Source organism: Mycobacterium sp. 852002-51163_SCH5372311, from assembly GCF_001667115.1.
GTDB lineage: Bacteria > Actinomycetota > Actinomycetes > Mycobacteriales > Mycobacteriaceae > Mycobacterium.
The window spans coordinates 1-56,292 of the sequence record NZ_LZIJ01000109.1 but is presented as its reverse complement, the minus strand read 5'-3'; the positions used below and the strand labels follow the sequence as shown (position 1 = coordinate 56,292).

The following is a 56,292-nucleotide window of genomic DNA, read 5'->3' as shown; positions in this document are numbered from 1 at the left end:
ACGGCGGTGTTATCGCCTAAAAACAACTGCGGCGGCTAACGTCGAGGGCGTGGAGAAACCGCGGCCGGGCACCCTCGATGCCCAAGTCGAGGTGAGCCGCTACGTCGCCGACATCGCCGCCCGACTGCACGGTCGGCTGGCCGACGTGACGTCGGAGATCCATGCTGCCCTGAAGGATCAAATCGCCGATCTGCGCCGTGACCCGCGCATCATGGAGCTGCTCTGGGCCAGCATCGAGGGCAACGTGGACACCATGTTGCATGCGATGCGCTACGACATTGCGGTCGAACGTGTCGAGGCGCCCACCGCGGCGCTGGAATATGCGCGCCGCCTGGCCCAGCATGGGGTTCCCGTCAATGCGCTGGTGCGCGCCTACCGGCTCGGTCAGCGCCGTATGACCGAGCTGATCTTCGCCGAATTGCGCGCGATCGACATCCCGGACGCGATGCGGGTAGCGGTGATCGAGGCGATGGGCACCGCGATATTCGCCTACATCGACTGGATGTCGCAGCAGGTCGTCGTGATCTACGAAGACGAACGCGAACGATGGCTGGAAAATCAGAACACGCTTCGCGGCGTGCGGGTGCGGGAGATCCTGGCCGCAACCAAGAGCATCGACGTCGATGCCGCGACCACGTCGATCCGCTATCCGCTGCGCTGGCACCACGTCGGGCTGGTCATGTGGTATCCGGACCAGGGCGCCGAAGTCGACGAACTTCCCCGGCTGCAGAGGTTCTTGCGCGAACTTGGCGAGGCCGCCGGCGTCGACGCGAGCCCGCTGTTCGTCGCCGCGGACCGCAGCAGCGGGTGGGGCTGGCTGCCCTATCGGGCGACGGCTGACGACGCCGTGGCGACCATTCGCCGGTTCGCCCAGACCGAGAAGGACTCGCCCAGCGTGGCAATCGGGACGATGGGTGCCGGTGTGGACGGCTTTCGCCACTCGCACCGCCAGGCGGCCGAGGCCCGCGCCGTCGCGATCGTCACTGAACAGCCGAACTCTTCGACGCGGACCGTGATCGCGGCCAGCGACCCCGGCTTGTCCGTTGTCGCGCGACTCGGCGGCGACGTCGACGGCATCCGGGAATGGGTGGCCGATGTGCTCGGCGACCTTGCCGCCGACACCGATAACGACGCGCGGCTACGTGACACGCTGCGGGTGTATCTGGGTTGCGGCTGCAGCTACAAGCTGGCCGCCGAGGAACTCAACATGCACTTCAACTCCGTCAAGTACCGAGTGGGCCGGGCCGTTGCCCGGCGCGGGCGCGAGATCGGTACCGACCGGCTCGAGGTTGAACTGGCTTTGCTCGCCTGTCATTGGTACGGCGCGGCGGTCCCGCGAACGAAATGACCGGGCCCGGCGGCGGTGGCGGGCCCGGTCGGGTCGTGTGGCGCAGCGATCAGGCTGCGGCGGGAACCGCGAGGCGACGGGGCGCTGTGATCCGGGGCATCCGGATTGCCCGAGCCTGCAGGTAGGACTGCTTCCGCTCGCGGGCCACGTAGAAGACATGGAACGCTGCCGGAATAAGCACCGGAAGCAGAACCATCGCGAGGTAGATGCTGATTTGCGTGATTGCTTCGAACATGGCTTCGCCTTCATTTCTCCGCTGTGCGGCGGGGTGTCGGGATAGGTTGTAGCACTTGAGGATTCGAGCTGTCGGTGATCGAATCACTGGCTTCGGGTAGAAAATTTACCGAGCCGGACTCAGCCCAGTAATGTCTCGAACCGACCAACTTGCGACGAGTGCTTGTCTTCGGGAAACAAAAAACCGCTACGGCAGACGGCGTTCGACCTCGAATGCCAGACACAGCTCGGCAAGATCCCTTGGCCGCGAAAGTGATCGGCCGGTCAGCTCCTCGATGCGGCGCAACCGGTGGCGCACGGTGTTGGGATGGCAATAGACCGTTTTGGCGGTGTCGTTGGCAGAGCCGCCCGCCTGCAGCCAGGCCTGGAAAGTGTCGAGCAGCACCGCGCGTTCCTCGTCGGGCAGCTCGTCCACTCGCCCGAGCAACGTCGTCTTGATCTTCGCCATCACCTCTGGCGCGCTGACCGCTGCGACCGCGAGCGGGGTGTCGTCGAACACGGCGACCAGCGACTCCGCCGACGGTTTCCCGATGACCGCAAGCCGGGCGTAGCGCAGGGCGTCACTGGTCTCGGACAGCTCGTCATACGGCGGACTGATGCCGACGCGGGCGGTTGCCACCTGCCGGAGCACTTCGACGAGTGTGCCGAGCGTGCCGGACGAACCCGAAGGGCGCAGGTGCACGATCCCGACCTGCAGGTCGGGCAGCAGCCGCCACGCCGAGCGGATGTCGCGGGCGGACAGCTTGTTCTCGATCGCCGGCAATCCCAGCTTTCCGATCGCGGGCAACTCCGCGGCCACCACGACGTAGGGCCCCGAGGTCGGCAGTCGCAACAGGTCTGCGGCCTCCCACAAACTCTGCCGGTCGGTCATTCGTCGCGACAGCAGCGCTTCCACCAGCGCCGATCGCTCTTCCTCCCGCTCGAGGATCTGTGCGGTCAGTTGTTGGCGGTAGGCGTTGCTCATGGCCTGGGTGAAGGTCTCCTGGGCGAAGAAGACGCGGGCGGTGGCATCCAGGATCGAGTCGGTGGGGATGGCCGCCGCCCGCGCGGTGGCCAGGGTCTCCTCCCACATGAACCGGAAGCCGATCCGGTAGGCGGTCATCACCGCCGGCAGCGGCACGCCGGCGAGCGCGCGCTCGGTGCCGGTCTGCTCGGCCGGCGAGATGTCGGCATCTCCGGCCAGCGAGTGGAAGATGAACGTCAAGTTTGCGACACAGCTTTCGGCGACCTGATCCCTGGCGACGACGCTGGCATCCCGGTATGCGTCGATCTCTTGACAGAGCAGATCCGCCATCGCTGTTCCGAGTTTCGGCGCGCGAGCCAGCATGAGCTTTCCGAGTTCGATGACGTGCGGATCAACCGCCGCGCCATGCGGCGCGCCGCGGGGTTTGGATACCACGCCCATACCGGCAAACCCTATGCCCGGGAATGGGCGGATGTGCGTGGTAACACCGAACGGACCTCGCTGTTGTTTGCGCGCACATTGTGGTCTGCGGTCGCGAAGACGACGCTGGAAACACGCACGACAAGCACTTCCCGGAGGCAGCTCATGACCGCACTAAGCGCCAATCTCGTTGCATCGAAAGACCGTCACCCCGACCGCGTCGCGCTCCGCTGTGGTGATTTGCGGTTGACGTTCGCCGAGTTGGACGCCGCAGCGGCCCGGGTCGCGACGCTGCTGCAGCGGGCCGGAGTCGAGCCGGGCGATCGGGTTGGCGTGATGTTGCCCAACACGCCGGCATTCGCGATCGCGTTCTACGGGATCATGTATCGCGGCGCGGTGGCGGTTCCGATGAACCCGCTGCTCAAAGCCCGTGAGGTGACCTACTACCTGTCCAACAGCGGCGCCAAGGCATTGTTCGCCACACCCGCCTTCGCCGAGGAAGCCAACGCCGGCGCCGCCGAGGTGGGCGCCAAGTGTTGGGTTGTCGACGATGCCGGACTGGCCGAGCTGATCGCCGACCTCCCCAGCCAGGGCGCGCCTGTGCAACGCGACGACGACGACGTCGCGGTCATCCTGCACACCTCGGGCACCACCGGAAAACCCAAGGGCGCCATGCTGACTCACGGCAACATGTGCCGCAACGCCGACGTGTGCGTGCGGACCCTGGTGCAGATCAGTCCCGACGACGTGGTGATGGGTTGCCTCCCGCTATTCCACGTCTTCGGTCTGACCGGCGGGCTGAACGCCTCGGTGCTGGCCGGCGCGACGTTGGCGCTGCTGCCGCGATTCGAGCCACGCGAGGCGGTCAAGCTGATCGAACGTGAGGGCGTAACCGTTTTCGAAGGCGTGCCGACGATGTATTCGGCGTTGTTGAGCGTCGCGGACGAGACTGCCGCCGAGGCGACAAAGAGCCTGCGCGCGTGCATGTCCGGTGGAGCGTCCCTGCCGGTGCAGGTGCTCAACGACTTCGAGAGTGCCTTCGGGTGCATGATCCTGGAGGGCTACGGACTGTCCGAGAGTTCGCCGGTCGCCTCGTTCAATCATCCGGACCGGCAACGCAAGCCAGGCTCGATCGGCACGCCGGTGGAAGGCGTCGAGATGCGGGTTGTCGACCTGGACGGCGCTGAGGTCCCTCAAGGGGAGACGGGCGAGATCCAGATCCGGGGGCACAACGTCATGAAGGGCTACTGGAACCTGCCCGACGCAACCAAAGCGACCATCACCGCCGACGGCTGGCTCAACACCGGCGACGTCGGACGCGTCGACGGGGATGGCTACTTTTACATCGTCGACCGCACGAAGGACATGATCATCCGCGGCGGCTACAACGTGTATCCCCGCGAGATCGAGGAAGTGCTCTACGAGCATCCGGCGGTGGCCGAAGCCGCCGTCATCGGTATCCCGCACGACTCCCTCGGCGAGGAAGTCGGTGCCGCGGTCGCTCTCAAGAAAGACGCCTTGAAACAGGGCACAGTGACCCCTGACGAGCTGCGCGATTACGTCAAGGAGCGGGTGGCCGCCTACAAGTACCCGCGCCAGGTCTGGCTCGTCGACGAGCTGCCCAAGGGACCCACCGGAAAGGTCCAAAAGCGGGACATCGTTCTTCCCGAAGAGGGACCCGTTCCGACGACTGAAAGCACCCGATAACGATGGCAACTCAAAACACCGCACCGGACGAGCTGGCCGCCCCGCTCGACCTGTTGCTCACCAGCGCCACCCGGCCGTTCGTCAGGCGGATGATGCCCGACGCCACCTGGGCCCGCGTCGCCGCCAACCTCGCGCAGCAGCCCGGCGCAGTGGCCGGCCGCGCCGCCACGCTCACCCGCGAACTCGGCAGCATCGCCGCGGGCAAGTCGCACCGCGCTCCGGCACGGGCCGACAAGCGGTTCGCCGACCCTGCGTGGCAACAGAATCCGCTGCTGCACCGAATCATGCAGGCCTATCTGGCCGGAGCCGAGACCGCGGAAGGACTGCTCGCCGACGCTCAGCTGGACTGGCGCGACAACGAGAAGATGCAGTTCGTGGTGGACAACTTCGTCGAGGGCCTGGCGCCCAGCAACAACCCGCTGATCAGCCCGCTGGGCTGGAAGGCGCTGATCGACACGGGCGGTCTGAGCGCGGTCCGGGGCGCGAAAGCATTCGCCCGCGACATGATTTCCAAGCCGAGGGTGCCGGCGATGGTGGAGCCGGACGCTTTCGCGGTGGGCGAGAACCCTGGAGGCTTAGCCGTCACCAAAGGTGCTGTGGTGCTGCAAACCTCGATGTTCGAATTGATCCAGTACGCCCCACAGACCGCCAAGGTGCGCACCATTCCATTGCTGATGGTGCCGCCGGTGATCAACAAGTACTACATCATGGACATCGCGCCAGGACGCAGCATGATTGAGTACTTTGTCCAGCAGGGCCAGCAAGTCTTCGTGATTTCTTGGCGTAATCCACAAGCGCGGCACCGTGATTGGGGGTTCGATGCCTACGGCGCGGCGATCGTCGAAGCGATGGACGCGGTGCAGAAGATCGCCGGCACCGACAGCACCCATCTGCTGGCCACCTGCTCGGGAGGCATCTTGGCGGCGATGGTCGCGGCCCATCTCGCCGACATCGGCGAGGGCGACCGGGTAGCGGGCCTCAACCTCGCGGTCACGGTGCTGGATGAGACGCGCGCGGGATTTGCCGTAGCGGCGATGAGCGATCGCGCGGCGCATGCGGCGATTCGGGTTTCGGCCAGGAAGGGTTTCCTCGACGGGCGCGACATGGCCGAGATGTTCGCCTGGCTACGACCCACCGACCTGGTGTGGCGCTACGTCGTGAACAACTACGTGCAAGGCCGCAAACCCGCGCCGTTCGACGTGTTGTTCTGGAATGCCGACACCACCCGGATGGCCGCCGCACTGCACCGCGACATGGTGCTGATGGGACTTCGGAACGCGCTGGTCACTCCAGGCGAGGTCAGCATGCTGGGCAGCCCGGTCGACCTGAGCAAGGTCGCCTCCGACGCCTACGTGATCGGCGGGGTGGCCGACCACATTTCCCCGTGGCAGGCGACCTATCGCAGCGCGCGCCTGCTCGGCAGCAAGGACAACCGCTATGTGCTGTCCACCAGCGGCCACATCGCTGCCTTGGTCAATCCGCCCGGTAACCCGAAGGCGTCTTTCCGAACGGGTCCGGTCGACGCGGAAGATCCCCAGCAGTGGCTGGATTCGGCTCAGAAGTTCCCCGACTCGTGGTGGCCGGACTATGTGAGCTGGCTCGCCGAGCGCAGCGGCTCCGAGGTCGACGCCCCCAAAATACTTGGCGGGGACGGCTTCCCGCCGCTGGGTCCGGCGCCCGGCAGCTATGTGATGGAGAAGTGAGGTGCCGCGCACCCGTGCCGCTGCCGCATCCGCTATCGGCGAGGAACACTACGTCAGTGCGGGTGGCCAGCGCATTCGCGTGAACGTGCACCGCGGAACGGGCGTGCCGTTGGTGCTGTGCAACGGCATCGGCGCGAGCCTCGAGGTGCTCGATCCACTCGTCGAGCAGATGGGTTGCACGGTAGTCAGATTCGACGTGCCGGGCACCGGTGGATCACCCACTTCTGTTCTGCCGTACGGGTTTCCCTATCTTGCCTGGGTGCTGGGCCGGGTGCTGTCCAAGTTGGGTATCGGCGTGGTGGACGTGCTTGGGCTGTCCTGGGGCGGGGCCCTTGCGCAGCAGTTCGCGTTCCAGAATCCGCGCCGATGCCGGCGCTTGGTGCTGGTCGCGACGGGCACCGGCGCGCTGATGGTGCCCGCCCACCCGAGAATTCTGGCGAAAATGGTTACCCCGCGCAGGTTCTCGGATCCGGACTACGCCGCGTCCATTGCCGGAGAGCTCTACGGCGGCACGGTCCGCGCCCACGGCGAGGACGTGGCGCGACTGTTCGTGCGTCAGCTGCATGCCGGATCGCGGATCGGATACCTACATCAACTGCTCGCGGGCTCGGTGTGGACCAGTCTGTTCGCGCTGCCCGCGGTGCGACAACAGACGCTGATCGTGGCCGGCACCGACGATCCGATCATCCCGGTGGTCAACGCCCACATCATGCACACATTGCTGCCCCATTCTCGCCTGCATTTGCATGACGGCGGGCACATCGATCTGGTACACAACGCGACCCAGCTCGCTCCAGTCATCGAGAACTTCCTGTTCGGGCCCGGAGAACGACCATAACTTCGGGCCCCGGATGAGGGCGAGCAGACGCAAAATCACCGAAAACCACGGCGTGTCGCGAGCTTTTGCGTCTGTTCGGGCTGTCGAGGGGCGCTGCGCGCTGTTCTTACTTGGACTCATAAGTAAGGAGAAAGGGTGGATATTGCCGCTAAGGTGACGTCAAAAGGGCAAGTCACCATCCCCAAGGCGGTACGGGATGCGCTGAGAGCTGCTGCTGACTGATCTCGTTTTGGCCGAGACGGTGTACGTGTTGGAGTCGTTCTACGAAGCGCCGCGCAACCAAATAGCCCAGGCAATGCGGTCGCTCGTCGCCTTCGACTCGATTGTCAGCGTGGATCCGGGATTGCTTCTGCGAGCTATCGAGGTTTATGAGACCGAGCGGATTGACTTCGCGGAAGCCTATTTGGTCGCCTGTGCCGAGAGCACAGGAGTGGGCCGGGTCGCGTCCTTCGACCGGTCGATCGATGGGGTCAACACGATCCAGCGGGTCGAGCCGTGAGTGCAAGCAGACGCAATCGCCCAAAGTCACGGCGTGGCACGGGTTTTCGCGTCCGCTCGTCCGGTCAAATCCCAGGTGACCGCGTCGGTCAACCGGATCAGATCCTGCGGCGGCACCGCGATGTCCCAATGACGCTTGCCGGCACTGCACAACACCCGATCCCACTTCAACGCCGAGCTGTCCACCACGGTCCGCAACCGCTTCCGCTGAGCGAACGGGGAGATGCCGCCGACCACGTAGCCGGTCGCCCGCTCGACCGCAGCGGGTTCGGCCATGCTGGCTTTGGGCACGCCGAACGCCGCCGCGGCTGCCTTCAGCGACAACTTCGACGGCACCGGCACGACGGCGACCGCGAGCTCGCCGGGCAGTGCGATCACCAGCGTCTTGAAAACCTGATCCTGCGCGAAATCGCCGGAGTCCGACAGGTCTGTGACGACGTCGAAGTGCAGGATCTCGTGCCGCACACCGGCATTGACCAACGCGGCGACCGCAGGTGTTGCTGCACCCGCCACCCTAGGGCTGGGAGTATCCCGGCGGGTTTACCCCGTCCACCCAGAAGTCGACACCGAGGTTTCCGCCCGGCACGCAGTCGTAGACCGACAAGTCGGTGACGCCGGATTCCACCAGCACGTCCTCACATAACAAGGTGTTGCCGGTGTATTCGCGGGCCGGCTTGTTGAGGATGACGTAGGCCGCGTCGGCGTACACGTCGGGCTTACGGGCCCGCCCCATCGCTTCCTCGCCGCCGAGCAGGTTCTGCACCGCGGCGGTGGCCACCAGCGTGCGCGGCCACAACGTGTTGGAAGCGATGCCCTCGTCGCGCATCTCCTCGGCAATACCCAACGCGCACAACGTCATACCGAACTTAGCCATCATGTAGGCCGTCGGCTTCAGCCATTTCTTGTCCAGCAGCACCGGTGGCGACAGCGTGAGGATGTGTGGATTCTCCCGACCCTTAAGGTGCGGAATGCACGCCTGCGACACGGCATACGTGCCGCGGACCTGGATGCCGTTCATCAAATCGAAGCGCTTCATCGGCACTTCGGTGATAGAGCCCAGGTTGATCGCCGACGCATTGTTGACGCAGATGTCGATGCCGCCGAACTGATCGACGGTCTGGGCCACCGCGGTGGCGACGGAATCCGGGTCGCGGACGTCCCCGACGATCGGCAAGGCCTGACCGCCCGCTTCCTCCAGCTCCTTGGCCGCGGTGTACACCGTGCCGGGCAGCTTGGGGTGGGGCTCGGCGGTCTTGGCGATCAGCGCGATGTTGGCGCCGTCCTGGGCGGCCCGTTTGGCGATCGCGAGGCCGATGCCGCGGCTGGCGCCGGAAATGAACATGGTCTTGCCTTGCAGAGACGTGGCGTGGGACATGGCGTCACACTAACGTCCGGGTCGGCAGGTCTGGATCGCGGGACCTGCGGTCCGCCTGGGCTGCGGAAATAGTGCGCGCGGTGGCGCTGTTGATCGATGAGGTTTCTGCAGCTAGGTGCCCGCGACACGAGCCGGGCAGACACTGTCGGTCACAGCCCTTAGATTGGAGGAGTCTGGTGTCAACGGCGACGAGCCTGTTGGGTGACGCTGAGTTGGCGCCCTCGTCTGCAGAAGGGAACGTGCTAATCGATATGGCCGACCTGGAAAACGTGCGGGACGGCGCCACCGACTTGGACGTTCCCAAGTCCGGGCCGCCGCCTGACGAAACCGACGCGGAACTGACCGCACGCTTCGAGCGTGACGCCATTCCACTCCTGGATCAGCTCTACGGCGGTGCACTGCGCATGACGCGCAATCCGGCCGACGCCGAGGACCTGCTCCAGGAAACGATGGTGAAGGCCTACGCGGGTTTTCGCTCGTTCCGGGAAGGCACCAACCTCAAAGCGTGGCTGTACCGGATTCTGACCAACACCTACATCAACAGCTACCGCAAGAAGCAGCGCCAGCCAGCGGAATATCCGACCGAGGCAATCACCGACTGGCAACTGGCGTCCAACGCCGAGCATTCCTCCACCGGCTTGCGTTCAGCCGAGGTCGAGGCGCTCGAGGCACTGCCCGACACCGAGATCAAAGCAGCGCTGCAAGCTCTGCCGGAAGAGTTCCGGATGGCGGTCTACTACGCCGACGTCGAGGGTTTCCCTTATAAGGAAATCGCCGAGATCATGGATACGCCGATCGGGACGGTGATGTCGCGGCTTCATCGTGGCAGACGTCAGCTGCGCGCTCTGTTGGCCGATGTGGCCAAGGAGCGCGGATTCATCCGCGGTCAACAGGCGCACGAGGAGGTGTCGTCATGAGTGATACGCCCGGCCCAGTCGACCCCTGCGCCGACGTCAGCGCTGTCGACGACTCGCACGGTGGGCTCGGTTGTGCGGAAGTAATCGCCGAGGTATGGACCCTGCTGGACGGTGAATGCACCCCGGAGTCCCGGGAGAAGCTGCGCCGGCACCTCGAGGCATGCCCCGGATGCTTGAAGCATTACGGGCTCGAGGAGCGGATCAAGGCGCTGATCGCGACCAAATGCAGAGGCGACAAAGCCCCCGAGGGGTTGCGGGAACGCCTGCGGCTGGAGATCCGCCGAACCACCATCATCCGCGGCGGGTCCTGAGAGCTGACGCGAAAGGCCCCTGATTCGGCACGAATCAGGGGCTACTGCGTTCGGTGCGGCTACGAGTTCGGGCGCTTGCCGTGGTTGGCTTTGCTGTACTTCCGGTCGCGCTTCTTACGGCCACGCTTGGCCATGGGTAACCTCCGTTTATTCGAATGCGGGGCGGCCATAAGTGTGTTGAGGTCCGCCCGGTTACCCAACAGTGTCCCATGCGCCCTGTCACGCCACGTCGGTAGCCTGCGCGCCGCTGTTCTGGACCGTCTTGTGGTTCGATATACATGAGCCTGAGAGACCAGCAGTCAGCATGCGGAATGGCCGAAACAAGTGGGGTGAAGATGGCCGAGGATGTTCGCGCCGAGATCGTGGCCAGCGTGCTCGAAGTCGTTGTCCGGGAGGGCGACCAGATCGGCAAAGGCGACACCGTCGTGCTGCTGGAGTCGATGAAGATGGAGATCCCCGTGCTGGCCGAAGTCGGCGGCACCGTCAGCAAGGTCAGTGTGTCGGTCGGCGACGTCATCCAGGCCGGCGACCTCATCGCTGTGATCAGCTAGCCGTTGGACTCGACAGATACGCAGGCCGGGGTCATCCGGGAGCACGCGGGGGAGCGTCATGTCCACTCTCGGTGATCTGCTTGCCGAACACACGGTGCTGCCCGGCAATGCGGTCGACCACCTGCATGCGGTGGTGGGGGAGTGGCAGCTGCTAGCCGACCTGTCCTTCGCCGACTACCTGATGTGGGTGCGCCGCGACGACGGCGTGCTGGTATGTGTGGCGCAATGCCGGCCGAACACCGCGCCCACAGTTCTGCAGACCGATGCCGTGGGCAGCGTCGTCGCTGCCGATCGGTTGCCGCTCGTCGCCGCTACCTTCGCTTCTGGTACTTCGGAGCGGGAAAACGATGCGGTGCAACCGCATTCGTGGCAACTGCCCGGGCCTAACGTCGAGGCCTCCCCGGTACGGTATGGCGACCAGGTGGTGGCGGTGCTGACCCGCCACCAAACCGACGTGGCGGTCGAGCGCTCGTCCGGCCACCTGGAAACCGCCTACCAGGAGTGCGCCACCGACCTTTTGCACATGCTGGGCGACGGCACGTTTCCCGACGTCGGAGACGTGGCCATGTCGCGTTCCACCCCGCGTGCCGGCGACGGCTTCATCCGCCTGGACGTCAACGGCGTCGTCGCCTACGCCAGTCCCAACGCACTGTCGGCCTATCACCGGATGGGTCTGGTCAGCGAGTTGGAAGGTCACAACTTCATCGAGGTGACACGCCCGCTCATCTCGGACCCCTTTGAGGCGCAAGAGGTGGCCGAGCATGTGCTCGACTTGCTGGCCGGCGGGACGAGCATGCGGATGGAAGTCGACGCCGGGGGTGCCACGGTCCTGCTACGCACCGTGCCGCTGGTGGTCAACCGCGCCAGCGCAGGTGCCGCGATACTGATCCGCGACGTCACCGAGGTGAAACGGCGCGACCGCGCGCTGATATCGAAGGACGCCACCATTCGCGAAATTCACCATCGGGTGAAAAACAACCTGCAAACGGTGGCGGCGCTGTTGCGCCTGCAGGCCCGTCGTACAGCCAATGCAGAGGGGCGCGAGGCGCTGATCGAATCGGTACGCCGGGTCTCGTCGATCGCCCTGGTCCATGACGCGCTGTCGATGTCAGTCGACGAGCAGGTCAACCTCGACGAGGTCATCGATCGGATTCTGCCGATCATGAACGATGTGGCGTCGGTGGACAGGCCGATCCGGATCAACCGCGTCGGTGATCTCGGTGTCCTGGACTCCGACCGTGCCACGGCGCTGATCATGGTGATCACCGAACTCGTGCAGAACGCTATCGAGCACGCCTTCGATCCGGCGGCCTCCGGGGGGGCCGTGACGATCCGCGCTGAGCGCTCGGCACGCTGGCTGGATGTCGTGGTTCACGACGACGGGCGCGGCCTGCCGGAGGGATTCAGCCTGGAAAAGTCGGACAGCCTCGGCCTGCAGATCGTGCGGACCCTGGTGTCCGCCGAGCTGGACGGCACGTTGAGCATGCACGAGGGCGCCGGGAAGGGCACCGACGTGGTGCTCCGGGTGCCGATCGGCCGGCGGGCCCGGTTGCTGCTGTAATACCGGCACGCAACAGTGCGGCCCCGACGTTTGTCGAGGCCGCACTGTCGGAAACTGCGTCAGACTCCGCTACGGGCCTTCGTCCGGGCGCTGCGACGCTTGAGTGCGCGCCGCTCGTCTTCGCTCATGCCGCCCCATACGCCCGAGTCCTGGCCTGTGTTCAGAGCCCAGGCGAGGCATTCCGTGGTCACCGGGCACCGATTGCAGACCAGTTTCGCGTCAGCGATCTGCGCGAGTGCCGGGCCGCTGTTCCCTACCGGGAAAAACAGCTCGGGATCTTCGTCGCGACAGACCGCCTTGTGGCGCCAATCCATAAGTACTTACTCCTCACTGAGTGCGCAGCAAGGCGCACGGCCATTTTTGTTCCGCAGTTAGCGCGTGCACAAGAAAGGTATCCGTACCCCTACAAAATTTCTGCATGCAACCTTTTGATCGTTTCACAGGCTCAAGAGATGTCAATAGCGTCAGTTAGCTCGTGGGCTATCTCACTTTGACGAACTCTTACCAAAGCCCTTACACCGTTGTACTACACTGCGGGCCACTTCCCTAGAGATTTTCGTCTCACTTTTGTGTCACCGGCTAGTCCCTGCAGTTCAGGACGGCTTTTTGGCAGGCGGGGCGACCACCGCCAGCGCGTCGGGAACCGTTCGGAACGTCATGCTTTCGCGCATCCCGAGGTACTCCCCGTCGAACTGGGTGGCGGCCGGTTCGCCGTTGGTGGTGACGCGCAGCCAAGCCGTGTCGTCGTCGCGGATGAGTTGCTTAGCCTGCGGGTTGGGGCGTTTCGAGAGCATCTGGCGCACTAATCGCAGCGTGGGGAAAATCTTCATACTGGTGAGCGCGAACACACCGAGACCCGTTTCGAAGCTGCAGTCGGGATTGGTCACCATCGGCCGCTCGTTGCTGTACGTCCACGGCGTGGTGTTGGACACCCAGGCGAAGTGCACGCCCGGAATGGCCTCGCGGTCCGGCAATTCCAGCGTGAGAGTTGGTTCGCGGCGGCTGAAGCCGACTGCGACAGGCACCGCCACTCGCCAATAGCGCAACGGGGTCACCTTGGCGCCCTTGCTGCGTTGGGCTTCCACGCCGGCGACCACTTCCGCGTCGACGCCCATCCCCGCATTGATGACGGCCCAGGTCTCGCCGCAATCGATCAGGCTGATCCGGCGCCAGGTCCGATGACGCCGGTAGTCGTCGAGCAGCTGGATCAGCTGGTTGGTGGCGGCAACCGGGTCCCGGGACAGGCCCAGCGCTCTGGTCAGCACATTCGCCGAGCCGCCCGGCACCACCGCGACCGCCGGCAGGGCTTCTCTCGGTGTGCTCCCGGGGCGACCGAGCAAGCCGTTGACCACTCGGCTGATCGTTCCGTCGCCGCCGTGCACGACCACCAGGTCGACTCCGTTCTCGGCGGCGGTGTGAGCGAGTTCAGCCCCGTGACCTGGATGGGTGGTGTGCTCGACGGTGAGCTCGAGGCGGCTCTTGAGCGCGCTTGCCAGCAGGTCACGGGCGGCCGGTGTGGTGGACGTGGCAGCGGGGTTGACGATCAGCACGGCGCGCATGATGCACGAGCTTAAGGCTTGTCCGTGAGAGGTCCGCTGACCAGCCGCCAAGCGTGACTACGCTGGCGTCGTGACGAATCCAGGCCGTGATCCGGCCCCGCGTGCCGTGCGTGGCGCCGGTGTGATCGTCGGGCTGCAGGGGGTGGCCGCATTGGTGGTGGCCGCGGTGCTGGTGGTCCGCGGGCTCGCCGGAGCCGACCAGCGAGTGGTCAACGGGATGGGAACCGCGATCTGGTTCGCGCTGATCGGCGGCGCCGTGCTGGCTGCCGGCTGGGCCCTGATGAACGGTAAGCGCTGGGGCCGTGGCCTGGGTGTGTTCACCCAGTTGCTGCTGCTGCCGATTGCGTGGTACCTCGCGGTGGGCTCACACCGGCTCGCCTTCGGGATTGCGCTGGCGTTGATAGCGCTGAGCGCGCTGGTCTTGCTGTTCAGTCCGGCGGCTGTGCGCTGGGCGGCGGGCGGCTATCAGCGGGATCGCGCCAGCTCGGCCAAGCCCGAGCCGGACAGCCGATAGGTGGTCCACTCCCGCTGCGGCACTGCCCCGACTCGGTCGTACAGCGCGATGGCGTCGGAGTTCCAGTTCAGCACCGCCCACGACAACCGCGTGTAGCCGTGGTCTTGGCATTCGCGCGCCAACTCCGACAGCAGCGCGCGAGCCAGCCCGCGGCGGCGAAACTCTGGCCGTACGAACAGATCTTCCAGATAGATCCCCGCCACACCGTCCCAGGTGGAGAAGCTGAGGAACCACAGCGCCATCGCGGCGGTTTCGCCGTCTACCACCGCGACGTGGCCGTGCACTGTCGGTAACTCACCGAATAGTGCTGTGGCGATCTGCGTTTCGGTGACCGTACATTGATCCGGGGCGCGCTCGAACTCGGCCAATCCGTGGATCATGTCGGCAATGTCTGCGGCGTCCCTCGGGGTGGCGCGGCGGATGAACTCAACCATGCGCAACTCCAAGTGCGTTGAGTACCGTGGCGAATTTCATTGTGGTTTCTTCGACTTCGTCATCAGGGTTGGACTCGGCGACAATTCCTCCGCCGGCGTGCGCCAGCGCGGTGCGCCGGTCGGGCGACAGCTGCGCGCACCGGATGGACACCACCCAGCGACCGTCGCCCCGGGCATCGCACCAGCCCACCGCGCCGGCGTAGAAGCCGCGGTCCCCTTCCAGCTCGCGGATGAGTTCTGCTGCGGGCTTGGTCGGCACTCCTCCGACCGCCGGGGTGGGATGCAGCGCCAGCGCCAGATCGATTGCGGTGGTTGAGGAGTCGCGCAGCCGGCCGCTGATCGGCGTGCACAGGTGCCAGAGCACCGCGGTGCGGCTAAGTTGCGGCTGGGGCGCGATGGTCAGGTCGTCGCACAGCGGTTCCAGTGCGGCGCGCATGGCGTCGATGACGAGTTGGTGCTCGTGCCGGTCCTTGGCGGAGGCGGCCAGCGCCGCACCGTGGGCGGCGTCGACGTCCGGGTCGGCGGCACGTGGGGCCGAACCGGCAAACGGTTGGCACACAACGCGATTGCCGGAGCGAGCGACCAGAAGTTCTGGGCTGGCGCCCACCAGCGCCGCGCCTACGTAGCCGTCGCCCGCGGGAGTGAGGTCGACGAGGTAACCGTATGCGGTCGGGTCGGCCTCGACCAGACGGCGCAGGATGACGCGAGCGTCCAACGCTTCGTCGGCACCGAGTTGCAGCGCGCGGGCCAGCACTACCTTGCGCAAGGGTCGCAGGGGATTGTCAGGTGCCGCGAGCTGATCCCGGGCCCGGCTGATCCGCTCGCGGTGGGCGTCGGGCGCGGGCAACTTTGCCGTGACCCGCACCGAGGGCAGCGGTCCCGTCGGCCAGTCGGGCAGCGCGTCGGTGCGCCGCACGGCCTCCGGCGCCAGCAGTGCGACGGGCCTGCTCACGTCGAAAGGCAACGCGCCCAACACTATTGGGGCCTCTCCCGAGCGCAGGGCCGCTTGCGCGGCGGCCACGTCGCGGTACTGTGCCCGCACGCCGTCGGCAACCACGGTCCCCGCCGGCCCGCATAGCGCGAACGGCGGTTCGGGATTGCTCATGGATTGCCCGGCTGCTTGACGCGCGCTGTCACTGTCCCGTCAATCCCAGTGCGACCAGCTGGCGCACCCCGTGCTCGAAGCCGCAGACCGCGACCGACGCGGTTGGCATTCCGAATCGGCTGCCCTCCACCAGCGGAAGCTCGACCCAGCGGGTGATCACCGACCGGGAGAAATGGCTGTGGCCGACGAAAACCACGTCGCGCGTTGCCATGTGCTCAAGCGCCATCGCCACGGCCCGATCGGCGCGATCGCTGACCTGCTGGACGCTTTCTCCGTCCGGGCACCCATGGGTCCATACCAGCCAATCAGGTTCGGATTCACGGATTTGCTCGGTGGTCAGTCCCTCGTAGGAACCGTAATCCCATTCAGCGAGTAGCGGAGAAACCTCGTCGACTTTAAGGCCGGCCAATTCTGCGGTAACCAGGGCGCGTTGTCGTGGGCTGCTGATCACCAGCGGTTCGGTGAGTTCGAGGTCGCCCAGGGCGTGGCCGGCCAGCTCCGCCTGGTCTCGGCCGGCGTCGGTCAACTCGAGCTCGGTACTCCCGGTGTGCTGGCCCGATTTCGACCACTCGGTCTCGCCGTGGCGGAGCAGCACCAGTCGGTGGTCTTCCACCCCTTTTTTCAAGCCCATGCCGACCGATTCTGCCGGACCCGACATGCCAGGACCGTTGCGGGAGCCACCGTCCGAAGCTTCGGGCAAAGGACGTGCCAGGATGGGCAGAGTGACCGCGCAGCAATAAGGAGGAGCGGCGCTTTGACTAAAACGCGGGTATTGGCTGTGGCAAACCAGAAGGGTGGCGTAGCCAAGACGACGACGGTCGCCTCGCTGGGTGCGGCAATGGCGGATCTCGGAAAGCGCGTGCTGATTGTAGATCTGGACCCGCAGGGCTGTTTGACCTTCTCGCTTGGCCAAGACCCGGACAAGCTGCCGGTGTCCGTGCACGAGGTACTCCTCGGTGAGGTCGAGCCGAACGCCGCGCTGGTCACCACCAGCGAGGGAATGACCCTGCTGCCGGCGAACATCGACCTGGCGGGCGCCGAGGCGATGCTGCTCATGCGGGCCGGCCGCGAGTACGCGCTCAAGCGTGCGCTGGCCAAACTCTCCGACTTCGACGTCGTCGTCGTGGATTGCCCGCCCTCGCTGGGGGTGCTCACGCTCAACGGCTTGACGGCTGCCGACGAGGTCATCGTGCCGCTGCAATGCGAGACGCTGGCCCACCGCGGTGTCGGCCAGTTTCTGCGCACGGTTGCCGATGTCCAGCAGATCACCAACCCGGACCTGCGGTTGCTGGGCGCGTTGCCGACGCTGTACGACTCGCGAACCACGCACACCCGCGACGTGCTGGTCGACGTCGCAGACCGCTACGACCTGCCGGTGCTGGCTCCGCCGATCCCGCGCACGGTCCGCTTCGCCGAGGCCAGCGCGTCGGGCTCGTCGGTGATGGCCGGGCGCAAGAACAAAGGAGCCGTTGCCTATCGCGAGCTGGCCGAGGCGCTGCTGAAGCACTGGAAGACCGGAAAGCCGCTGCCCAGTTTCGCGGTCGAGGTTTAGCGCTCGGTTGCGCGGGCTGATAGCGCCGGCAACTAACCCAGCGCCACCACGGTGTCGCCGCGCTGCTCGAAGACCCTGGAGCCCGAAACGGCAGGGACGACCGCTGAAGTGCTCGGCTGCCGGCTCACCGGGATGAAGCTGGTGTTCTCGCCGCTGAGCGGGTCATAAATCCCGAGGCCGCCCGTGATGGGCACCAGCAGCTGGCCCGCCATCATCGCACCCGGGCCCAGGGGCGTGGCCGTCTCGCCGGAGGCGATCGTGTAGCGAAGACTCAGCTTGCCCGTTTCGAAGACCATCAGGGAATCACCGGTCCACCAGGTCACCAGGTTTCCGGCTGGCGAGGCGACAGCCGAACTCGACGGGGGCTTGGGCAGCAGCGTGCTCGCCACCGTCGCGCCCGTCTCGTCGATGATGTCGACCCTGGGTTGGGGCAAGGGCAGATACACGGCCGTGTTGGTATCCGAGACGGCCAGCACGCGAGCACCCGAGCCGGGCCGGATCCCGGGTTCGGTAACAAGGTGTTGCTGGGGTTCGTCGTCGTCTTTGCCCGGCCGCAACAGCACGAGTCGCAGATCGGCCTGGTTCGTGCAGGCTTCCAGCACCGATACCGCAGACGAGCTGGCCGCTGCCGACTCCAGCCGGCAGCCCGAATGCAGGCCTCGCGCCGACGGTTTCACCCGGGCGTCGGTCTCGCCGTAGACCAGCATCCGGACCATGTCGGAGCGCCACAGCTCCAGGCGGGTCTGGCCCGCCGACAAGACGGTCGTGCCGTCGGCGGACAGGCGCACCGCCGGATCGGCATAACTGCTCCGCGCGGGTCCGCGACGACCCGTGGCTCCGTCGATGGTGCTGACCTGCCCGCAACCGCGGTCGTCGCGATAGACCGCGACGGCGAAGTGATAGACCCAGGACAGCCCGCACAGGTCGGTGTCGCGGGAGTAGCTCCAGCGCGTTTCACCCGTGGCGGGGTCGTGCCCTTGCACCTGTCGCCCATCGCCGGTGGTCACCGACCCACCGACCACGACCGGTGCCGTGGTGGCCGGGCTCGCGGCGCTCCACAGCTGCTTCAGCTCGGTCGGCACGTATTTGGCCGGAGTGGGATTGGGCGCCGGCGAAGCTGCCGGCCGGCTCACGGTGGCCCGGGCGTCGCTGGTCCACCAGATCAGCGCCGCGACCACCGCGACCACCAGCGCGATCGTCGCGGCGGCCACGATGTCGCCTTTGGTCCGGCGTTCGGGTCTCACCATGAGGAACCGTTGGTCAGTTCGTCTGCGCGGCGAGCTTCGCTCCACTGTCTTGAGCGTTCCCACCGCCACCGCGCTGGCGGCGACGACGGCGACGGGCCGGCCCCGGTTCACCCGAGGCGGGCGCGGACGGCGCCTCGGCAGGGGCTTCGATGTTGGTGCCATTCGCGCCGGCGGGGTGCCCGGTGGCGGGTTGGCCGCCGCGCGTGCGCCGGCGCCGTGCGCCGCCACTGCGGGTGCGTGGCTTAGGGCTGTTGCCTGGGCTGTTGCCTGCCTTCTCGGCGGCGGTGCTGCGCCGCTTGACCGGCGACTTGCGCGCGGCTCCGACCTTGCCGCCGGCGTCGGCCGGGATGGCCAGTTCGGCATACAGGTGGGGCGAACTCGAGTAGGTCTCGGCCGGGTCCGGGGACCCCAGGCCCAGCGCCTTGTCGATCATCGTCCAGCGCTCCAGCTCATCCCAGTCCACCAGCGTGACCGCGACACCGGTGCGACCGGCGCGGCCGGTGCGCCCGATGCGGTGGACGTACATCTTGTCGTCCTCGGGGCACTGATAGTTGATGACATGGGTGACGTCGTCGATGTCGATGCCGCGCGCGGCCACATCGGTAGCCACCAGCACGTCGACATCGCCGGACCGAAACGCCTTGAGCGCCTTCTCGCGGGCGATCTGCCCGAGATCACCATGCACGGCACCCACTGCGAAGCCGCGTTCGGCCAGCTCGTCGGCGACCTTCTGGGCGGTGCGCTTGGTGCGGGTGAAGACCATCGTGGCGCCGCGGTCGCGAGCCTGCAGAATTCGGCTGACCAGCTCCACCTTGTCCAGCGCGTGGGCGCGGTAGACGAACTGCTCGGTGGTGTCGTGCACGGCCAGCGAGTGCGGCGACTCGGCCCGGATGTGGGTGGGCTGGTCCATGAACGTGCGGGCCAGCGTGATGATCGGGTCCGGCATGGTCGCCGAGAACAGCATCGACTGGCGGTCGAGGGGAATCTGACGCAGGATGCGTTCGATGTCGGGCAAGAAGCCGAGGTCAAGCATCTCGTCGGCCTCGTCGAGCACCAGCATCGACAGCCCGCCCAGCTGCAGATGGCCCTGCTGGCAGAGGTCGAGCAACCGGCCCGGTGTGCCCACCACGACGTCGGCGCCGTTCTGTAACGCCTCGATCTGCGGTTCGTAGGCACGTCCACCGTAGATGGACACCACCGACAGCGGCCGCTGCACGCCATCCCCGGCGGTCAGGTATTTGGCCGCTGTCGCCAAGTCGCCGGTCACCTGCAGGCACAGCTCGCGGGTGGGCACCACCACCAGGGCGCGCGGAGCGCCGCTGAGCGGCCGTGCTGCGTCACCCGCCGTGATCCGCTGTAGCAGCGGTACACCGAAGGCGAAGGTCTTGCCCATCCCGGTGCGGGCCTGCCCGATAACGTCCTCTCCGGCCAGCGCCAGCGGCAACGTCAATTCTTGGATAGCAAAGGGATGGTCGATGCCCTTTTCCGATAGTGCGCGGGTGATTTCGTCGCGGACTCCGAGTTTGGCAAATGTGGGTTCAGTTGTGCTCTTAAGCGCGGTCATACGGGGTGAATAAGCCTTCCGGTGACGGTATTTCGTGTCGGTTTTCTCTGTCGCGGTCACGCGCGCACTGAGTTCCGACTCCGAAATTCCGGTCGCCGGCCGATGTTCGGTCCAGAGGAGCCGGTCCGAACGCGGCAGCTGTGCGCGCACATTTCGCCGGTGACGGCAGTACCAAAACGGTACATAGATACAGCCATTACCTATGAGCATCATAGCCGGTGGCTCAGCGGGCACCCATTTGCGCCTAATCTTGCCGACTAGAGTGTTGCCATGACCTCGACCTCGTCCGCGGACCAGCTGGCAGATTCAGCGACACCACGGATCCCGGCGGATCATCCGGCCGTCAACGAATTCTTTGCGCTGCTGGCATATGCCGAGGTAGCGGCGTTTTATCGGCTGACCGAAGAGGCGCGGATGGCGCCGGACCTACGTGGCCGGATCTCGATGGCCAGCATCGCCGCCGCCGAGATGGGGCACTACGAGCTGCTTCGCGACGCCCTGGAAAGTCGTGGCGTCGACGTGGTTTCGGCCATGTCCAAATACGTCTCCGCGCTGGACAACTACCACCGGCTGACCACGCCGAGCACGTGGCTGGAAGCCCTGGTGAAGACGTATGTCGCCGATGCCCTGGCGTCCGCCTTGTACCTCGAGATCGCCGGCGCCTTGCCCGAGGAGGTCGCCGACGTGGCGCGGGCGGCCCTCGCGGAGACCGCGCACTCGCAGTTCGTCGTCGGCGAGGTGCGTAAGGCGGTTACCGCCAGTAGCAAACAGCGCAGCCGGTTGGCACTGTGGTCTCGCCGGTTGTTCGGCGAGACGATCACTCAGGCCCAATACCTGTTGGCCGACCACGACGAGCTGGTCGACCTAGTGGTATCCGGAACCCAGGGCCTCAGTCAGCTCGGCGCGTTCTTCGACCGCTTACAGGAGACGCACGACCAACGGATGCGTGATCTCGGTCTGAGCTAACGGGTGCAGGTCGCCAGGTTCCCGTTTTTGGCCGACGCCACCACCGTTTGACCCGCGGCGTTGACCACCGCGCAGTTGAGTTGGCTGTAGATGCTGGTCGCGATGACCGACTGGGTCTGCACGCCAGGATTCAGGACCACGATCTTCGTCCACGGCAGCGCCACGTTCAACTCGGTCCGCGGATAGCCGTGCGCATCGGTGTAGACGATGTTCACCAGGTCGAAGGTCTGCTTGACCCCGGTGACGGTGTAGACCACGGTGCGTGGATTCACCGTGGCCGACGGAGGTATCGCGGTGGGCGCCGGGGCGGCGGTCGGGGTCCTGGGCGGCGTCGTGACCGGCAGTCTGCCTGAGGGCGGCACCGTGGTGACCGTCTCGGGTGGTAGAGAGGGCCGCAAAGACGGGCTGGGCCGGGCAGTCGTCGTTTCGCTGGGCGGGGCCGTCGCCCGCGGTGTGGTGGAAATCACCGGGCTCGTGGTCGCCGGCGGGCCGATGGTCGCCTTCGTCGATGCGCTGTCCCCGCTGTTGATGATGACCGCGGTCGCAACGGCGCCGATGGCCACAACCGCGCCGGCGACCGCCATGATGGGGCCCCAGCGAGGGCCGCCCGGCAAGAGCGATTCGCCGTAGCCGTCGTAGTCGGCTCCGGTGTCGTCGTACTCGTCGTCCGGGTAGTCCTCTACCTCGTCGTCGAGATGGGGCAGGGTGGTACTGATGGTGCCGATGTTATAGATGTGAAGGCGGCCGGGTGGCTGCCGCAGGGTGGGTTTGGACGGGTTGCAAGCGAATCGTTACCTGCTCGCGAGCTTCGTTTCGCTGACCGCGAACCGGCCGGTGCGGCCGTGGGGCGATATCCGTCCGCGGCGTCAACTAGCCTGCTGCTGACACGTATTGCGAGGGAACAGCTGGAAGGGGCGAGCGTGGAGGTCAAGGTCGGTATCACAGACAGTCCGCGCGAGCTGGTCTTTTCCAGTGCGCAGACGCCTGACGAGGTCGAAGAACTCGTCAATGCCGCGTTGCGGGAGGGCTCTGGTCTGCTCAGCCTGACCGACGAGAAGGGGCGTCGTTTCCTGATCCACACCGCCAAAATCGCCTACGTCGAAATCGGCGTCGCCGACGCCCGCCGGGTCGGCTTCGGAATTGGGCTCGATTCCGCCCAGAAAGGGCACTGAGAGCGGGCCCTAGGAGCGGGTGAGCGGCACGTGCGACAGCCCGCCCCAGGCGAACTGCACGGTGCCCTCGACGGCGTCCGACTTGGATATCGGGCGGTCCGCGTCCAGCCAATACCGAGCGGCGTCGACGCTCATGCCGACCAAGCCCACCGCGATCATCCGGGCACGATGGGGCTCCAGTCCGGAGTCTTCGGCGATGAGGGCGAACACCGCGTCGATGCACGATTCGGTGGCCGCCCGCACCTGCGCAGCCACCTCGGGCTCGGTGACGTAATCGTTTTCGAAGATCAGTCGGTAGCCCTGACTGTCGTGCTCGATGAAGTCGAAGAATGCCTGGACCGCCGCATGGAGCCGCTGCCGGTTGTCGGTGGTGGTGCGCAGCGCCTGCTGCACCCCGGAGACCAGGTTCTCCACGTGCCGGTGGAGCACCGCCAGATACAGCTCAAGCTTGCTCGAAAAGTGTTGATACAGAACGGGTTTGCTGACCCCTGCCCGGTCCGCGATCTCGTCCATGCCGGTCGCGTGGAAACCGTGGTCCACAAAGACGTCGCTGGCGACGACGAGCAGCTGCCCGCGACGCTCGTCGCGGGGCAGGCGGTTGCCGCGCCGGTTGGACGCGGTCACGCTGTCTGCGGAGCGCGCCCGGTCGGCCGCCTTGACGGCACGACGTTGCGCTGTCTTGGCGAGATCGCTCATCGAGTCCTCATCTGATTCGTTGGCCGCTTGATTATTGCGGCTGTCGCGCGGCGCGGCCCAGCCTTCCTGGCTTGTCGGAAAGACATTACTACCCATGATTGCCTCAGGACGGCTCATCGACCTGCATCGCCGTCGTTGGTGCTGGCAGACGGGAGTGTTGGGGTGCACTCGGGCGCGCCAGCAGTCGCAGTCGGCGCTGACTATGCCATCCTGGGGAAATGACTTCACCGCGGCCTGTGCGCAGCACCGGTCGGGCACCGGTGCTGCGTGACGAATGGCGAGAACCGCTGCGGGCGCAGCGCGACCCGCTCGCCGAGGCCGGACGCGTCCGCGCAGAACGCGATCGGCCGCGTCAATGGCGCAAACAAACCTGGCTGGGGCGGTTCGTGTCGACCTACGGCTGGCGCGCGTACGCGCTGCCGGTGCTGGCGGCGCTGACCGTGCTGGTGGTGTACCAGACGGTGACCGGGACCAGTGCGCCCAAGCCCGCGGCCAGCGAGTCACTGCAGGGGCCGCCGGCCATCGGTGCAGTGGGTACCGCGATTCTGGACGCGCCGCCTCGCGGCTTGGCCGCCTTCGACGACAACCTGCCCGCGGGGACGCTGCCGGACGGCGGTCCCTTCACCGAAGCGGGCGAAAAGGCCTGGCATGTCGTTCCGGGCACGTCGCCACAGGTCGGTCAGGGCACCGCGAAGGTTTTCAAATACACCGTCGAGATCGAGAACGGCCTGGACCCGACGATGTACGGCGGGGACAACGCCTTTGCCCAAATGGTGGACCAGACGCTGGCCAATCCGAAGGGCTGGACACACAATCCGCAGTTCGCGTTCGTCCGAATTGATAACGGAAAACCCGATTTCCGCATTTCGCTGGTGTCTCCGGTCACCGTGCGGGAGGGGTGCGGCTACGAATTCCGGTTGGAGACGTCTTGCTATAACCCGGTTTACGGAGCTGACCGCCAGGCGCGCGTGTTCATCAACGAGGCGCGCTGGGTGCGCGGAGCAGTTCCCTTCGAAGGGGATATCGGCTCGTATCGGCAGTATGTGATCAACCACGAGGTCGGCCACGCCATCGGTTACGTGCGCCACGAGCCGTGCGACAAGCAGGGCGGACTGGCCCCGGTGATGATGCAGCAGACGTTCTCCACGTCCGATGACGACGGAGCCAAGTTCGACCCCGAATTCGTCAAGCCGGACGGTAAGACCTGCCGGTTCAATCCCTGGCCGTACCCGATCGCCTAGTCGGCTTCCAGCCGCTGTCCGGCGTAGCGCCGGCGTGAAGGTGGGCGGCCGGGAAGCAACCGGACATGATTGCCGTTGATCGGGGCAACTGCTGTGATGGAAGTTGAATTGCAAACCGAGGAGATGTTCGGTGTCGACATCCCAGATGTCCCAGACATCACTGCCACGACTGCCGCCACTGGTTGAGCCGGCCGCTGAGCTGAGCCGCGAAGAAGTGGCTCGCTACAGCCGTCACCTGATCATCCCTGACCTCGGCGTCGACGGGCAGAAGCGGCTCAAGAACGCGCGGGTCCTGGTGATCGGCGCAGGCGGGCTCGGCGCGCCGGCATTGCTCTACCTGGCCGCGGCGGGCGTTGGCACAATCGGCATCGTCGATTTCGACGTCGTCGACGAGTCGAACCTGCAGCGCCAGATCATCCATGGGGTTGCCGACGTCGGTCGCTCGAAGGCCCAGTCGGCGCGCGACTCGATCCTGGCGATCAACCCGCTGGTCGGCGTGCGATTGCACGAGTTCAGGCTGGATCGCAGCAACGCCGTGGACCTGTTCGGGCAATACGACCTGATCATGGACGGCACCGACAACTTCGCCACTCGCTACCTGGTCAACGACGCCGCAGTGCTGGCGAAAAAACCGTACGTGTGGGGGTCTATTTACCGCTTCGAGGGCCAGGTCTCGGTGTTCTGGGAGAACGCGCCCGGCGGTCGCGGCCTCAACTACCGCGACCTTTATCCGGCGCCGCCGCCACCCGGCATGGTGCCGTCCTGTGCCGAAGGCGGCGTGCTGGGAATCATCTGCGCGTCCGTCGCGTCGGTGATGGGTACCGAGGCGATCAAGCTGATCACCGGAATCGGCGAATCGCTGCTCGGCCGGTTGATGATTTACGACGCGCTGGAGATGAGCTACCGCACCATCAAGATCCGCAAGGATCCGTCCACACCGAGGATCACCGAGCTGATCGACTACGACGACTTCTGCGGCGTGGTCTCCGAGGACGCCGCCGCGGCGGCCAGCGGTTCCACCATCACGCCGCAGGAGTTGCGAGATTTGCTGGACTCCGGGAAGAAGCTGGCCTTGATCGACGTCCGTGAACCTGTGGAATGGGACATCGTTCACATCGACGGAGCACAGCTGATCCCGAAGTCGTCGCTCAACTCGGGCGAGGGCCTGGCCAAGCTGCCTCAGGATCGCATGCCTGTGCTCTACTGCAAGACGGGAGTGCGCTCCGCCGAGGCGCTGGCCGCGGTGAAGAAGGCCGGTTTCTCCGACGCGGTTCATTTGCAGGGCGGAATCGTCGCGTGGGCCAAACAGATGCAGCCCGACATGGTGATGTACTGACCGAGTTCGCTCGCCGCCGGTGGCGACCCGCCGCGCCCGGCTTCGCCGCGCTCGCGATCGCCACGACTCCGCATGGTGGCGACCCGCCGCGCCCGGCTTCGCCGCGCTCGCGATCGCCACGACCCCGCTCTACTAGGCTGGCCGGTGTGAATGTCGAGCCACCGCCCGAACACGTGCTGGTGGCGTTCGGTTTGAGCGGTGTGAAGCCGATCCGGTTGGGCGCCGGGTGGGAAGACGGGTGGCGATGCGGCGAGGTCGTACTGTCGCTGGTGGCCGACAACGCCCGCGCGGCCTGGTCTGCCCGGGTGCGCGAGACGCTGTTCGTCGACGGCGTGCGGCTGGCCCGGCCGGTCCGCTCGACCGACGGGCGGTATGTGGTTTCGGGCTGGCGGGCAGACACATTCGTCGCCGGTAAGCCGGAGCCCAGGCACGATGAAGTCGTCTCGGCGGCGGTACGACTGCACGAAGCGACGGGCAAGCTGGAACGCCCTCGCTTCCTGACTCAGGGACCCACGGCGCCATGGGGGGAGGTCGACGTTTTCATCGCCGCGGACCGGGCGGCGTGGGAAGAGCGGCCGTTGCAGTCGGTGCCGCCGGGGGCGCGCACCGCGCCCGCCACTGCGGACGCCGAGCAATCGATCGACATGATCAATCAGCTCGCCGGGCTGCGCAAGCCGACCAAGAGCCCGAATCAGCTGGTGCACGGAGACCTTTACGGCACAGTGCTTTTCATCGGGACAGCGGCGCCGGGGATCACTGACATCACGCCCTACTGGCGGCCCGCTTCGTGGGCCGCGGCCGTGGTCGTCATCGACGCGCTGTCCTGGGGCGAAGCCGACGACGGACTCATCGAACGCTGGAACGCATTGCCCGAGTGGCCGCAGATGTTGTTGCGGGCGTTGATGTTTCGGTTGGCCGTTCACGCGTTGCACCCGCGGTCCACTGCCGATGCCTTTCCCGGTCTGGCCCGCACCGCGGCCCTCGTCAGGCTGGTGCTCTAGATCCCGCGTGGAAACTCGTAGCGGACTTCGCCGAGCGCGACCCTGCCGTCGACGCTGAGCACTCCCTCGGCGCGCAGCAACTCGAGCTGTCGGGTGGTCAGATGCCTGGCTGGGCGGCCGGAAGCAGTGATCACCCGATGCCAAGGCAGGTCGGAAGAGTCGGTCCGCATGATCCAGCCGACGATACGCGGACTGGAAAGCTTTGCGACAGCGGCGATGTCGCCATAGGTGGCGACCCTGCCGGGTGGAATCGCCGCGACCAGGAAGCGCACCCGCTCGACCTGCTCCTCGGTTACCTGTGCCACGGCTAATGCGCTGCCAACTGCTTGCGGATAAGCGCGGCGATCTCAGCGGGCTTTGCGTGCGGCACCATGTGGTCGCACTCGAAATCCAGCAGCTCGAAGTCGGGGCCCAACCGTTCCTGCAGGCTCGCGACGAGTTCGTTGCTGACATACGGCGGCGAGGTCCACTTGGCCCGGACCAGAATCGTCGGGATTGCGGTCGGCGGTAGCACGACGTCGCGGGCCAACTCACTCCAGTACGACATCATCGCCGGCAGGCTGATGCGCCAGCTATACCGGCCGTTCGGCAGCTCGATCAGGTGTTCGTCGAGGTCGGCATCGAGCACCGCGGGATCCACGTCCGCCCACGACCCGGCCGCCTTCTCCTGGCGGGCCTCTGACCGGTCTGCGTAGTCGGGAGAGGCGAACATCGCTTCGGCGATCTCGCTCATCCACTTCCCGTCCAGGCCGACCGCCGGGTCAAGCAGCAGCAACCCGGCCACTTGCTCTTGCCGGAGCGCGGCAAGGTGCATCGCAAGTGCCCCGCCGAACGAGTGCCCGACCACCAGCACCGGTGTTTCGGCGACATCGTCGAGCAGGGCACCCAGCGCGGCGACGTTGGCGTCGATGCTCCACGGCGCGGCCCACGACGATCTCCCATGGCCGAGTAGATCGGGTGCGGCAACGGCGATTTCGGGCACGTAACCAGCGAGGTGCTGCCACCGCCCGCCGTGGCCGGTCAGCCCGTGCAGAGCCAGCATCCGCACCGGGCCGGCCGGGCCGAAGCGATGCACGTGAAGGTCGGCGGTCACGAATCGATGGTGCCAGCTCACACCCGGGCATGCGGAAGGAGGTCCGCGCGCACCGTCAGTAGTCGATATCCCTTTCGTCGTCCGGGACAGGGACCTCTATCGCCTGGTCGATCACATCGGCTTCGTTGGCCTCGCGATCCGTCGTTGTCAAGGAGGAAGTGTCCAGGTCGCTTTCGTCGGGGAAATCCGCAGGCAGCTGCTGTTCGACCGCGTCGGCTTCGGGCACTTCGTCAGACGGCATGAAACCTCCTACGTCGTTCACGTTGCAAACCCTCCCTTGTCTTGTCCCGGGGTGCGTTCTTGGCCCGGACGGGGCTCCGCACAGGGACGGTGTACCTCCAATTGGCCGTTTCGACACCCGGGATTCCAGTATCCGGACAACGCCGACAAAGTGCACACTCGTGAGCTCTGCTTCTTGGTCTCCGTGACCGGCGCCGTTGCCGGTGAATTCATCCGGAGGCGTTTGCTCCACTTTCGGCCAAGCCCTCGCCGGGCCTAATTTGTCAGACCCTCGTGATTGCATGCGGCTATGTCGTACACCTGGGATGCCGAGGCGCGTGCCGTTCTGCACTCGGGCGCGCGCGGCCTGATCCGTGTCCTCGGTGGTCCCGGGACGGGCAAGAGCAGCTTGCTGGTCGACGTCGCAGTGGCTCGAGTAGGCGCCGGCGTAGACCCGGAATCTGTTCTTCTGCTTACCGGTTCGGGCCGGATCGGGACGCGGGCCCGCAGCACCCTCACCGCGGCCCTGCTGCGAGCACGCGACGCGCGCCCCGGTCGCGCCGCGGTCCGCGAGCCGTTGGTCCGCACTGTGCACAGCTACGCTTACGCGGTGTTGCGGCGGGCCGCCGCACGCGCGGGCGAGGCGCCCCCTCGGCTGGTTACCAGCGCCGAACAAGACGCCATCATCCGGGAACTGCTGGCCGGAGACGTCGCGGACGGATCAGCCGCCGCGACCGACTGGCCGGAATATCTGCGGCCTGCCCTGAGCACCGCGGGCTTCGCCATCGAGCTGCGAAACCTGTTGGCGCGCTGCGCCGAGCGGGGAGTAGACCCGCTAGAACTGCAGCGCCTGGGCCGACGGTGTGGGCGTCGGGAGTGGGCCGCTGCCGGCCAGTTCGCGCGGCAGTACGAGCAGGTGATGTTGCTGCGGGCGGCGGTCGGGACGGCAGCGCCGCAGGCGACGGCGCCGGCGCTGGGCGCCGCTGAACTCGTCGGCGCCGCGCTGGAAGCTTTCGCCCTCGACCCGGAACTGTTGGCAGCCGAACGCGCCCGGGTACGTGTTTTGTTGATTGACGACGCCCAGCAACTCGACCCGCAAGCCGCGCGGCTCGTCCGCGTGCTGGCCACCGGCGCCGAATTGTCGCTGGTGGCAGGCGATCCCAATCAAGCAGTGTTCGGGTTCCGCGGTGGCGAATCTGAGGGACTACTCGCCATCGATAGTCCGTCGGTCACGCTGACGCGCTCGCATCGCTGTGCGCCGGCGGTGGCGCGGGCCGTCACCGGTATAGCGCGCAGGCTGCCTGGAGCCTCTGCCGGCAGGCATGTGGACGGGACGGGAACGGAGGATGGGTCGGTCAGCGTGCGCCTTGCGGCCTCTGCGCACGCCGAGGCGGCGACGATCGCCGATGCGCTGCGACGAGCGCACCTTATCGACGGGGTGCCCTGGTCGGAGATGGCGGTGATCGTCAGGTCGGTGCCGCGGGCTGCCGCCCGGTTGCCGCGTGCGCTGGCAGCGGCCGGCGTGCCGGTTGCCGTCCCCGCCGACGGCGGACCGGTCTGCGCCCAGCCCGCGGCTCAGGCACTGCTCACCGTCTTGGCCGCGACCGCCGACGGCCTCGACGGTGAGCGCGCGCTGACTCTGCTGACCGGCCCCATCGGTCGTGTCGACCCGGTCTCACTTCGGCGGCTGCGCCGCACACTTCAGCGCCGCAGCACAGGACGGACCCCAGGCAAATTCGGAGATCTGCTGGTCGAGGCGCTGGTGGGGGGAGAGCCGCTGCCCAACCCATTGGGGCGGGTCCGCGCGGTGCTGGAAGCGGCTGCCCGCTGCCACCGGGAGGGGCAAGACCCGCGCTACACGCTGTGGGCGGCGTGGCACCGGTCCGGTCTGCAGCGACGATGGCTGGCGACTTGCGAGCGCGGCGGTCCGGCCGGCGCCCAGGCGATCAGGGACCTCGACGCTGTAACTGCGCTGTTCGACATCACCGATCACTACGTCGCGCGCACCTCCGGCGCGACCCTGGGCGGCCTCGTCGAACACGTTGCTGCGCTGCAGCTTCCGGGTGTCAACCGTGACTCGGCACCGCAGGGGGAAGAGGTCCGGGTGCTCAGTGCCCACGCGGCTCTGGGGCAGGAATGGGATCTGGTGGTAATCGCCGGTTTGCAGGATGGCTTGTGGCCCAACACGATTCCCCGTGGCGGTGTGCTGGGAACCCAGCGTCTGCTCGACGAACTCGACGGTGTCGGCGAGGACGCGTCGGTGCGGGCGCCGCTGCTTGCCGAGGAGCGCCGGCTGCTGGTAGCGGCTATGGGACGGGCGCGACGGCAATTGCTGGTAACGGCCGTGGACAGCGACACCGACGGACCGGGACTGGCGGCCGCGCTGCCGTCGGCGTTCTTCGCCGAGATCGCGCAACTGGCTGGTGACGACACCGTTGCAGCACAACCGGTCTCGGTGCCGCGGGTATTGTCCACGGCGGCGCTGGTGGGCCGGCTGCGCAGTGTGGTGTGCGCCCCGGACGGAGCCGTGGACGACGAAATGCGCCGCTGTGCGGCAACGCAATTAGCCCGACTGGCCAAGTCGGGCGTGCCCGGTGCCGACCCGGACGCCTGGCACGGCCTGATCCCGCTCAGCACCGGTGAGCCTTTGCGCGACGAGGACGGGCCCGTGACCCTGACGCCATCGACATTGCAGACGCTTACCGACTGCCCGCTGCGCTGGCTTGCCGAGCGGCACGGCGGCACGAACGCGCGTGAACTGCGCTCCACCGTCGGCTCGGTGATGCACGCGCTGATCGCCGAGCCGGGCAAGACAGAAGCCCAGCTGCTGGGCGAGCTGGACCGGATATGGGGGCACCTGCCATTCGACGCACAGTGGTATTCGGCCAACGAGCTGGCCCGGCACCGCGCCATGATCGAGGCATTCGTCGAGTGGCGAACCCAGACCCGCGGCGAGTTGACCGAGGCCGGCGTCGAGGTCGACGTCAACGGAACCGTGGCGAACGTGAGATTGCGTGGCCGGGTTGACCGGCTCGAACGCGACGCGGCCGGCCGGCTGGTGGTCGTCGACGTCAAGACGGGAAAGACGCCGGTCAGCAAGGACGACGCGCAACAACACGCCCAGCTGGCGATGTATCAGCTTGCGGTGGCCGAGGGCATGCTTCCGGCCGGTGACGAGCCCGGCGGCGCTCGTCTGGTCTACCTGGGCAAGGCCGGATCCAACGGCGTCACCGAACGCGAACAGGATCCGCTCACGCCGGCCATGCGCGACCATTGGCGCAACCTCGTCGAGCAGGCGGCCGCGGCGACGGCGGGGCCGCATTTCGTCGCCCGTCGCAACGCCGGTTGCGCGAACTGCCCGGTACGCCCCTCGTGCCCGGCCCACACCGAGGGGACAGCGCCATGACCCCGGCACGCTACAGCCCCGATGAATTAGCCTGTGCACTCGGGCTTTTCCCGCCTACGGCCGAGCAGTCCGCCGTCATCGCCGCGCCGCCCGGCCCGCTCGTCGTCATCGCGGGGGCCGGGGCCGGCAAGACCGAGACGATGGCCGCTCGAGTGGTATGGCTGGTCGCCAACGGCTACGCCACACCCGACCAAGTGCTTGGGTTGACGTTCACGCGCAAGGCCGCCGGGCAGCTGCAGCGCCGGGTCCGCTCCCGGCTGGACCGGTTGGCCGGCATCGGCCTGGGCGCCGCCGGGGCGTCGGCCTCCGAACCGGCGGGCTCCCCGGTGGTCAGCACCTACCACGCGTTCGCCGGGTCGCTGTTGCGTGACCATGGGCTGCTGTTGCCCGTCGAGCCCGATACCCGGTTGCTGGGCGAAACGGAGCTGTGGCAGTTGGCGTTTGATGTGGTCGCCGGATATCGCGGCGAACTGCGCACCGACAAAACCCCGGCCGCGGTCACCTCGATGGTCCTGCGGCTGTGGAACCAGCTCGCCGAGCATTTGGTGGACACCCGGCAGCTGCGCGACACCCACGTGGAGCTGGAACGGCTGGTGCACGATCTCCCGGCCGGTCCCTACCAACGCGACCGCGGACCCAACCAGTGGCTGTTGCGGTTGCTGTCCACCCAGACCGAGCGCGCCGAGCTGGTGCCGCTGCTGGATGCGCTGCAGGAGCGGATGCGCGCCGCGAAGGTGATGGACTTCGGCGCTCAGATGGCGTGTGCCGCACGGCTGGCCGCGGGCTTTCCGCAGGTCGGTGTCGACCTGCGGAGCCGATACCGGGTGGTCCTGCTCGACGAATACCAGGACACCGGGCATGCCCAGCGCGTCGCGCTGTCGTCGCTGTTCGGAGGCGGCTCGACTGCAGACGACGAGTTGGCGCTGACCGCGGTCGGTGACCCGATCCAGTCGATCTATGGATGGCGTGGCGCTTCGGCCACCAACCTGCCGCGGTTCACCACCGACTTCCCGTTGGCCGACGGCACCCCCGCGCCGGTCCTGGAACTGCGGACCAGCTGGCGCAATCCGCCGCGGGCCCTGCATATCGCCAACGCCATATCGGCGGAGGCGCGGCGACGGTCGGTGGCGGTGCGCGCGTTGCGCTCGCGGCCCGATGCTGCCCCTGGCACCGTCCGCTGTGCGTTGCTGCCGGATGTGCAAGCCGAACGCGAATGGATCGCCGACCACCTGGACAAGCAGTATCGGCAAGCAAGAGCTGACGGTGTCAGCCCCCCGACCGCCGCAGTGTTGGTGCGGCGCAACGCCGATGCCGCGCCCATCGCCGAGGCCCTTCGTGCCCGCGGAATCCCGGTCGAGGTTGTCGGGCTGGCCGGCTTGCTGGCCGTCCCCGAGGTCGCCGACCTGGTCGCCATGGTGCGGCTGGTTGCCGATCCCACGGCCGGCGCGGCAGCGATGCGGGTGCTGGCCGGTCCACGCTGGCGACTGGGAGCGCGCGACATAGCCGCGCTGTGGCGGCGTGCACGCGAGCTCGGCGGCGAACAATCGGGCGAGGCGCCCTCGCCCGAGTCCATCGCGATGGCAGCTGGTTGCGACCTCGACACCGCATGTCTCGCCGACGCCATCAGCGATCCGGGGCCGGCCGCCGGCTATTCAGCTGTGGGGTATCAGCGCATCAACGCACTGGCCGCTGAACTGAGCACCCTGCGCGGCCACCTCGGTCGCTCCCTGCCCGATCTGGTTGCCGAGGTGCGCCGCGCGCTGGGCATCGACTGCGAAGTCCGGGCGCTGGCATTCGCGGGGGCCTGGTGTGGCGCAGCACATCTCGATGCGTTCGCCGATGTCGTCGCCGCCTACGCGGAGCGGGTGGGCTCGGCGTCGGTGGCTGGTTTGCTGGGCTATCTGGATACGGCCGAGGCGGTCGAGAACGGGTTGCCGCCCGCCCAGCCGGTAGTCGCCGCCGACCGGGTCCAGGTGCTCACCGTGCACGCCGCAAAAGGGCTGGAGTGGCAGGTGGTGGCCGTCGCACACCTGTCCGGTGGAACGTTCCCGTCGACCGCGTCGAGGAGCACCTGGCTCACCGACGCCGCCGAGTTGCCGCCACTGCTGCGCGGTGATCGTGCCCAGCCTGGCGCGCTCGGCATCCCGGTGTTGGACACCTCGGACGTCACCAATCGAAAACAGCTGTCGGACAAAATCTTCGCGCATCGTCGCCAGCTCGACCAACGCCGAGTCGACGAGGAACGCCGACTTCTGTATGTCGGCATCACGCGGGCCGAGGACACCTTGCTGGTGTCGGGTCACCACTGGAGTGCCACCGGGGTCAAGCCGCGTGGTCCGTCGGACTTCCTGTGCGAAATCAAGGACATCATCGACCGGTCGGCTGCGGCCGGCGAGCCCAGCGGCGTGGTCGAGCAGTGGGCCCCGGCGCCAGCGGATGGCGAACGAAACCCGCTGCGAGACAACGTCGTCGAGGCACTGTGGCCCGCCGATCCGCTGGCCGGGCGCCGCGCCGCTGTCGAGCGAGGGGCCGCCCTGGTCACCCAGGCCATGTCGGCCCCGCCCGTCGACGCCGGCGAATCAGCCGGTGCCGACGCCGAAGGGTGGGCCGCGGACGTCGATGCGCTACTGGTCGAGCGCGCATCCGCCGCCCGCCCGCCCATCCACCTGCTCCCCAGCCAGTTGTCGGTCAGCGCTCTGGTGGACCTGGCCCGCGACCCGGCGGCTGCGGCGCAGCGGCTGATGCATCGCCTGCCTACCCGTCCTGACCCACATGCATTGCTGGGCAACGCCTTTCATTCCTGGGTCCAACAGTTCTACGGCGGCGAGTTGCTGTTCGATCTGGGTGACCTGCCCGGCGCGGTGGATTCCGACGTCGGCGATAGCGAGGAGCTCGCCGCGCTGCAGGAGGCTTTCGCTGGATCGCAGTGGGCGGGCCGCACACCGGTGGCCGTCGAGGTGCCGTTCGAAATAGTTGTCGGCGAAACTGTGGTGCGCGGCCGCATCGACGCGGTGTTCGCCGACCCAGACCGCGGTACCACCGTGGTCGACTGGAAGACCGGCGAGCCGCCAAAGGGGCGCGAGGCCATGCGGCAGGCCGCCGTACAGCTGGCCGTCTACCGGTTGGCCTGGGCTGCCTTGACCGGTTGCCCGGAATCGTCGGTACGTACCGCGTTTCACTACGTACGCAGCGGAACCACCGTCTTCCCCGATGACTTGCCCGATGCCGATGAGCTGGCCGTGCTGCTGGCCGACTCCGGTCACCCTGCCAGCGCTTGATCGTGGTTACATGTTTGTCGTGCGCTGGGCCAATGCGATGACGGATTTCCGTGGCGACAGGTAGCTGGCGGCGGCTGAGACGTCTCGACGAGAGTTTGACCGTCCAGCCCAGTTACGCGCTTGTCGGGGTGCTGCGTATTCCTCAGGGGCAGGCCGGTCCCGCTCGTATCATCTCCCGCCGGATAGCCATCGCCCTCGGGGCGCTCCTGGTCGGCGCAATCACCGTCTACCTCGATCGGGCCGGGTACCACGACGCGCAGGGCGATCCGCTCACGTTTCTTGACTGCCTGTACTACTCCGCGGTGACGCTGTCGACCACCGGCTATGGCGACATCACTCCGGTATCCGAGTTCGCCCGCCTGACGAACGTCTTGATCATCACGCCGCTGCGGATTGCGTTCCTGATCTTGTTGGTCGGAACGACGCTGGAGGTCGTCACCGAAACGTCGCGGCAGGCATTGAAGATCCAGCGTTGGAGGAGCAGAGTGCGCAACCACACCGTCGTCATCGGTTACGGGACCAAGGGCAAAACGGCGATCGGCGCGATGCTCGGTGACGAGATGGTCCCCGGTGAGATCGTCGTCGTCGACACCGATCGGGCCGCGCTGGACCGCGCCGCGGCGGCAGGTTTGGTAACCGTCCACGGCGACGCCACCAAATCGGACGTGCTTCGCTTGGCCAGCGTCCAGCACGCGGCGTCGATCATCGTCGCTGCCAGTCGTGACGACACCGCGGTGCTGGTCACGTTGACTGCTCGTGAGATCGCGCCCAACGCCAAGATCGTGGCGTCGATCCGGGAAGCCGAAAACCAGCACCTGTTGCGGCAATCGGGCGCGGACTCGGTAGTCGTTTCCTCCGAGACAGCCGGCCGGCTGCTCGGGCTGGCCACCACCACACCCAGCGTGGTGGAGATGATCGAGGATCTGCTCACGCCGGATGCAGGGCTGGCCATCGCCGAACGCGAGGTGGAGCAGAGCGAGGTCGGCGGATCCCCGCGGCACCTCAGCGACATCGTGCTCGGTGTGGTCCGCGACGGCCATCTGCTCCGCATCGGTGCGCCGGAGGTGGACGCCATAGAGGCCAGTGACCGGCTGCTGTACATCCGAAACGTCGGGCACTAGCGATCGTGGACTTTCAGCTGCACAGCATTCCGTTGCTGTCGCGCGTCGGCGCCGACCGTGCCGACCAACTGCGCACCGATGTCGAGGCGGCCACGGCGGGATGGACGGATGCTGCGCTGTTGCGGGTGGATTCGCGCAGCCAGGTGCTCGTCGCCGACGGCCGCGTGGTGCTTGGCGAGGCCGCTGCGCTGGGCGACAAACCGCCATCGGACGCGGTATTCCTCGGCCGCATCGAGGGCGGTCGGCACGTCTGGGCGATCCGGGGCGCGCTGGAAGCGCCGAAGTATCCCGACGTTCGAACCGAGGTGGTGAACCTTCGCAACCTCGGCAAGATCTTCGACGAGACCAGCAGCCAACTGGTGTCGTCGGCCACCGCGCTGCTCAACTGGCATGACAGCGCTCGATTCAGCTCGATGGACGGTTCGCCGACCAAGCCGGCCCGGGGCGGCTGGTCGCGCGTCAACCCGATCACCGGGCATGAGGAGTTCCCGCGGATCGATCCGGCGGTCATCTGCCTGGTCCATGACGGCGCCGACCGCGCGGTGCTGGCCCGCCAGGCGATGTGGCCGGAGCGGATGTTCTCGCTGCTGGCGGGGTTCGTCGAAGCGGGCGAGTCGTTCGAGGTCTGCGTCGCGCGGGAGATCCGCGAGGAAATCGGCTTGATCGTTCGCGATGTGCGTTACCTGGGCAGTCAGCCCTGGCCGTTCCCGCGGTCGCTGATGGTCGGCTTCCACGCGGTGGCCGACCCGGATCAGGCGTTCTCGTTCAACGACGGCGAGATAGTCGAGGCGGCGTGGTTCACCCGCGCGGAGGTGCGTGCCGCTCTTGACGCCGGCGATTGGACCAGCGCATCGGAGTCGAAACTTCTTCTGCCCGGGTCTATTTCGATTGCCCGCGTGATCATCGAGTCGTGGGCGGCGCTGGACTAGCCGACCTCGGCCAGCTTCGCTTTGACCTCGCCGGCGCTCGGGTTGGTCAGTGTGGAGCCGTCGGCGAACTTCACCGTGGGAACCGTCCGGTTGCCGCCGTTGACCGAGCCGACGAATTCGGCCGCCGCCGCGTCGTCTTCGATGTCGATCTCGTCGTAGGCGATCCCGTCAGCCTTGAGGACCGTCTTGAGCCGATGGCAGAAACCACACCACGATGTGGTGTAAATGGTGAGCGCAGCATTGGTCATGGCCCCTTAAACATATCGCGGTGGCGATGCATTCCGGGCAAATAGCGACGTGGCCCGCACGTGTCAGGCGCCCGGCTTGTCGGCCGCCACTGTCAAGATGGACGCCATGCCGATGGTCGCAGAACCCTTGACCGCCGGGCTGGACGCCGAGCAGCGCGAGGCAGTGCTGGCTCCACGCGGACCGGTCTGCGTACTCGCCGGCGCCGGAACGGGCAAGACCCGCACGATCACGCACCGCATCGCGCAGCTCGTCGCGAGTGGTCACGTCGCAGCCGGGCAGGTGCTCGCGGTGACGTTCACCCAGCGCGCGGCGGGGGAGATGCGTGCCCGGCTGCGAGCGCTCGACGCGGCGGCGCAGACCGGATCGGGTATCGGCGCGGTGCAGGCCCTGACGTTTCACGCGGCCGCCCGCCGCCAGCTGCGCTACTTCTGGCCGCGGGTGGTCGGCGACACCCGATGGGAGCTGCTGGACACCAAGTTCGCCGTCGTCGCCCGCGCGGCCAGCCGCACCAGGCTCAATACCAGCACCGACGACGTCCGGGACCTGGCCGGCGAGATCGAGTGGGCCAAGGCGTCGCTGATCGGCCCGGAGCAGTACGCCACGGCCGTGGCCTCCGCCGGCCGCGACACCCCCATGGACGCCGAAAAGATCGCCGCGGTCTATGCCGCGTACGAGGCTCTCAAGGCTCGTGACGAGACAGTCACCATGCTCGATTTCGACGACCTGCTGCTGCACACCGCGGCAGCCATCGAGAACGACGCCGCCGTCGCCGAAGAGTTCCGGGACCGCTACCGCTGCTTTGTTGTCGACGAGTACCAGGACGTCACCCCATTGCAGCAGCGGGTGCTGTCGGCGTGGCTGGGCGACCGGGACGACCTGACCGTCGTCGGCGACGCCAACCAGACCATCTACTCGTTCACCGGGGCCTCACCTCGTTTCCTGCTCGACTTCTCCCGACAGTTTCCGGACGCAACCGTGGTGCGGCTGGAGCGCGACTACCGCTCCACTCCGCAGGTGGTGTCGCTGGCCAACCAGGTGATCGCCGCAGCCCGCGGTCGGGTCGCGGGCAGCAAGCTGCAGCTGTCCGGCCAGCGTGAACCCGGCCCGCCCCCGTCGTTTCACGAGCACTTCGACGAGCCGGCCGAGGCCGCCGCCGTGGCGAAATCGATCGCCCGGCTGATCGAATCCGGTACTCCGCCATCCGAGATCGCCATCCTGTATCGGGTCAATGCGCAATCCGAGGCGTACGAGGAGGCCCTGACGGAGGCGGGTATCGCCTATCAAGTCCGCGGGGGTGAGGGCTTTTTCAATCGACAGGAGATCAAGCAGGCGATGCTGGCCCTGCAGCGCGCCGCCGAACGCGGCCCCGAGGCTGGCCTGGCGGGCCCGCTGCCTGAGGTGGTTCGCACGGTCCTGGCGCCCCTGGGGCTGACGGCAGAGCAGCCCGTCGGCACCCGTGCCAGGGATCGCTGGGAGGCGTTGTGCGCACTGGCCGAGCTGGTCGACGGCGAGGTGGCGCAACGTCCACAGCTCGACCTGCCGGGTCTGCTGGCGGAGTTGCGGATGCGCGCCGACGCGCGGCATCCACCCGTGGTGCAGGGCGTCACGCTGGCCTCGCTGCACGCCGCCAAGGGACTCGAGTGGGATGCGGTGTTCCTGGTCGGGCTGGCCGACGGCACGCTACCCATTTCACACGCCTTGGCGCATGGCGCCGACAGCGAACCTGTCGAAGAGGAGCGTCGGCTGCTCTATGTCGGAATCACCAGGGCCCGTGTGCATTTGACGCTCAGCTGGGCGCTGGCGAGGACGCCGGGCGCGCGGCAGAGCCGCAAGCCGTCGCGGTTTCTCAACGGCATCGCGCCCCAAACCCGGTCCGATCCGGCCCCGAAATCCCGGCGCACTCGGGGCAGCCCGTCTCGCTGCCGTATCTGCAACAGCGTTCTGAGCACGCCGGCCGCCGTCCTGCTGCGACGCTGCGAAACGTGTGCCGGCGACGTCAACGAAGATCTGTTGCTGCGGCTCAAAGCCTGGCGGCTGGACATCGCCAAGGAGCAGAAGATTCCGCCCTACATCGTGTTCACCGACAACACCCTCATTGCGATCGCCGAAATGCTGCCCGACGACGACGCGGCCCTGATCGCGATCCCCGGCATCGGCGCACGCAAGCTCGAGCAGTACGGTCCGGACGTGCTTGAGCTGGTTCGGCAAGCCCGATGAACACCAAACACGCTGGTCAGAAAATCGGTTGTCACCAGCGTCGGGTACCGTTTAACCTCGAAACCGGCTCTGCTGGCTTGAAGCCAACTAATGCTTGAAAGGAGGGCGGCCCCGATGATCACCATGAACGCGTTCGGCGTAGGCGTGGCTGCCCAGGCTTTGGTTGCCGGCGCCGCGAAAGCCTCCCATGCCGGCAACACCGCGGCCGCGCGTAAGCACCGTGTCGCCGCCGCGACCGAAGCGTCCGTGAATCGGGGCCATACCTAGGCGCTACCAAACAGCCCCATTTCGCCAGCAGGCCACGGACCCGAAGTCACAAGGATCCGTGGCCTCAGTTTTTGGGTGAAAACCCCCTGGTCCGGATCACCGAAAAGGACAAACACCAGACCAGGAAGCAGGTGAAGAGGACATGTCGGCACTGACAGTCCCCAGACGGACGCTGCCAGAGTTGCCGTGTCATGCCGGCGACCCCGACCTGTGGTTCGCCGAAACCCCGTCCGACCTGGAGCGTGCCAAGACGCTGTGCGCCGACTGCCCGGTCCGTCGGCAATGCCTGGCCGCGGCGCTGGACCGTGCAGAGCCCTGGGGCGTGTGGGGCGGCGAAATCTTCGACCGAGGCTCGATCGTGAGCCGCAAGCGCCCGCGCGGGCGGCCGCGTAAGCACGGCGGCAACCCCGTGGCCGCCTAGCCCACGAGAGTGCAACTACCGACGCATTCTGCGAGAGCGGACGTCGGTAGTTGCACTCTCGCGGCCGTTGAACCGGCGGTTAGACGACGGCGGTATCGGGCTCGATGAAGCCGGGAATCAGCTCCTCGGACAGTCGCTTGATCGGCACATGCGCATCGAGCTGACACAGGATGGCGGCTACCGACGCGATCACCCGCATCGGGATCGCCAGCTTGGGCGGCAGGTCCATCTGGCGGGCCGTCTTGATCTGAGTCACCGAGCGGTCCAGCTGGCTGACGGTCATCCTCTGCAGCCACTTGCGGGTGTAGTGGAACACCTCGACTTCGATGGGTTCGACGTACTGGCGCAGCATTTCGTCGATATCGCGAACGGACACCTGCTGGCCGCGCTGGATGAACCCGACCTTCTCCATGGTCGGCAACAGCAGGTCGTAGTTCTTGTCCCGGGCCAGGCGAATGGTCATCCCGAGTTCGATCGGGTAACCGCCGGGTAAGGGCGCCACGGCGCCGAAGTCGATGACGCCCATCCTGCCGTCGGGCAGCAGCATGAAGTTTCCGGGATGAGCGTCGCCGTGCAGCATTTCCAGCCGGCGCGGCGCGTCGAACGTGAGCTCGAGCAACAGCGTGCCAACGAGATCACGCTGTTCGCGGGTTCCGTCGCGGATGATGTGGGCCATCGGTATGCCGTCGATCCATTCCTGGATCACCACCTTGGGCGCGCTGGCCACGATGTGCGGCACCAGAAAGTGCGGGTGGCCTTCGTAGGCCTTCGCGAAAGCGCGCTGGTTGTCGGCTTCCAGGCGGTAGTCGAGTTCCATCTCGGTACGCTCGAAAAGCTCGTCGACCACGCCTTGCACGTCGGCGCCGGGGGCGAGTTGCTTGAGCACCCCGACCAGCCGCTGCATCGTCTTCAGATCGGCGCGCAGCGCCTCGTCGGCGCCGGGGTATTGGATCTTGACGGCCACCTGGCGGCCGTCTGACCAGATCGCTTTGTGCACCTGGCCGATGCTGGCCGAGGCCACCGGAATGTCGTCGAACGAGCTGAACCGGTCCCGCCATTTGGTGCCCAGCTGTCCGTCGAGCACCCGGTGTACCTTGTGGGCCGGCAGCGGCGGCGCATCCTTCTGCAGCTTGGTCAGCGCTTCTCGGTACGGCTCGCCGAACTGCTCGGGAATCGCGGCTTCCATCACGGACAGCGCCTGGCCGACCTTCATGGCCCCGCCCTTGAGCTCACCCAGGACGGTGAACAACTGGTTGGCGGCCTTCTCCATCAGCTCGGCGTTGACCTCGTCTTTCGACTTGCCGGTCAGCCGCTTGCCGAACCCCAGGGCAGCGCGGCCGGCCATGCCGACCGGGATACTGGCCAGCTTCGCATTGCGGGCAGCGCCGCCACGTTTGATGTCTGACACACACCCATCATCCATGACGGCCGTCGCCAGATGCCCGCAAGTACGGCCGGCAGCGGCAAAAGCCCCCGCAGGTCCGGCGTGTCGGACGCGTTGCCTCTGCTCGGTGCACGGCAAGACAAGCGGCACGCAGAGCCAATAAGTTGTCTGCGTGCGGGCTGCGATCCTGCAACGCAATCAACCGGAGGGTGGTACGGCAGAAAACCATGTCAGCCAAGCAAACGCAGCACGACGCCGCCGACGCACTGTTCAGGGCGATCATCGAGACGCTGGACAAACACCGCAACGAGCACACCCTCACGGAGACGGTGCTGGACGACCTGGCCCGGGCGTATGCGTCGATCTCCACGAACGTTCCGGAACAGGGGCGCCAGGGTTGACCCGCGGGCGCCTACGCGCCTCAACATGAGCACCATGAGCACAGGGGGTGTCGTGTCCAGTGCCGGGCGACGAGGGAGCCGGCGTGGAGGTCGAACTCCAGTGTCGCGTTCAGCGCCGACGGCGGCCCGGGATCGGGCGCACCCGGCTGTCCGCGCACCGCGTCGATCACACGGTTTACCTGGCTCAGTGCCAGCGCCGCGGTCGCCAGCAGCGTGGCCCGGTCCGCCACGCCGACGGTGTCGCGTAATTGAGCGGCGATGGCCGGCCACGCTGCGTCTCGATCGCTGCGGTGCAGATCCGCGCAGTCCAGGCAGCTCGTCTCGCCGGGGATGACCAGCGGCCCCACCAGCCCGGTGCCGTCGCGCACCCGGACGGGCAGATGCGGGACGCCCTGGCTGTGCAGATCACGGACCATGCGCGGATCAGCGACCAGGTAGTCCGTCAACACCACCAGATCCACCTCCGCCGGTGTCACCGCGGCATGCGGCTGGCTGGTATGCCTGATTCGGGCCCCGGAGCAGCGCAGCGCCTCCACCAGCAGGTCAGAAAGCGGCCCGCGGCCGTGCACCCGGATCGAGGCCGCCCGGCCGCGGCCGTGCCGGCCACCGGGGCGTCCATGGGTGGCGACGCCGGCGTCGACCAGTTGTTCGACCAAGCCGGCTAGGACGTCGGTATCCACCGAGCCGCCCGCGGCGGCCCGCCGCCGCAACTCGGTTATCGCTATGGGTGAGCGCATGGACCGCAGCAGCGTGGCCAACTCCGGCGCGGTCAGGCCGCGGGGTGGACGAACCAGCACCGCGCGGCGGGGATCCCAGCCCACCTGCACAGCGCCGTCCGGTCGAAGCAGCACCGGCATCGCCGGGTTTAGCGCAAAAAGCGAGGGCACCGGCCGCGGCATGGCTTGAGACTTTGCCACGATGGGCCCTGTGGCCCGCTCAGCTATCCACAGGACCGCCGGGCTCGGGGTTGTCGCGGTCGCCTTCGCGTTCGAGTTCGGCTATCGCTTCGTCGATACCGCTGGTGTCGCCGCCCACGATCCGGTCGATGAACCCGGCCGGCTCGTCGAGGTCTTCGGCGGTGGGCAGCAGATCCGGGTGTTGCCAGACGCCGTCGCGGGCATCCGCGCCGACGGCCTGCGTCAGGCGGTCCCACAACTCGGCGGCCTCGCGCAACTTGCGCGGCCGCAGCTCCAGCCCGACCAGGGTGGCGAAGGTCTGCTCGGCCGGGCCGCCGCTGGCCCGGCGCCGGCGCAGCGTCTCGCTCAGCGCGGCAGCGCCCGGAATCCGGTCGCCCAGTGCCGCGGTCACGACCACCTGCACCCAACCCTCGATGAGCGCGAGCAGCGTCTCGAGCCGCTCCAGCGCCTGTGTCTGCGCCGGGGTTGCCTTGGGCTCGAACACCCCCTGGCCCAGCAGCTGCTCGATCGCCGCGGGATCGGTCAGTGATGACGGATCGAAGTCGCGCGCCAGCTCTTCGATTCCGCTCATGTCGATCTGCATGCCCTTGGCATACGCCTCCACCGCGCCCAGCAACTGACTTGACAGCCAGGGCACATGGCTGAACAGGCGGTGATGCGCGGCCTCGCGGGCGGCCAGGAAGGTCAGCACCTCGCTGCGCGGCCGCTCCAGGCCCGAGGCGAACGATTCGACGGCATCGGGCAGTATCCCCGCCACACCCTTGGGTCCCAGGGGCAAACCGATTTCGGTCGAGGTCAGAACTTCGCGGGATAACCGGGCCAGCGCCTGGCCCAGCTGCGAGCCGAAGGCCATGCCGCCCATCTGCGACATCATCGACAGCAGCGGCCCGGCCATACTCTTGGCTTCCTCGGGCAACGACGACGCCCACACCGTCGAGATCTGTTCGGCCATCGGATCGCACAGCCGTTTCCAGGTCTCGAGGGTGTTGTCGACCCAGTCGCTGGGGCTCCACCCCACTGCCGTCGTGGTGCCCGCGGGCAGCGCGGTGGCGCCGTCCAACCAGGTTTCGGCGAGGCGTACCGCGTCGCCGATCGCCGAGTTCGTCGTGGCAGAGATGGGGGCGACGAACCCGATCGAGCTGGTGGCGACTCGTCGCGCCAGGTCGTAGTTGACCGGTCCCGACGCCTGTCCCCCGGCCATCACGGTGCCGGCGTTGCTGAACATCTGCCCCAGCTGGGTGAAGATCTGGCCCAGGTCGCCCATGCCGAAGTCCCCGCTGAATCCGAACGCGGCCAACGGGTCCTGGGCGCCGGAACCGGAATCGGGGTTTTTCTTGCGGTGTTCCCCTGACTCGTCTTTTGACGAGTCGTCTCCGGAGGAGAAGCCGAAAGGCGGGTCAGCCATAACGTCAACGGTACTCAAGGGTCGCCCGGAAAGCGCGATGCCGGGTCATGCTTGTAGCTGAACGGCCGTCCGGCGGCGCCGTCTAGTCTTGGCGGCGTGAACAGGCGGATTCTGACTTTGATCGTCGCGCTGGTGCCGATTGTGGTCTTCGGCGTCTTGCTCGCGGTGGTGACCGTGCCCTTCGTGTCGCTGGGTCCCGGCCCCACGTTCGACACCCTGGGTGAGTTCGACGGCAAGCAGATTGTCCACATCGAAGGCACCCAGACCCACCCGACCTCCGGGCACCTGAACATGACGACGGTGTCCCAGCGTGACGATCTGACCCTCGGCGAAGCACTCACCTTATGGCTCTCGGGAGAAGAACAGCTGGTACCGCGCGATCTGATCTACCCGCCGGGAAAGTCGCGTGACGAAGTCGACAAGGCGAACAACGCCGATTTCAAGCAGTCCGAGGACAGCGCCGCGTACGCCGCACTTGGCTACCTGAAGTACCCGTCCGCGGTGACCATCGCCAAGATCACCGATTCCAGTCCGTCGGCGGGCAAGTTGAAAACCGGCGACGCCATCGACATGGTCGATGGCACTCCGGTGGCAAACGTCGAGCAGTTCACCACGCTGCTGAAGAACACCAAGCCCGGCCAGGTGGTGACGATCGACTACCGGCGCAAGAACGAGCCGGCCGGCGTCACGCAGATCACCCTGGGCACCAACAAGGATCGCGACTACGGCTTTTTGGGTGTCTCGGTGCTCGATGCGCCGTGGGCGCCGTTCGTGGTGGACTTCAATCTCGCCAACGTCGGGGGACCTTCGGCCGGACTGATGTTCAGCCTGGCCGTCGTCGACAAGCTCACCAGCGGTGACCTGGCCGGATCGATGTTCGTCGCGGGGACCGGCACCATCTCCGTGGACGGGAAGGTAGGGCAGATCGGCGGCATCACGCACAAGATGGTCGCGGCCCGTGCCGCCGGCGCCACGGTGTTTCTGGTACCGGCAAAGAACTGCTACGAGGCCGCCTCGGACAACCCGTCCGGCTTGCGCCTGGTGAAGGTGGAAACCCTCGGCCAGGCGGTGGACGCACTGCATGCGATGACGTCGGGCGGCCAGCCCCCGAGTTGTTAGCCGGTCGGCACGGAACTTGTGGTGCGTAGAGTTGTGACCGTCTGGAAAATTCTCTAGCAACCGGCCGGGGAAGAGCAGGGAGCGTAGCCAGTGGGAATGCGGCCCGCCGCACGGATGCCGAAATTGACTCGTCGCAGCCGGATTCTGATCGTGATCGCGTTCGGTGTGATCGTGTTGCTGCTCGCGGGGCCGCGGCTGATCGACGCATATGTGGACTGGCTGTGGTTCGGTGAGCTTGGCTATCGCTCGGTGTTCACCACCGTGCTGGTGACCCGCCTGGTTGTTTTCCTGGTGGCCGGTCTGCTGGTCGGTGGCATCGTGTTCGGCGGCTTGGCGCTGGCTTACCGCACCCGCCCGGTCTTCGTCCCGAGTAACGAGAACGATCCGGTGGCTCGCTACCGCACCTTCGTGCTGTCGCGGCTACGACTGGTGGGCATCGGAATTCCGGCGGCGATCGGGCTGCTCGCCGGCATCATCGCGCAGAGCTACTGGGTTCGCATCCAGCTGTTCCTGCACGGCGGCGACTTCGGCATCAGGGATCCGCAGTTCGGCAAGGACCTCGGTTTCTACGCGTTCGAATTGCCGTTCTACCGCCTGGTGCTCAGCTACCTGTTCGTCGCGGTGTTTCTGGCTTTCGTGGCGAACCTGTTGGCGCACTACATCTTCGGAGGTATCCGGCTGGCCGGGCGCACCGGCGCGCTGAGTCGCTCGACCCGTATCCAGTTGGTCAGCATGGTCGGGATGCTGGTGGTCCTCAAAGCCGTTGCCTATTGGCTGGACCGCTATGAGCTGCTCTCGCACACTCGTAGCGGCAAGCCCTTCACCGGCGCCGGGTACACCGACATCAACGCCGTATTGCCGGCCAAGCTGATTTTGATGACGATCGCGCTGATCTGCGCGGCCGCGGTTTTCTCCGCGATTACGTTGCGGGACTTGAGGATTCCCGCGATCGGTCTGGTGTTGCTGCTGCTGTCGTCGCTTATCGTGGGCGCCGGCTGGCCTCTGGTGGTCGAGCAGCTCATCGCCAAGCCTGACGCTGTGCGCAAGGAAAGCGAGTACATCAGCCGAAGTATCACCGCGACTCGACAGGCCTACGGCCTGACCGACGACGTCGTCAGCTATCGCAGCTATAGCGGTGACGCTGCGGCAACGCCTCAGCAGGTCGCCGCCGACCGCGCCACCACCTCCAACATCCGGCTACTCGACCCGACGATTGTGAGCCAGACGTTCACCCAATTCCAGCGCGGCAAGAATAACTTCTATTACTTCCCCGAGCAGTTGTCCATCGACCGCTACCTGGACCGCAACGGCGCCCTGCGCGACTATGTCGTGGCGGCGCGTGAACTCAACCCGGACCGCTTGGTCGACAACCAGCGGGACTGGATCAACCGGCATACCGTATTCACGCACGGCAATGGATTTGTGGCGTCGCCGGCCAACACGGTGCGTGGCATCGCCAACGACCCGACTCAGAACGGCGGTTATCCCCAGTTCCTGGTCAACGTCGTGGGTCCCAACGCGGCGCCCACCGGGCCGGTGCCGCTGGACCAGCCGCGGGTCTACTTCGGCCCGGTGATCTCCAACACCGCCGCCGACTATGCGATCGTCGGGAAGAACGGCGATGACCGCGAATACGACTACGACACCAACACCGACACCAAGAGATACACCTACACGGGTGCTGGTGGCGTCCCGATCGGCAGCTGGATATCGCGGAGCGTGTTCGCCGCGAAGTTCGCCGAGCGAAACTTCTTGTTCTCCAGCGTAATTGGCTCCAACAGCAGGATTCTGTTCAACCGTGACCCCGCGCAGCGGGTAGAGGCGGTGGCGCCGTGGCTGACGGCTGACAGTGCCGTGTACCCGGCGATCGTCAACAAGCGGCTGGTGTGGATCATCGACGGGTACACCACGCTGGACAACTACCCGTACTCCGAACTCACGTCGCTGTCGTCAGCGACGGCGGATTCCACTGAGGTGGCTTTCAACCGGCTGGCGCCGGACAAGCAGGTGTCGTACATCCGCAATTCGGTGAAGGCCACGGTGGACGCCTATGACGGCACCGTCACGCTGTATCAACAGGATGAACAAGACCCGGTGCTGAAAGCCTGGATGAGGGTCTTCCCCGGAACGGTCAAGCCGAAGAGCGAGATCACACCCGAGCTCAGGGAGCATCTGCGTTATCCCGAAGACCTGTTCAAGGTGCAGCGGATGCTACTGGCCAAATACCACGTGCCGCCCGATCGTCCGGGGACGTTCTTCAACTCGTCGGATTTCTGGGACGTGCCGCTGGATCCGAATCCGACCGCCAGCAGTTATCAACCGCCCTATTACATCGTCGCGAAAAACATTCTGAAGAACGATAATTCGCCGTCCTATCAGCTGACCAGTGCAATGAACCGGTTCAAACAGGATTTCCTGGCCGCCTACATCAGCGCGAGTTGCGATCCCGCGACGTACGGGAAGATCACGGTGCTGACCATTCCGGGCAACGTCAACGGTCCCAAGCTGGCCAACAACGCCATCACCACCGACACCGCGGTTTCCCAAGATCTCGGCGTGATCGGGCGGGACAACCAAAACCGGATCAAGTGGGGCAATTTGCTCACGTTGCCGGTAGCGCAGGGCGGGCTGCTCTACGTCGAGCCGGTCTATGCCTCCCCGGGCAGCAGCGACGCCGCCTCGTCGTATCCACGCCTGATCCGGGTGGCGATGATGTACAACGACAAGATCGGGTACGGACCCACCGTGGGCGAGGCTCTCGACAGATTGTTCGGGCCGGGGGCGGGTGCCGCCGCGACCGGGATCGAACCCACCGAGGGCGCCCCGCCGAAGCCGCCGGCGAATGCCCCGGTGCCGGCCGCCGGACCCGGACCGCCTGCGCCCCCGACGGCAGTACCGCCGGCTCCCGAGGGAACAGTGACGCTGTCTGCGGCCAAAGCCGCTGCGCTGCAAGAGGTTGAGGCCGCCATGAGTGCGGCGCGGGAGGCGCAGAAGAAGGGTGACTTCGGTGCCTACGGGGCTGCGCTGCAGCGGCTCGACGAGGCGATCAACAAGTTCAACAACACCAAGTAGCCTCTGGCGCGAGTAACTTCTGCCGCGAGCGTGCGTGTTTGTACGCCGACACGCCGTAAACCATGGCAATTTGCGCACGCTCGCGGCCGGCTACCGTTGCATTCGGCGGGCAACCTCGCCATAGCGTTCGAAGCGCTCGTGATCGCCGAGTGCGTTGTACAGCACCAGACGCGTGGCGATCCCGCCGTACTTGTCGGTGAGCGCGTCGGCGAGGCCGTCCCAGGTGGACTCGGTGGCGAAGGCGGCGATGTGCTCGTCGGTGATTTGTGCGGCCATGCCGGCGAAGTCGCCCGCCTTCTGCTTTTCCCGAATGCGTGCGGTCGTGCCCTCGAAACCGGCCTCTTCCCAGATGAACGAATAGTTGGGTGTGCTGCCGTAGAAGCTCATGCTGGCCCGCACCAACTCCCGTTGGTTGGCGCGCTCTTCGTCGGTGTCGCCGGCGATCGTCATCACCGGAACGATCATCGCGATGTCCGACGGCGAGCGTCCCGCTTTCGCCGCGCCTTCGGCGACCTCCGGCACTACGTGCCGAGTGAGATAGCCGGGCTCGCCGAGAGGATGGACATGGACCCCGTCGGCGACTTCGCCCGCCATCCGCAGCATCCACGAATTCACCGCTGCGACATCGACTTTGGGATCCGGCGCCTCGATGGGGCCCGCACTCCACTGCGGAGTGATGTAGTCGAGGTCGTAGAACTCCCCGTGGTGGTCGAGCGTTCCGGTGCGGAACGCCGCGAAGCATGCCTTCACGGCACGCACGTAGTCGCGCAACCGCGGACCCGGGTGCTCGAACGGCATGCCGTATCGCCGCACCACGTGCGTGCGCACCTGGGTGCCCAGCCCGAGCCGGAACTTTCCGCCGGTCGCTTCCTGCAGCTCCCACGCCGCTGCCGCCGTGACGAACGGGCTGCGCGGAAATGCCACCGCGACCCCGGTGGACAGCTCCAGCCCCGGCGCGGCCTGCGATGCGACGGCGGCATTCAAATAGGCCGTCCGGCCGGTTTCGGTGAACAGCAGGCCGGAGAAGCCGGCGGCCTGCGTTCGGCGGGCCAGCTCACCGATCTTGCCCAGTGGCTGCGGAATCGTCATCATGTCGACCTGCACGGGGCAACAGTATGCCCTGAAATGGTCGCCGACGGGAGCAGGCTCATGTGTCGGCTATGAAAAGCGTTGAGCGGCTGGTGATATCGGCAATCGAGTCCAGCTGCGCGGGCGGTAGGCAACGTCTGCTCGGAAGCGAATGTCGGATTTTGTGGGAAAGACGGCCGCAAACCCGGCGGTGGGTTGACTGCACACCGCGCAAACTGAGGACACGGCAAGTAGTGGAAGGAGCGGACAAATGGACGTCTATGAAGCGCTGTACACCACCAGAATGATGCGGCGGTTGCGGCCGGATCCAGTTCCGCTGGACGTGCAGGCGCGCATCCTCGACGCGGCCGTGCGCGCACCCAACGGCGGTAACACCCAACGCTGGCACTTTGTGGCCGTTGACGATCCAGCACTCATACGTGAGTTCGCTCAACTGTTCCGGCAGGCCCGCGCCCTGGAATACGACAAATTCAGGACCGGGACGGGACCGATGGTCGCGGCCGCACCCGGTGCCGACCCGGCCGCTCACGCGGAAACGATGCGCCGAATCAAAGGTTCCGGGGACTATCTGGCCGACCATTTCGAGGAAGTTCCCCTGTTGCTCTTCGTCTTCGCCATCGACGACCTCGGCGGCGCCAACATCTACCCGGCGATCTGGAGTGTGTTGCTGGCCGCCCGGGCCGAGGGTGTGGGAGGCGTAATGACGATGGTGCTGAACAATTTCAGGGACAGGGTAAACGAGTTACTGGGCGTGCCCGTCGAGGAAGGCTGGAAGATGTCGGCCATGCTGACCCTCGGGTACCCACGGGGAAAGTGGGGCGTCGCCGCCAATCGCCGTCCGGTGCATGAGGTTTCGTCCCGCAACCACTGGGATTCGCCATTCGGCGTCGAGGTACCCCAGCCGCTGTGGCCGCCGCATGGCGATGCGACGTCCGGGCTGGCCGCAGCGGTTTGACTGACACTCGGCAGTTCTCACTGGAACAGGAGGTATCTGACATGGCAGACCCGACTGGAATCGGAGTCAGCGTCGTGCAGCCCGGCGAAGGCGACTATGCCGCGCTTCCCGGCTTCGGGGCGGTCTTCAAGTTGTCTAGCAAGACCAACGGGGGTGAGGTGTCCATCGTCGAGCATCCGTTCGAGGTGGGCTTCATTACCGCGGCGCATCGGCATACCCGCGAAGACGAACATTCCTTCGTGCTGACCGGTGAGATCGGGTTCCGCTCCGACGACAGCGAAGTGGTCCTGGGCCCGGGTGGCTACATCACCAAGCCCCGCGGGCAAATGCACGCGATGTGGAACGCGGGCAACGAACCCGGTCGCATCGTCGAGATCATCACGCCGGGGGGATTCGAGAACTACTTCAGGGAACTCAGCGAACTGCTCGGTGACCACATCGGCGGTGCGGTTGGCACCCCACTTCATGAGCTGTCCGAGTTCGGCGAACTCGCGGAGAAGTACGGGCTGACCTACGGCGACCCGGAATGGATGGATGACATCGTGCGCCGCTATCGGCTCAACCGGCCATCGCACTGAAGTCCCCTGAGCCGCGATTTGGTGGCCCGGCGAGCGTTGGGTAACCTTGCGTTTACCGACGCGGGGTGGAGCAGCTCGGTAGCTCGCTGGGCTCATAACCCAGAGGTCGCAGGTTCGAATCCTGTCCCCGCTACCAGCGGAAATGGCCCTCAGGCGCACGCCTGGGGGCCATTTCCATGCCCTTTGGGAACACTTTTGGGAACATTAGCGAAGCTAATGAGCGCATTGTCGGCCGGGTTTACTGCGCAGCCAGCGATAGCCTTGGCGTCTGAGATCACCGGTAGGGAGGTGTGGGTAGTGGCGCGTCGTGTTGTGACGAAAGACGTCGTGAAGCGAATCGCGGTGCGATCCACCAAGGCCTCGGCGAAGCTGGAGGACCGGTCAGTCCCGGCCGGCTACGTGCGGTCAGCGTCGGTGCAGAAGTTTCTCGCTGAGCGACGGCCTCGGCCCGAATAACCCGAGGCGGTCAGCCATCAGCCGTTAGTTCCACAGTGCTTTCGCCGAAGTCCGCGACGATTCGTAGGTTTCCGCCCAGTGCGGCGACATAGGACTGCAAGGTGCCCAACTCGGTGTGCGATAGGTCTCCGCTTTCGAGCTTGGACACCCGCGCCTGCGAGACACCCATGAGAGCCGCGACGTCGGCCTGACGAGCATGACCATGCGCCTTGCGAATGTGAGCGAGGCGCTGGGCCTGGACGGCATCGTGCATCTCCTTACGCGCAGCATCGGCGCGGTCTGGGTCCAGACGACCCTGCGCGATGGCATCGGCACGAATCTCACGCCAGTTGCGTGCCATCGTCATTCACCTCCCTCAGTCGCTAGCCAGTCCTCGTAGCGCCGCTCAGCTATCGGAATGTTCTTGTCGTACCAGCTTCTCCAGTTGCCTACCTTGTCACCGCCCAGCAGCAGGATCGCCTGCCGCTGGGGATCGAAGATGAACAGGATCCGGATGCTAGTGCCCGCAGGCCGCAGCTCCTTCATGCTATGGAACTTCGACCCGTTGACCTTGTCCGCCGTCGGCCGGCCCAGCGTTGGTCCTTCCAGCTCAAGCAGGTCGATGGCGCCAGTGACCGCGGCCATCGCGTCCTCGTCGAGCGTGAAATACCAGCGTTCGACCTCCTCGAGCAGGATCACTTCCCAGTACATCGACATTAATATAACTTAAAGGTTATATGCAACATTCCTCATCCGGCAGGTCAGCTCGTCGGCTCGGTATCCGACTCCCAGGCGCCGCCGAGCAGGAATTCGGCTGCCTGCTCCGCTGCCTCGCGGTCATCGTTGCCCAACACGTGAGCGTAAGTCTCCAGGAAGAAGCCGACATTGGCATGGCCGATGCGCTCGCTGATTACCTTCGGGCTGACACCGGCCCGCAGCGCCCCGGTGGCGTAGGAGTGGCGCAGGTCGTGGAAGGTGATGCGGGACAGGCCCGCTGCGGCCGCCAGTCGGGCGAATCGCTGTCGGATCGTGTCCGGATGCGGCGGTCGGCCGTCCTGGTAGGTGAACAGGTAGTCGCCGGGGTGGTAGGCGTCGCCGAAGAATTCGCGTTCGCTGTCTTGAAGTTCGCGCCACCGGCGCAGTGCGGCGACTGTGGCACGGTCGATCGAGATGGTCTGGTCGGCGTTGCGGGTCTTCCCCCCGGCCTTGTCAAGCGCCCGGCCACCGACCACCACGCGATTGTCGTGCACGGTGATCACCCCGGCATCCAGATCGACATCGGACCACTTCAGACCGCAAACCTGTCCACGCCTGATGCCCGTGGTGAGTTCGAGCAGGAACAGCGCCGCGAACCGATCGTCGCGGATCGATGCGAGGAAAGTCCGGATCTCCTCGGGCTTCCACACCATGCGGCGGGTTCGCGGGCGGCGCGGCGGCTTCACATTGCTGGCCGGGTTGTCGGTGAGGTACTTCCAGGCGACGGCGTCGACTAGCGCCCGATGCAGGAAGGCGTGGACATTGCGGACGGTCTTAGGCGCCAGGCCCGGCGAAACCGGTTTGGGCACAATGCCTACCCGGTAACGCCGCACCGCGGTGCGAGCCGCGTGGATTGTCGTCTTGCAGGCCTCAGAAAGCTGCCGTGGTGTGGGTGGGTCGCCGGCGGCACTGCATTTTGACCAGTACGCGTACATGACGGAGTCGTTGTCGCGCTTGACGCGGCCCTCGGTCAGCAGTTTGGTGTAGAGCCTGAGCAACTGGGGTTCGTCGAGTCGTTGCAGGCGTTCGGCGCCGATGTGCGGGATGACATAGGTACGCGCGTAGTCGCTCCAACTGCGCCACGTCGTGGCGTCGAGTGCCGGTTGGACCGCGGCGAGCCATTCGGTCAGGAACTGCGCGACCGTGCGGGTCGACGGTTTGACCACCCGGCCGCGGTCGGCATCGCGCATGGCATCACGGCACGCCTTCCAGGCTTCGCGCTCGGTGTCGAAGCCGCCCTTGGTGATCCAGGGATACCGGCCGGTTGACGGGTCTCGCTCGGGCAGGCGGAACTTGTAGTACCACGTCGAGCCACGCTGGTGCACTACGCCTTTCACGACGCCACCAGCTCACGCAGTCCCGAGGTCAAGACGTAAACGCGGCCGCCGAGCCGACGCACCGGCAGTTCGCCGGAGGCCACCAACCGATAGGCTGCGGCACGGCTGATTCCCAACAGCCGCGCGGCGTGGGGTACCGCGAGCAGCAGGGGAAGGTCATTTAACACGTTGCTCTCCAAGATGATTCACCACCTTTCCATAAGTTGGACGGATCATTCTTCGCATGGACGAGGCCTGTGGACTTGCGGGCTGCACTGTGGACAAAACCGCGCTGCTTCGGTTCCGCCGGGTTGAATGACCGTGATCGTGCGAGAATGCGCGTCCTCGCATTCACCACACCACGGCACGGCCGCTATAGATGAATTTGGCACTGGCCCAAGACTGCCGAGACGCCGGGCCAGCACGCGGACCGGATCGCGCACCCCGTCTGGGTTCCGGGTCAGCTGCTCGGCGAGATCTGTCGCCGGCCAACCGCGCGCCAAGGCAGACTCGATGCTCGGCAGGAGGCTACGCGCCGCGTCAACGCGCAGCTTCCACGTCCGAGTCAGTGTCTCCAGAATCCGTGCGGCATCATCGCCTGGTTCGGATGGGGGTTCACATGATGGGTTCAAGGGGTCTCGCTGTGACACCCCCGTGGGGTGGCGCTCTGACACCGTCCCCGTGTCATGCGGTGACGGGGCCCGTGTCAGATCGAGACGGGGGAGTGTCAGACCGAGACTGGGGAGTGTCGTAGCCGTTTGGGGCGAAACATGTGGTGCGCGAGGATGATTCAGGTAGTAGCGAGACGATCGTCGCGCCCCGGAATCATGAAACTGCGGCCGTCGAGTGATATAGCCGCGTGCCTCCAGATTCTTGAGTGCACGCAGGACGGTGCTCCTGGAGGCATTGGCCTCGGTCATCAGCGTCCGAACAGAGGGGTAGCAGGAGAAGTTCTCGTCTGCTTTGTTCGCCAGCAGAATGAGGATGAACTTTGTCGTCGTGGGCCCGACATCTGAGTCCGTCGCCCAGGCGAGCGCACTCCAGCTCATCCCAGTTCGCGGTTCGCGGATTGCGCTTCGCGGCCAGTCCCTGCGCGCGGGTCCCTGCGCTGATCCTTGTCACGGCGTTCCATACCTGCAACGGTAAAGCCGCGGATGCCGTTGCGCCCTGATGGACAGTGAAAATCCTTGCCAGATCTCGGATCATTCACCGGGCCATGACACGCAATGAAACGTCGTGAAACACGCTGTGTTCCAGTAAGTTGTCGCGCACCCTTTGTGGATTTGAGAACTGGGCTGTGTGGCGCGCAGTTGGCGACTCCGTTGGTCTGCGCAACCGGCCCGCAACACTGTTCGGGCCGACCACGTGCGGTGGCGGGACCGCGAGGGGCGCGGCGCGGGCGATGAACATCGCGGCGAGGGCGCTCGACCTCCGATACCGTCCGCGTCACGGCAAAGCGTGTCGAGATCGCGACGTGATGCGAAGTGGCATTGGCGGCGACTTATTTCGTCGGCAGTTTCAGCACCTGACCGTAGCCGTAGTCGGTGACGTAGAGGGTGCCGGCGGCATCCACCGCCACACCGTAGGGGAAGCTGAGGCCGGTGAATGGCACTTCCTGGCTGGAGGAGCCCGCCGCCAACTTCACCACCCGCTTGTTGTCGTAGTCGGTGATGTAGAGGGTGCCGGCGGTATCCACCGCCACACCGTGGGGTTCGCTGAGGCCGGTGAACGGCAGCACCTCCTGGCTTGACGAGCCCGCCGCCAACTTCAACACCCGCTTGTTTCCACTGTCGGCGACGTAGAGGTTGCCAGCGGTGTCCACCGCTACACCCCCGAGGAAGCTGAGGCCGGTGAACGGCAGCACCTCCTGGCTTGAGGAGCCCGCCGCCAACTTCACTACCCGAGGGTTGCCGACGTGGTCGGTGATGTAGAGGGTGCCGGCGGCATCCACCGCCACACCGTCGGGTTCGAAGAGGCCGGTGAACGGCAGCACCTCCTGGCTCGAGGAGCCCGCCGCCAACTTCAACACCCGCTTGTTTCCACTGTCGGCGACGTAGAGGTTGCCGGCGGCATCCACCGCCACACCGTCGGGGAAGCTGAGGCCGGTGAACGGCAGCACCTCCTGGCTCGAGGAGCCCGCCGCCAACTTCACCACCCGATGGTTGCCGTTGTCGGTGACGTAGACGGTGCTGGCGGCATCCACCGCCACACCGTAGGGGTGGTCGAGGCCGGTGAACGGCAGCACCGTCTGCGACTTCGAGGTCGGCGACGATGTTGGAGGTGACGACGAAATGTGTTGACCTACGACGGTCACCGCTATTCCGGCAAGGGGGAGAACGACAAAAATGACAGCGCCGACGATGACTGCGATTAGGAGGCGCCGACTGATGCCGCCGGGCCTTGCCGGGGTGGGCGGCGCCGGTCGCGCCAGCGGAGCCGGCTTGGCGGGGGGCGGTGACGCGGCCTTCACGGTCGCTGGCTGGTCGGTCGCGACATTGGGTGCCGGCTGTGTCTCTCGGATTCGCGTCGGATTCGCTGCCGGTCGCTGAATGGGCTCGGTGATCGCGTCGCGGGCGGCATCGGCAAACTCCACTGTGGTCGCGTATCGCTGGTCGGGGTCTTTGGCCATGCCGGTCGCGATGACCTCGTCGACAGCGGGAGGCACATTGGGTTGGGTGGTCGAGGGTCGCGGCGGGGGGGTACTCAGGTGTGCGGCGACCAGGCGCGCCATCGTGTCTTCCTCGAAGGGCGGGTGTCCGGTCAGGCATTCATAGAGCACGCAGGCCAGCGAATAGATGTCGGCGCGGGCATCTTCTGCTCTGCTGTCGAGGCGCTCGGGTGCGATGTATTG

General features: G+C 66.4%; 57 protein-coding genes and 1 tRNA gene. 30 read left to right on the top strand and 28 right to left on the bottom strand.

Features of this window, described 5'->3' with window-relative positions; translation table 11 throughout:
- The first annotated feature begins 49 nt into the window (after positions 1-49).
- Positions 50-1,348: a CdaR family transcriptional regulator gene (locus A5791_RS13990; protein WP_067237404.1), complete on the top strand. Its 1,299-nt coding sequence runs from the start codon at positions 50-52 to the stop codon at positions 1,346-1,348.
- Between the two features lie 49 nt (positions 1,349-1,397).
- On the opposite strand, the gene A5791_RS13985 is transcribed toward A5791_RS13990, so the two are convergent.
- Positions 1,398-1,583: a hypothetical protein gene (locus A5791_RS13985; RefSeq protein WP_067237400.1), complete on the bottom strand. Its 186-nt coding sequence runs from the start codon at positions 1,581-1,583 to the stop codon at positions 1,398-1,400.
- A gap of 186 nt (positions 1,584-1,769) precedes the next feature.
- Positions 1,770-2,987: a CdaR family transcriptional regulator gene (locus A5791_RS13980; protein ID WP_082966920.1), complete on the bottom strand. Its 1,218-nt coding sequence runs from the start codon at positions 2,985-2,987 to the stop codon at positions 1,770-1,772.
- A gap of 144 nt (positions 2,988-3,131) precedes the next feature.
- Between A5791_RS13980 and A5791_RS13975 the strand changes: the two genes are divergently transcribed.
- The 5 genes from A5791_RS13975 (at position 3,132) to A5791_RS13960 (ending at position 7,713) form a co-directional block, all read left to right on the top strand.
- The gene (locus A5791_RS13975; RefSeq protein WP_067237698.1) at positions 3,132-4,673 is read left to right on the top strand and encodes a long-chain fatty acid--CoA ligase; all 1,542 of its coding nucleotides are present in this window, start codon (positions 3,132-3,134) and stop codon (positions 4,671-4,673) included.
- 2 nt (positions 4,674-4,675) lie between these two features.
- Positions 4,676-6,376 (top strand): alpha/beta hydrolase, encoded by a 1,701-nt coding sequence (locus A5791_RS13970; RefSeq protein WP_067237396.1) that lies wholly within the window; start codon positions 4,676-4,678, stop codon positions 6,374-6,376.
- A 1-nt stretch (position 6,377) separates the two neighbouring features.
- On the top strand, positions 6,378-7,214 hold the full coding sequence (locus A5791_RS13965) for an alpha/beta fold hydrolase (protein ID WP_067237393.1): 837 nt from the start codon (positions 6,378-6,380) through the stop codon (positions 7,212-7,214).
- A gap of 135 nt (positions 7,215-7,349) precedes the next feature.
- Positions 7,350-7,436 (top strand): AbrB/MazE/SpoVT family DNA-binding domain-containing protein, encoded by an 87-nt coding sequence (locus A5791_RS27715; RefSeq protein WP_082966919.1) that lies wholly within the window; start codon positions 7,350-7,352, stop codon positions 7,434-7,436.
- Positions 7,423-7,713 (top strand): PIN domain-containing protein, encoded by a 291-nt coding sequence (locus tag A5791_RS13960; protein WP_082966918.1) that lies wholly within the window; start codon positions 7,423-7,425, stop codon positions 7,711-7,713. The genes A5791_RS27715 and A5791_RS13960 overlap by 14 nt, the downstream gene beginning before the upstream one ends.
- 26 nt (positions 7,714-7,739) lie before the next feature.
- On the opposite strand, the gene A5791_RS13955 is transcribed toward A5791_RS13960, so the two are convergent.
- Both A5791_RS13955 and A5791_RS13950 read right to left on the bottom strand, forming a co-directional pair.
- Positions 7,740-8,225, bottom strand: coding sequence for a YbaK/EbsC family protein (locus A5791_RS13955; protein WP_067237386.1), 486 nt, complete (start codon positions 8,223-8,225; stop codon positions 7,740-7,742).
- Between the two features lies 1 nt (position 8,226).
- Positions 8,227-9,087, bottom strand: a complete 861-nt coding sequence (locus A5791_RS13950; protein WP_067237383.1) for an NAD(P)-dependent oxidoreductase — start codon at positions 9,085-9,087, stop codon at positions 8,227-8,229.
- A 173-nt stretch (positions 9,088-9,260) separates the two neighbouring features.
- Here A5791_RS13950 and A5791_RS13945 point away from each other — a divergent pair, with 173 nt between their 5' ends.
- Positions 9,261-10,004: a sigma-70 family RNA polymerase sigma factor gene (locus A5791_RS13945; RefSeq protein WP_082966928.1), complete on the top strand. Its 744-nt coding sequence runs from the start codon at positions 9,261-9,263 to the stop codon at positions 10,002-10,004.
- Positions 10,001-10,315, top strand: a complete 315-nt coding sequence (rsrA, locus tag A5791_RS13940; protein WP_067237376.1) for a mycothiol system anti-sigma-R factor — start codon at positions 10,001-10,003, stop codon at positions 10,313-10,315. Before A5791_RS13945 ends, rsrA begins: the two co-directional genes overlap by 4 nt.
- 59 nt (positions 10,316-10,374) lie before the next feature.
- Here the strand turns inward: rsrA and A5791_RS27710 are convergent, their stop codons facing one another.
- On the bottom strand, positions 10,375-10,449 hold the full coding sequence (locus A5791_RS27710; protein ID WP_003416889.1) for a 50S ribosomal protein bL37: 75 nt from the start codon (positions 10,447-10,449) through the stop codon (positions 10,375-10,377).
- A gap of 201 nt (positions 10,450-10,650) precedes the next feature.
- Between A5791_RS27710 and A5791_RS13935 the strand changes: the two genes are divergently transcribed.
- Positions 10,651-10,866: a biotin/lipoyl-binding carrier protein gene (locus A5791_RS13935; RefSeq protein ID WP_067237694.1), complete on the top strand. Its 216-nt coding sequence runs from the start codon at positions 10,651-10,653 to the stop codon at positions 10,864-10,866.
- A 58-nt stretch (positions 10,867-10,924) separates the two neighbouring features.
- Positions 10,925-12,427, top strand: a complete 1,503-nt coding sequence (locus tag A5791_RS13930) for a sensor histidine kinase (protein ID WP_067237373.1) — start codon at positions 10,925-10,927, stop codon at positions 12,425-12,427.
- 59 nt (positions 12,428-12,486) lie between these two features.
- Here A5791_RS13930 and whiB1 read toward each other — a convergent pair whose 3' ends face one another.
- Both whiB1 and A5791_RS13920 read right to left on the bottom strand, forming a co-directional pair.
- Complete coding sequence (gene whiB1 / locus A5791_RS13925; RefSeq protein ID WP_067237369.1) at positions 12,487-12,741, bottom strand: transcriptional regulator WhiB1; 255 nt, start codon at positions 12,739-12,741, stop codon at positions 12,487-12,489.
- A 279-nt stretch (positions 12,742-13,020) separates the two neighbouring features.
- Positions 13,021-13,986 (bottom strand): diacylglycerol kinase family protein, encoded by a 966-nt coding sequence (locus A5791_RS13920; protein ID WP_067237366.1) that lies wholly within the window; start codon positions 13,984-13,986, stop codon positions 13,021-13,023.
- 70 nt (positions 13,987-14,056) lie between these two features.
- Here A5791_RS13920 and A5791_RS13915 point away from each other — a divergent pair, with 70 nt between their 5' ends.
- Complete coding sequence (locus tag A5791_RS13915) at positions 14,057-14,500, top strand: hypothetical protein (RefSeq protein ID WP_067237362.1); 444 nt, start codon at positions 14,057-14,059, stop codon at positions 14,498-14,500.
- On the opposite strand, the gene A5791_RS13910 is transcribed toward A5791_RS13915, so the two are convergent.
- The 3 genes from A5791_RS13910 to A5791_RS13900 are packed head-to-tail and all read right to left on the bottom strand — an operon-like array spanning position 14,452 to position 16,670.
- The gene (locus A5791_RS13910; protein ID WP_067237360.1) at positions 14,452-14,934 is read right to left on the bottom strand and encodes a GNAT family N-acetyltransferase; all 483 of its coding nucleotides are present in this window, start codon (positions 14,932-14,934) and stop codon (positions 14,452-14,454) included. The genes A5791_RS13915 and A5791_RS13910 overlap by 49 nt on opposite strands.
- Complete coding sequence (locus A5791_RS13905; protein WP_067237355.1) at positions 14,927-16,039, bottom strand: isochorismate synthase MenF; 1,113 nt, start codon at positions 16,037-16,039, stop codon at positions 14,927-14,929. The genes A5791_RS13910 and A5791_RS13905 overlap by 8 nt, the downstream gene beginning before the upstream one ends.
- Before the next feature lie 28 nt (positions 16,040-16,067).
- On the bottom strand, positions 16,068-16,670 hold the full coding sequence (locus A5791_RS13900) for an acid phosphatase (RefSeq protein ID WP_067237690.1): 603 nt from the start codon (positions 16,668-16,670) through the stop codon (positions 16,068-16,070).
- Between the two features lie 123 nt (positions 16,671-16,793).
- On the opposite strand from A5791_RS13900, the gene A5791_RS13895 reads away from it, so the two are divergent.
- Positions 16,794-17,591 (top strand): ParA family protein, encoded by a 798-nt coding sequence (locus A5791_RS13895; RefSeq protein ID WP_067237351.1) that lies wholly within the window; start codon positions 16,794-16,796, stop codon positions 17,589-17,591.
- A 32-nt stretch (positions 17,592-17,623) separates the two neighbouring features.
- Here the strand turns inward: A5791_RS13895 and A5791_RS13890 are convergent, their stop codons facing one another.
- Together A5791_RS13890 and A5791_RS13885 are read right to left on the bottom strand one after the other, a co-directional pair.
- The gene (locus A5791_RS13890; protein ID WP_067237687.1) at positions 17,624-18,838 is read right to left on the bottom strand and encodes a PQQ-binding-like beta-propeller repeat protein; all 1,215 of its coding nucleotides are present in this window, start codon (positions 18,836-18,838) and stop codon (positions 17,624-17,626) included.
- Positions 18,839-18,851: 13 nt separating this feature from the next.
- Entirely contained in the window at positions 18,852-20,402 is a 1,551-nt protein-coding gene (locus A5791_RS13885; protein WP_067237684.1) for a DEAD/DEAH box helicase, read from the bottom strand.
- 270 nt (positions 20,403-20,672) lie between these two features.
- Here A5791_RS13885 and A5791_RS13880 point away from each other — a divergent pair, with 270 nt between their 5' ends.
- A complete protein-coding gene (locus A5791_RS13880) occupies positions 20,673-21,368 on the top strand; it encodes a ferritin-like fold-containing protein (RefSeq protein ID WP_067237347.1) in 696 nt (231 codons plus the stop codon).
- Here A5791_RS13880 and A5791_RS13875 read toward each other — a convergent pair.
- Positions 21,365-22,084 carry an MmpS family transport accessory protein gene (locus A5791_RS13875; protein ID WP_082966917.1) on the bottom strand — a complete coding sequence of 240 codons (720 nt, stop codon included), beginning with the start codon at positions 22,082-22,084 and terminating at the stop codon, positions 21,365-21,367. The two genes, A5791_RS13880 and A5791_RS13875, sit on opposite strands and share 4 nt — an antisense overlap.
- Positions 22,085-22,288: 204 nt before the next feature.
- On the opposite strand from A5791_RS13875, the gene A5791_RS13870 reads away from it, so the two are divergent.
- On the top strand, positions 22,289-22,540 hold the full coding sequence (locus A5791_RS13870) for a DUF3107 domain-containing protein (protein ID WP_067237677.1): 252 nt from the start codon (positions 22,289-22,291) through the stop codon (positions 22,538-22,540).
- A 9-nt stretch (positions 22,541-22,549) separates the two neighbouring features.
- On the opposite strand, the gene A5791_RS13865 is transcribed toward A5791_RS13870, so the two are convergent.
- On the bottom strand, positions 22,550-23,236 hold the full coding sequence (locus tag A5791_RS13865) for a TetR/AcrR family transcriptional regulator (RefSeq protein WP_067237673.1): 687 nt from the start codon (positions 23,234-23,236) through the stop codon (positions 22,550-22,552).
- Between the two features lie 218 nt (positions 23,237-23,454).
- Between A5791_RS13865 and A5791_RS13860 the strand changes: the two genes are divergently transcribed.
- The 3 genes from A5791_RS13860 (at position 23,455) to A5791_RS13850 (ending at position 26,814) form a co-directional block, all read left to right on the top strand.
- The gene (locus tag A5791_RS13860) at positions 23,455-24,477 is read left to right on the top strand and encodes a DUF3152 domain-containing protein (RefSeq protein WP_067237343.1); all 1,023 of its coding nucleotides are present in this window, start codon (positions 23,455-23,457) and stop codon (positions 24,475-24,477) included.
- Positions 24,478-24,622: 145 nt separating this feature from the next.
- Positions 24,623-25,813 carry an adenylyltransferase/sulfurtransferase MoeZ gene (moeZ, locus tag A5791_RS13855; RefSeq protein ID WP_067237340.1) on the top strand — a complete coding sequence of 397 codons (1,191 nt, stop codon included), beginning with the start codon at positions 24,623-24,625 and terminating at the stop codon, positions 25,811-25,813.
- A 146-nt stretch (positions 25,814-25,959) separates the two neighbouring features.
- Positions 25,960-26,814, top strand: a complete 855-nt coding sequence (locus A5791_RS13850) for a TIGR02569 family protein (RefSeq protein ID WP_067237335.1) — start codon at positions 25,960-25,962, stop codon at positions 26,812-26,814.
- Here the strand turns inward: A5791_RS13850 and A5791_RS13845 are convergent.
- Genes A5791_RS13845 through A5791_RS13835 form a run of 3 tightly spaced genes read right to left on the bottom strand, consistent with a single transcriptional unit; the run spans position 26,811 to position 28,148 of the window.
- Entirely contained in the window at positions 26,811-27,119 is a 309-nt protein-coding gene (locus tag A5791_RS13845; protein ID WP_067237330.1) for an MGMT family protein, read from the bottom strand. The two genes, A5791_RS13850 and A5791_RS13845, sit on opposite strands and share 4 nt — an antisense overlap.
- A 2-nt stretch (positions 27,120-27,121) precedes the next feature.
- On the bottom strand, positions 27,122-27,907 hold the full coding sequence (locus A5791_RS13840; RefSeq protein WP_067237670.1) for an alpha/beta fold hydrolase: 786 nt from the start codon (positions 27,905-27,907) through the stop codon (positions 27,122-27,124).
- A gap of 55 nt (positions 27,908-27,962) precedes the next feature.
- Positions 27,963-28,148: a hypothetical protein gene (locus A5791_RS13835; RefSeq protein WP_156661268.1), complete on the bottom strand. Its 186-nt coding sequence runs from the start codon at positions 28,146-28,148 to the stop codon at positions 27,963-27,965.
- A gap of 288 nt (positions 28,149-28,436) precedes the next feature.
- On the opposite strand from A5791_RS13835, the gene A5791_RS13830 reads away from it, so the two are divergent.
- From A5791_RS13830 to nudC, 4 genes are read left to right on the top strand one after another with little or no spacing between them, the layout of a single operon-like run.
- Positions 28,437-31,532, top strand: a complete 3,096-nt coding sequence (locus A5791_RS13830) for an ATP-dependent DNA helicase (protein ID WP_067237322.1) — start codon at positions 28,437-28,439, stop codon at positions 31,530-31,532.
- A complete protein-coding gene (locus A5791_RS13825) occupies positions 31,529-34,810 on the top strand; it encodes an ATP-dependent DNA helicase (RefSeq protein ID WP_067237667.1) in 3,282 nt (1,093 codons plus the stop codon). Before A5791_RS13830 ends, A5791_RS13825 begins: the two co-directional genes overlap by 4 nt.
- 50 nt (positions 34,811-34,860) lie before the next feature.
- Positions 34,861-35,931, top strand: a complete 1,071-nt coding sequence (locus tag A5791_RS13820) for a TrkA family potassium uptake protein (protein WP_067237317.1) — start codon at positions 34,861-34,863, stop codon at positions 35,929-35,931.
- A gap of 5 nt (positions 35,932-35,936) precedes the next feature.
- Positions 35,937-36,860, top strand: a complete 924-nt coding sequence (gene nudC / locus A5791_RS13815) for an NAD(+) diphosphatase (RefSeq protein WP_067237314.1) — start codon at positions 35,937-35,939, stop codon at positions 36,858-36,860.
- Here the strand turns inward: nudC and mrx1 are convergent.
- Positions 36,857-37,108: a mycoredoxin Mrx1 gene (gene mrx1, locus A5791_RS13810; RefSeq protein WP_067237310.1), complete on the bottom strand. Its 252-nt coding sequence runs from the start codon at positions 37,106-37,108 to the stop codon at positions 36,857-36,859. The two genes, nudC and mrx1, sit on opposite strands and share 4 nt — an antisense overlap.
- A 106-nt stretch (positions 37,109-37,214) precedes the next feature.
- On the opposite strand from mrx1, the gene A5791_RS13805 reads away from it, so the two are divergent.
- The 3 genes from A5791_RS13805 (at position 37,215) to A5791_RS13800 (ending at position 40,014) form a co-directional block, all read left to right on the top strand.
- On the top strand, positions 37,215-39,326 hold the full coding sequence (locus A5791_RS13805; RefSeq protein WP_197504692.1) for an ATP-dependent DNA helicase UvrD2: 2,112 nt from the start codon (positions 37,215-37,217) through the stop codon (positions 39,324-39,326).
- Positions 39,327-39,440: 114 nt separating this feature from the next.
- Positions 39,441-39,593 carry a hypothetical protein gene (locus A5791_RS26800; protein ID WP_197504687.1) on the top strand — a complete coding sequence of 51 codons (153 nt, stop codon included), beginning with the start codon at positions 39,441-39,443 and terminating at the stop codon, positions 39,591-39,593.
- Positions 39,594-39,735: 142 nt separating this feature from the next.
- Complete coding sequence (locus A5791_RS13800) at positions 39,736-40,014, top strand: WhiB family transcriptional regulator (protein WP_067237307.1); 279 nt, start codon at positions 39,736-39,738, stop codon at positions 40,012-40,014.
- A 79-nt stretch (positions 40,015-40,093) separates the two neighbouring features.
- Here A5791_RS13800 and A5791_RS13795 read toward each other — a convergent pair whose 3' ends face one another.
- Positions 40,094-41,437, bottom strand: a complete 1,344-nt coding sequence (locus tag A5791_RS13795; RefSeq protein ID WP_067237303.1) for an AarF/ABC1/UbiB kinase family protein — start codon at positions 41,435-41,437, stop codon at positions 40,094-40,096.
- A 188-nt stretch (positions 41,438-41,625) separates the two neighbouring features.
- Here A5791_RS13795 and A5791_RS26495 point away from each other — a divergent pair, with 188 nt between their 5' ends.
- Positions 41,626-41,799 (top strand): hypothetical protein, encoded by a 174-nt coding sequence (locus A5791_RS26495; protein ID WP_156661264.1) that lies wholly within the window; start codon positions 41,626-41,628, stop codon positions 41,797-41,799.
- Positions 41,800-41,819: 20 nt separating this feature from the next.
- Here the strand turns inward: A5791_RS26495 and A5791_RS13790 are convergent, their stop codons facing one another.
- Both A5791_RS13790 and A5791_RS13785 read right to left on the bottom strand, forming a co-directional pair.
- Positions 41,820-42,698: a cyclodehydratase gene (locus A5791_RS13790; protein ID WP_067237301.1), complete on the bottom strand. Its 879-nt coding sequence runs from the start codon at positions 42,696-42,698 to the stop codon at positions 41,820-41,822.
- Between the two features lie 37 nt (positions 42,699-42,735).
- Positions 42,736-44,139 (bottom strand): zinc-dependent metalloprotease, encoded by a 1,404-nt coding sequence (locus tag A5791_RS13785; RefSeq protein WP_197504686.1) that lies wholly within the window; start codon positions 44,137-44,139, stop codon positions 42,736-42,738.
- A gap of 78 nt (positions 44,140-44,217) precedes the next feature.
- Between A5791_RS13785 and A5791_RS13780 the strand changes: the two genes are divergently transcribed.
- Positions 44,218-45,240, top strand: a complete 1,023-nt coding sequence (locus A5791_RS13780) for a PDZ domain-containing protein (protein WP_067237293.1) — start codon at positions 44,218-44,220, stop codon at positions 45,238-45,240.
- A gap of 90 nt (positions 45,241-45,330) precedes the next feature.
- A complete protein-coding gene (locus A5791_RS13775) occupies positions 45,331-48,312 on the top strand; it encodes a UPF0182 family protein (RefSeq protein WP_067237290.1) in 2,982 nt (993 codons plus the stop codon).
- A gap of 90 nt (positions 48,313-48,402) precedes the next feature.
- Here the strand turns inward: A5791_RS13775 and A5791_RS13770 are convergent, their stop codons facing one another.
- A complete protein-coding gene (locus A5791_RS13770) occupies positions 48,403-49,416 on the bottom strand; it encodes a TIGR03617 family F420-dependent LLM class oxidoreductase (RefSeq protein ID WP_067237287.1) in 1,014 nt (337 codons plus the stop codon).
- A gap of 235 nt (positions 49,417-49,651) precedes the next feature.
- Between A5791_RS13770 and A5791_RS13765 the strand changes: the two genes are divergently transcribed.
- From A5791_RS13765 to A5791_RS13755, 3 genes are all read left to right on the top strand, one after another.
- Positions 49,652-50,356, top strand: a complete 705-nt coding sequence (locus A5791_RS13765; RefSeq protein ID WP_067237284.1) for a nitroreductase family protein — start codon at positions 49,652-49,654, stop codon at positions 50,354-50,356.
- Between the two features lie 41 nt (positions 50,357-50,397).
- Positions 50,398-50,934: a cupin domain-containing protein gene (locus tag A5791_RS13760; protein WP_067237660.1), complete on the top strand. Its 537-nt coding sequence runs from the start codon at positions 50,398-50,400 to the stop codon at positions 50,932-50,934.
- A gap of 59 nt (positions 50,935-50,993) precedes the next feature.
- Positions 50,994-51,070: transfer RNA gene (locus A5791_RS13755), tRNA-Met, on the top strand.
- Between the two features lie 330 nt (positions 51,071-51,400).
- On the opposite strand, the gene A5791_RS13750 is transcribed toward A5791_RS13755, so the two are convergent.
- The 6 genes from A5791_RS13750 to A5791_RS13730 form a co-directional block, all read right to left on the bottom strand.
- Positions 51,401-51,736 (bottom strand): XRE family transcriptional regulator, encoded by a 336-nt coding sequence (locus A5791_RS13750; RefSeq protein WP_067237281.1) that lies wholly within the window; start codon positions 51,734-51,736, stop codon positions 51,401-51,403.
- Positions 51,733-52,080, bottom strand: a complete 348-nt coding sequence (locus A5791_RS13745) for a type II toxin-antitoxin system RelE/ParE family toxin (RefSeq protein WP_067237657.1) — start codon at positions 52,078-52,080, stop codon at positions 51,733-51,735. Before A5791_RS13745 ends, A5791_RS13750 begins: the two co-directional genes overlap by 4 nt.
- A gap of 50 nt (positions 52,081-52,130) precedes the next feature.
- A complete protein-coding gene (locus A5791_RS13740) occupies positions 52,131-53,462 on the bottom strand; it encodes a site-specific integrase (protein WP_082966915.1) in 1,332 nt (443 codons plus the stop codon).
- On the bottom strand, positions 53,459-53,629 hold the full coding sequence (locus tag A5791_RS13735; RefSeq protein ID WP_231995901.1) for a helix-turn-helix domain-containing protein: 171 nt from the start codon (positions 53,627-53,629) through the stop codon (positions 53,459-53,461). The genes A5791_RS13740 and A5791_RS13735 overlap by 4 nt, the downstream gene beginning before the upstream one ends.
- Positions 53,630-53,674: 45 nt before the next feature.
- Positions 53,675-54,490, bottom strand: a complete 816-nt coding sequence (locus tag A5791_RS26010; RefSeq protein WP_082966914.1) for a helix-turn-helix domain-containing protein — start codon at positions 54,488-54,490, stop codon at positions 53,675-53,677.
- 452 nt (positions 54,491-54,942) lie between these two features.
- Positions 54,943-56,292 (bottom strand): protein kinase (locus tag A5791_RS13730; RefSeq protein ID WP_067237274.1); only part of this gene is annotated, 1,350 nt, incomplete at its 5' end.

Bases quoted from the DNA above. Each gene is read 5' to 3' on its own strand.
- mrx1 (WP_067237310.1), bottom strand. From the start codon at position 37,108: ATGACCAATGCTGCGCTCACCATTTACACCACATCGTGGTGTGGTTTC.
- A5791_RS13935 (WP_067237694.1), top strand. From the start codon at position 10,651: ATGGCCGAGGATGTTCGCGCCGAGATCGTGGCCAGCGTGCTCGAAGTC.
- A5791_RS13890 (WP_067237687.1), bottom strand. From the start codon at position 18,838: ATGGTGAGACCCGAACGCCGGACCAAAGGCGACATCGTGGCCGCCGCG.
- A5791_RS13980 (WP_082966920.1), bottom strand. From the start codon at position 2,987: ATGGGCGTGGTATCCAAACCCCGCGGCGCGCCGCATGGCGCGGCGGTT.
- A5791_RS26495 (WP_156661264.1), top strand. From the start codon at position 41,626: ATGTCAGCCAAGCAAACGCAGCACGACGCCGCCGACGCACTGTTCAGG.
- A5791_RS13860 (WP_067237343.1), top strand. From the start codon at position 23,455: ATGACTTCACCGCGGCCTGTGCGCAGCACCGGTCGGGCACCGGTGCTG.
- A5791_RS13880 (WP_067237347.1), top strand. From the start codon at position 20,673: ATGACCTCGACCTCGTCCGCGGACCAGCTGGCAGATTCAGCGACACCA.
- A5791_RS26010 (WP_082966914.1), bottom strand. From the start codon at position 54,490: ATGAGCTGGAGTGCGCTCGCCTGGGCGACGGACTCAGATGTCGGGCCC.
- A5791_RS13885 (WP_067237684.1), bottom strand. From the start codon at position 20,402: ATGACCGCGCTTAAGAGCACAACTGAACCCACATTTGCCAAACTCGGA.
- A5791_RS13975 (WP_067237698.1), top strand. From the start codon at position 3,132: ATGACCGCACTAAGCGCCAATCTCGTTGCATCGAAAGACCGTCACCCC.
- moeZ (WP_067237340.1), top strand. From the start codon at position 24,623: ATGTCCCAGACATCACTGCCACGACTGCCGCCACTGGTTGAGCCGGCC.
- A5791_RS13905 (WP_067237355.1), bottom strand. From the start codon at position 16,039: ATGAGCAATCCCGAACCGCCGTTCGCGCTATGCGGGCCGGCGGGGACC.
- A5791_RS13800 (WP_067237307.1), top strand. From the start codon at position 39,736: ATGTCGGCACTGACAGTCCCCAGACGGACGCTGCCAGAGTTGCCGTGT.
- A5791_RS13790 (WP_067237301.1), bottom strand. From the start codon at position 42,698: ATGCCGCGGCCGGTGCCCTCGCTTTTTGCGCTAAACCCGGCGATGCCG.
- A5791_RS13830 (WP_067237322.1), top strand. From the start codon at position 28,437: ATGTCGTACACCTGGGATGCCGAGGCGCGTGCCGTTCTGCACTCGGGC.
- A5791_RS13745 (WP_067237657.1), bottom strand. From the start codon at position 52,080: ATGTACTGGGAAGTGATCCTGCTCGAGGAGGTCGAACGCTGGTATTTC.
- A5791_RS13835 (WP_156661268.1), bottom strand. From the start codon at position 28,148: ATGCCGTCTGACGAAGTGCCCGAAGCCGACGCGGTCGAACAGCAGCTG.
- A5791_RS26800 (WP_197504687.1), top strand. From the start codon at position 39,441: ATGATCACCATGAACGCGTTCGGCGTAGGCGTGGCTGCCCAGGCTTTG.
- A5791_RS13985 (WP_067237400.1), bottom strand. From the start codon at position 1,583: ATGTTCGAAGCAATCACGCAAATCAGCATCTACCTCGCGATGGTTCTG.
- A5791_RS13900 (WP_067237690.1), bottom strand. From the start codon at position 16,670: ATGGGCTTGAAAAAAGGGGTGGAAGACCACCGACTGGTGCTGCTCCGC.
- A5791_RS13760 (WP_067237660.1), top strand. From the start codon at position 50,398: ATGGCAGACCCGACTGGAATCGGAGTCAGCGTCGTGCAGCCCGGCGAA.
- A5791_RS13920 (WP_067237366.1), bottom strand. From the start codon at position 13,986: ATGCGCGCCGTGCTGATCGTCAACCCCGCTGCCACGTCCACCACACCG.
- A5791_RS13795 (WP_067237303.1), bottom strand. From the start codon at position 41,437: ATGGATGATGGGTGTGTGTCAGACATCAAACGTGGCGGCGCTGCCCGC.
- rsrA (WP_067237376.1), top strand. From the start codon at position 10,001: ATGAGTGATACGCCCGGCCCAGTCGACCCCTGCGCCGACGTCAGCGCT.
- A5791_RS13765 (WP_067237284.1), top strand. From the start codon at position 49,652: ATGGACGTCTATGAAGCGCTGTACACCACCAGAATGATGCGGCGGTTG.
- A5791_RS13805 (WP_197504692.1), top strand. From the start codon at position 37,215: ATGCCGATGGTCGCAGAACCCTTGACCGCCGGGCTGGACGCCGAGCAG.
- A5791_RS13910 (WP_067237360.1), bottom strand. From the start codon at position 14,934: ATGGTTGAGTTCATCCGCCGCGCCACCCCGAGGGACGCCGCAGACATT.
- A5791_RS13865 (WP_067237673.1), bottom strand. From the start codon at position 23,236: ATGAGCGATCTCGCCAAGACAGCGCAACGTCGTGCCGTCAAGGCGGCC.
- whiB1 (WP_067237369.1), bottom strand. From the start codon at position 12,741: ATGGATTGGCGCCACAAGGCGGTCTGTCGCGACGAAGATCCCGAGCTG.
- A5791_RS13930 (WP_067237373.1), top strand. From the start codon at position 10,925: ATGTCCACTCTCGGTGATCTGCTTGCCGAACACACGGTGCTGCCCGGC.
- A5791_RS13970 (WP_067237396.1), top strand. From the start codon at position 4,676: ATGGCAACTCAAAACACCGCACCGGACGAGCTGGCCGCCCCGCTCGAC.
- A5791_RS13750 (WP_067237281.1), bottom strand. From the start codon at position 51,736: ATGACGATGGCACGCAACTGGCGTGAGATTCGTGCCGATGCCATCGCG.
- A5791_RS13950 (WP_067237383.1), bottom strand. From the start codon at position 9,087: ATGTCCCACGCCACGTCTCTGCAAGGCAAGACCATGTTCATTTCCGGC.
- A5791_RS13825 (WP_067237667.1), top strand. From the start codon at position 31,529: ATGACCCCGGCACGCTACAGCCCCGATGAATTAGCCTGTGCACTCGGG.